The organism is Marinobacter zhejiangensis (genome assembly GCF_900114775.1).
In the GTDB taxonomy this organism is placed as follows: domain Bacteria; phylum Pseudomonadota; class Gammaproteobacteria; order Pseudomonadales; family Oleiphilaceae; genus Marinobacter; species Marinobacter zhejiangensis.
The window spans coordinates 1148073-1205743 of record NZ_FOUE01000001.1 but is presented as its reverse complement, the minus strand read 5'-3'; the positions used below and the strand labels follow the sequence as shown (position 1 = coordinate 1205743).

54 protein-coding genes and 1 tRNA gene (1 of these 55 only partly in view) are annotated in these 57671 nt (G+C 58.4%); 31 read left to right on the top strand and 24 right to left on the bottom strand.

What is annotated here, in order from left to right; genetic code table 11:
* Nucleotides 1-700: the 3' portion of a glucose-6-phosphate isomerase gene (gene pgi / locus BMZ67_RS05360; protein WP_092020833.1), read on the top strand. It extends 968 nt beyond the left edge of the window; only the last 700 of its 1668 coding nucleotides appear in the window; its start codon lies beyond the left edge, outside the window; its stop codon occupies nt 698-700.
* 10 nt (nt 701-710) lie between these two features.
* Here pgi and folK read toward each other — a convergent pair whose 3' ends face one another.
* Together folK and folB are read right to left on the bottom strand one after the other, a co-directional pair.
* Entirely contained in the window at nt 711-1232 is a 522-nt protein-coding gene (gene folK / locus BMZ67_RS05355; protein ID WP_092020832.1) for a 2-amino-4-hydroxy-6-hydroxymethyldihydropteridine diphosphokinase, read from the bottom strand.
* Nucleotides 1229-1588, bottom strand: a complete 360-nt coding sequence (gene folB / locus BMZ67_RS05350; protein ID WP_092020831.1) for a dihydroneopterin aldolase — start codon at nt 1586-1588, stop codon at nt 1229-1231. Before folB ends, folK begins: the two co-directional genes overlap by 4 nt.
* Before the next feature lie 178 nt (nt 1589-1766).
* Here folB and plsY point away from each other — a divergent pair, with 178 nt between their 5' ends.
* Nucleotides 1767-2360: a glycerol-3-phosphate 1-O-acyltransferase PlsY gene (gene plsY / locus BMZ67_RS05345; RefSeq protein WP_092020830.1), complete on the top strand. Its 594-nt coding sequence runs from the start codon at nt 1767-1769 to the stop codon at nt 2358-2360.
* Here plsY and tsaD read toward each other — a convergent pair.
* Nucleotides 2357-3421, bottom strand: a complete 1065-nt coding sequence (gene tsaD, locus BMZ67_RS05340; protein WP_092020829.1) for a tRNA (adenosine(37)-N6)-threonylcarbamoyltransferase complex transferase subunit TsaD — start codon at nt 3419-3421, stop codon at nt 2357-2359. The genes plsY and tsaD overlap by 4 nt on opposite strands.
* A gap of 301 nt (nt 3422-3722) precedes the next feature.
* On the opposite strand from tsaD, the gene rpsU reads away from it, so the two are divergent.
* The 4 genes from rpsU to BMZ67_RS05320 all read left to right on the top strand — a co-directional run bounded on the left by rpsU (nt 3723) and on the right by BMZ67_RS05320 (nt 8051).
* Nucleotides 3723-3938, top strand: coding sequence for a 30S ribosomal protein S21 (rpsU, locus tag BMZ67_RS05335; protein WP_072794797.1), 216 nt, complete (start codon nt 3723-3725; stop codon nt 3936-3938).
* 152 nt (nt 3939-4090) lie between these two features.
* Nucleotides 4091-5833 carry a DNA primase gene (dnaG, locus tag BMZ67_RS05330; protein ID WP_092020828.1) on the top strand — a complete coding sequence of 581 codons (1743 nt, stop codon included), beginning with the start codon at nt 4091-4093 and terminating at the stop codon, nt 5831-5833.
* A gap of 202 nt (nt 5834-6035) precedes the next feature.
* Entirely contained in the window at nt 6036-7892 is a 1857-nt protein-coding gene (gene rpoD / locus BMZ67_RS05325; protein ID WP_092020827.1) for an RNA polymerase sigma factor RpoD, read from the top strand.
* Between the two features lie 82 nt (nt 7893-7974).
* Nucleotides 7975-8051, top strand: a tRNA-Ile gene (locus tag BMZ67_RS05320).
* A gap of 52 nt (nt 8052-8103) precedes the next feature.
* Here the strand turns inward: BMZ67_RS05320 and BMZ67_RS05315 are convergent.
* Nucleotides 8104-8706: a cysteine hydrolase family protein gene (locus BMZ67_RS05315; RefSeq protein WP_092020826.1), complete on the bottom strand. Its 603-nt coding sequence runs from the start codon at nt 8704-8706 to the stop codon at nt 8104-8106.
* Nucleotides 8707-8843: 137 nt separating this feature from the next.
* Between BMZ67_RS05315 and BMZ67_RS05310 the strand changes: the two genes are divergently transcribed.
* Nucleotides 8844-9818, top strand: coding sequence for a GlxA family transcriptional regulator (locus tag BMZ67_RS05310; protein WP_092020825.1), 975 nt, complete (start codon nt 8844-8846; stop codon nt 9816-9818).
* Between the two features lie 32 nt (nt 9819-9850).
* Here BMZ67_RS05310 and BMZ67_RS05305 read toward each other — a convergent pair whose 3' ends face one another.
* Nucleotides 9851-10333 carry a copper chaperone PCu(A)C gene (locus BMZ67_RS05305; protein ID WP_175481834.1) on the bottom strand — a complete coding sequence of 161 codons (483 nt, stop codon included), beginning with the start codon at nt 10331-10333 and terminating at the stop codon, nt 9851-9853.
* Between the two features lie 80 nt (nt 10334-10413).
* Nucleotides 10414-10857 carry a hypothetical protein gene (locus BMZ67_RS05300; protein ID WP_092020823.1) on the bottom strand — a complete coding sequence of 148 codons (444 nt, stop codon included), beginning with the start codon at nt 10855-10857 and terminating at the stop codon, nt 10414-10416.
* Nucleotides 10858-11144: 287 nt separating this feature from the next.
* Between BMZ67_RS05300 and BMZ67_RS05295 the strand changes: the two genes are divergently transcribed.
* On the top strand, nt 11145-11741 hold the full coding sequence (locus BMZ67_RS05295; RefSeq protein WP_175481833.1) for a PEP-CTERM sorting domain-containing protein: 597 nt from the start codon (nt 11145-11147) through the stop codon (nt 11739-11741).
* A 93-nt stretch (nt 11742-11834) separates the two neighbouring features.
* Here BMZ67_RS05295 and BMZ67_RS05290 read toward each other — a convergent pair whose 3' ends face one another.
* The gene (locus tag BMZ67_RS05290) at nt 11835-12050 is read right to left on the bottom strand and encodes a hypothetical protein (protein WP_139214329.1); all 216 of its coding nucleotides are present in this window, start codon (nt 12048-12050) and stop codon (nt 11835-11837) included.
* Nucleotides 12051-12240: 190 nt separating this feature from the next.
* On the opposite strand from BMZ67_RS05290, the gene BMZ67_RS05285 reads away from it, so the two are divergent.
* The 6 genes from BMZ67_RS05285 (at nt 12241) to BMZ67_RS05260 (ending at nt 22404) form a co-directional block, all read left to right on the top strand.
* The gene (locus BMZ67_RS05285; RefSeq protein WP_092020820.1) at nt 12241-13827 is read left to right on the top strand and encodes a hypothetical protein; all 1587 of its coding nucleotides are present in this window, start codon (nt 12241-12243) and stop codon (nt 13825-13827) included.
* Nucleotides 13828-14023: 196 nt separating this feature from the next.
* The gene (locus BMZ67_RS05280; RefSeq protein WP_217642450.1) at nt 14024-14473 is read left to right on the top strand and encodes a PEP-CTERM sorting domain-containing protein; all 450 of its coding nucleotides are present in this window, start codon (nt 14024-14026) and stop codon (nt 14471-14473) included.
* Nucleotides 14474-14836: 363 nt separating this feature from the next.
* Nucleotides 14837-16174 (top strand): aromatic hydrocarbon degradation protein, encoded by a 1338-nt coding sequence (locus BMZ67_RS05275; protein ID WP_092020818.1) that lies wholly within the window; start codon nt 14837-14839, stop codon nt 16172-16174.
* Between the two features lie 18 nt (nt 16175-16192).
* Nucleotides 16193-19474 carry an Ig-like domain-containing domain gene (locus BMZ67_RS05270; protein ID WP_092020817.1) on the top strand — a complete coding sequence of 1094 codons (3282 nt, stop codon included), beginning with the start codon at nt 16193-16195 and terminating at the stop codon, nt 19472-19474.
* Between the two features lie 151 nt (nt 19475-19625).
* Complete coding sequence (locus tag BMZ67_RS05265) at nt 19626-21920, top strand: molybdopterin-dependent oxidoreductase (protein ID WP_092020816.1); 2295 nt, start codon at nt 19626-19628, stop codon at nt 21918-21920.
* Between the two features lie 28 nt (nt 21921-21948).
* Complete coding sequence (locus tag BMZ67_RS05260; protein WP_092020815.1) at nt 21949-22404, top strand: DUF2489 domain-containing protein; 456 nt, start codon at nt 21949-21951, stop codon at nt 22402-22404.
* Between the two features lie 332 nt (nt 22405-22736).
* Here BMZ67_RS05260 and BMZ67_RS05255 read toward each other — a convergent pair whose 3' ends face one another.
* The 3 genes from BMZ67_RS05255 to BMZ67_RS05245 form a co-directional block, all read right to left on the bottom strand.
* The gene (locus BMZ67_RS05255; RefSeq protein ID WP_092020814.1) at nt 22737-24101 is read right to left on the bottom strand and encodes an HDOD domain-containing protein; all 1365 of its coding nucleotides are present in this window, start codon (nt 24099-24101) and stop codon (nt 22737-22739) included.
* A 131-nt stretch (nt 24102-24232) separates the two neighbouring features.
* A complete protein-coding gene (recG, locus tag BMZ67_RS05250; RefSeq protein ID WP_092020813.1) occupies nt 24233-26308 on the bottom strand; it encodes an ATP-dependent DNA helicase RecG in 2076 nt (691 codons plus the stop codon).
* A 7-nt stretch (nt 26309-26315) separates the two neighbouring features.
* Complete coding sequence (locus tag BMZ67_RS05245) at nt 26316-27278, bottom strand: hydrogen peroxide-inducible genes activator (RefSeq protein ID WP_092020812.1); 963 nt, start codon at nt 27276-27278, stop codon at nt 26316-26318.
* Between the two features lie 61 nt (nt 27279-27339).
* Here BMZ67_RS05245 and BMZ67_RS05240 point away from each other — a divergent pair, with 61 nt between their 5' ends.
* Nucleotides 27340-28218: an NAD-dependent epimerase/dehydratase family protein gene (locus BMZ67_RS05240; protein ID WP_092020811.1), complete on the top strand. Its 879-nt coding sequence runs from the start codon at nt 27340-27342 to the stop codon at nt 28216-28218.
* Between the two features lie 69 nt (nt 28219-28287).
* Here the strand turns inward: BMZ67_RS05240 and BMZ67_RS05235 are convergent, their stop codons facing one another.
* From BMZ67_RS05235 to BMZ67_RS05215, 5 genes are all read right to left on the bottom strand, one after another.
* Nucleotides 28288-28674 (bottom strand): RidA family protein, encoded by a 387-nt coding sequence (locus BMZ67_RS05235; RefSeq protein WP_092020810.1) that lies wholly within the window; start codon nt 28672-28674, stop codon nt 28288-28290.
* 90 nt (nt 28675-28764) lie between these two features.
* The gene (locus BMZ67_RS05230; protein ID WP_092020956.1) at nt 28765-30915 is read right to left on the bottom strand and encodes a RelA/SpoT family protein; all 2151 of its coding nucleotides are present in this window, start codon (nt 30913-30915) and stop codon (nt 28765-28767) included.
* Nucleotides 30916-31086: 171 nt separating this feature from the next.
* Nucleotides 31087-31299, bottom strand: a complete 213-nt coding sequence (rpoZ, locus tag BMZ67_RS05225; protein WP_092020809.1) for a DNA-directed RNA polymerase subunit omega — start codon at nt 31297-31299, stop codon at nt 31087-31089.
* 137 nt (nt 31300-31436) lie between these two features.
* Entirely contained in the window at nt 31437-32063 is a 627-nt protein-coding gene (gmk, locus tag BMZ67_RS05220; RefSeq protein ID WP_092020808.1) for a guanylate kinase, read from the bottom strand.
* A gap of 71 nt (nt 32064-32134) precedes the next feature.
* Nucleotides 32135-33001 (bottom strand): YicC/YloC family endoribonuclease, encoded by an 867-nt coding sequence (locus BMZ67_RS05215; protein WP_092020807.1) that lies wholly within the window; start codon nt 32999-33001, stop codon nt 32135-32137.
* Nucleotides 33002-33183: 182 nt separating this feature from the next.
* Between BMZ67_RS05215 and rph the strand changes: the two genes are divergently transcribed.
* On the top strand, nt 33184-33900 hold the full coding sequence (rph, locus tag BMZ67_RS05210; protein ID WP_092020806.1) for a ribonuclease PH: 717 nt from the start codon (nt 33184-33186) through the stop codon (nt 33898-33900).
* Between the two features lie 61 nt (nt 33901-33961).
* Here rph and BMZ67_RS05205 read toward each other — a convergent pair whose 3' ends face one another.
* Entirely contained in the window at nt 33962-34768 is an 807-nt protein-coding gene (locus tag BMZ67_RS05205; protein WP_092020805.1) for an exodeoxyribonuclease III, read from the bottom strand.
* A gap of 80 nt (nt 34769-34848) precedes the next feature.
* Here BMZ67_RS05205 and pyrE point away from each other — a divergent pair, with 80 nt between their 5' ends.
* A complete protein-coding gene (gene pyrE / locus BMZ67_RS05200; RefSeq protein ID WP_092020804.1) occupies nt 34849-35487 on the top strand; it encodes an orotate phosphoribosyltransferase in 639 nt (212 codons plus the stop codon).
* 131 nt (nt 35488-35618) lie between these two features.
* Nucleotides 35619-36278: a DUF4124 domain-containing protein gene (locus tag BMZ67_RS05195; RefSeq protein WP_092020803.1), complete on the top strand. Its 660-nt coding sequence runs from the start codon at nt 35619-35621 to the stop codon at nt 36276-36278.
* A gap of 70 nt (nt 36279-36348) precedes the next feature.
* Here the strand turns inward: BMZ67_RS05195 and BMZ67_RS05190 are convergent, their stop codons facing one another.
* Entirely contained in the window at nt 36349-36774 is a 426-nt protein-coding gene (locus BMZ67_RS05190) for a hypothetical protein (RefSeq protein WP_092020802.1), read from the bottom strand.
* A 315-nt stretch (nt 36775-37089) separates the two neighbouring features.
* Between BMZ67_RS05190 and BMZ67_RS05185 the strand changes: the two genes are divergently transcribed.
* Complete coding sequence (locus tag BMZ67_RS05185) at nt 37090-37662, top strand: fibronectin type III domain-containing protein (protein WP_092020801.1); 573 nt, start codon at nt 37090-37092, stop codon at nt 37660-37662.
* Nucleotides 37663-37670: 8 nt separating this feature from the next.
* Here BMZ67_RS05185 and BMZ67_RS05180 read toward each other — a convergent pair whose 3' ends face one another.
* The gene (locus tag BMZ67_RS05180) at nt 37671-38012 is read right to left on the bottom strand and encodes a DUF2782 domain-containing protein (protein WP_092020800.1); all 342 of its coding nucleotides are present in this window, start codon (nt 38010-38012) and stop codon (nt 37671-37673) included.
* 246 nt (nt 38013-38258) lie between these two features.
* Here BMZ67_RS05180 and polA point away from each other — a divergent pair, with 246 nt between their 5' ends.
* On the top strand, nt 38259-40988 hold the full coding sequence (polA, locus tag BMZ67_RS05175) for a DNA polymerase I (protein ID WP_092020799.1): 2730 nt from the start codon (nt 38259-38261) through the stop codon (nt 40986-40988).
* Between the two features lie 232 nt (nt 40989-41220).
* Nucleotides 41221-41619 (top strand): hypothetical protein, encoded by a 399-nt coding sequence (locus BMZ67_RS05170; protein WP_092020798.1) that lies wholly within the window; start codon nt 41221-41223, stop codon nt 41617-41619.
* A gap of 21 nt (nt 41620-41640) precedes the next feature.
* Here the strand turns inward: BMZ67_RS05170 and BMZ67_RS05165 are convergent, their stop codons facing one another.
* The 3 genes from BMZ67_RS05165 to BMZ67_RS05155 all read right to left on the bottom strand — a co-directional run bounded on the left by BMZ67_RS05165 (nt 41641) and on the right by BMZ67_RS05155 (nt 45367).
* Nucleotides 41641-43041, bottom strand: a complete 1401-nt coding sequence (locus BMZ67_RS05165; protein ID WP_092020797.1) for an OmpP1/FadL family transporter — start codon at nt 43039-43041, stop codon at nt 41641-41643.
* Between the two features lie 115 nt (nt 43042-43156).
* Nucleotides 43157-44278, bottom strand: coding sequence for a PilT/PilU family type 4a pilus ATPase (locus BMZ67_RS05160; protein ID WP_092020796.1), 1122 nt, complete (start codon nt 44276-44278; stop codon nt 43157-43159).
* A gap of 54 nt (nt 44279-44332) precedes the next feature.
* Complete coding sequence (locus tag BMZ67_RS05155) at nt 44333-45367, bottom strand: type IV pilus twitching motility protein PilT (RefSeq protein WP_092020795.1); 1035 nt, start codon at nt 45365-45367, stop codon at nt 44333-44335.
* Between the two features lie 181 nt (nt 45368-45548).
* On the opposite strand from BMZ67_RS05155, the gene BMZ67_RS05150 reads away from it, so the two are divergent.
* The 10 genes from BMZ67_RS05150 to BMZ67_RS05105 all read left to right on the top strand — a co-directional run bounded on the left by BMZ67_RS05150 (nt 45549) and on the right by BMZ67_RS05105 (nt 54676).
* Nucleotides 45549-46253: a YggS family pyridoxal phosphate-dependent enzyme gene (locus tag BMZ67_RS05150; RefSeq protein ID WP_092020955.1), complete on the top strand. Its 705-nt coding sequence runs from the start codon at nt 45549-45551 to the stop codon at nt 46251-46253.
* Between the two features lie 63 nt (nt 46254-46316).
* Nucleotides 46317-47150: a pyrroline-5-carboxylate reductase gene (proC, locus tag BMZ67_RS05145; RefSeq protein WP_092020794.1), complete on the top strand. Its 834-nt coding sequence runs from the start codon at nt 46317-46319 to the stop codon at nt 47148-47150.
* 76 nt (nt 47151-47226) lie between these two features.
* Nucleotides 47227-47811, top strand: a complete 585-nt coding sequence (locus tag BMZ67_RS05140) for a YggT family protein (protein WP_092020793.1) — start codon at nt 47227-47229, stop codon at nt 47809-47811.
* A 225-nt stretch (nt 47812-48036) separates the two neighbouring features.
* On the top strand, nt 48037-50001 hold the full coding sequence (locus tag BMZ67_RS05135) for a dynamin family protein (RefSeq protein ID WP_092020792.1): 1965 nt from the start codon (nt 48037-48039) through the stop codon (nt 49999-50001).
* Between the two features lie 163 nt (nt 50002-50164).
* Nucleotides 50165-51313 (top strand): homoserine O-succinyltransferase MetX, encoded by a 1149-nt coding sequence (gene metX / locus BMZ67_RS05130; RefSeq protein WP_092020791.1) that lies wholly within the window; start codon nt 50165-50167, stop codon nt 51311-51313.
* On the top strand, nt 51310-51912 hold the full coding sequence (gene metW, locus BMZ67_RS05125; RefSeq protein WP_092020790.1) for a methionine biosynthesis protein MetW: 603 nt from the start codon (nt 51310-51312) through the stop codon (nt 51910-51912). Before metX ends, metW begins: the two co-directional genes overlap by 4 nt.
* Before the next feature lie 2 nt (nt 51913-51914).
* The gene (locus tag BMZ67_RS05120; RefSeq protein ID WP_092020789.1) at nt 51915-52370 is read left to right on the top strand and encodes a DUF4426 domain-containing protein; all 456 of its coding nucleotides are present in this window, start codon (nt 51915-51917) and stop codon (nt 52368-52370) included.
* Nucleotides 52371-52377: 7 nt separating this feature from the next.
* Nucleotides 52378-52995: an RdgB/HAM1 family non-canonical purine NTP pyrophosphatase gene (gene rdgB, locus BMZ67_RS05115; RefSeq protein ID WP_092020788.1), complete on the top strand. Its 618-nt coding sequence runs from the start codon at nt 52378-52380 to the stop codon at nt 52993-52995.
* Nucleotides 52992-54149: a radical SAM family heme chaperone HemW gene (gene hemW / locus BMZ67_RS05110; RefSeq protein WP_092020787.1), complete on the top strand. Its 1158-nt coding sequence runs from the start codon at nt 52992-52994 to the stop codon at nt 54147-54149. The genes rdgB and hemW overlap by 4 nt, the downstream gene beginning before the upstream one ends.
* Nucleotides 54146-54676 (top strand): hypothetical protein, encoded by a 531-nt coding sequence (locus BMZ67_RS05105; RefSeq protein WP_245749876.1) that lies wholly within the window; start codon nt 54146-54148, stop codon nt 54674-54676. Before hemW ends, BMZ67_RS05105 begins: the two co-directional genes overlap by 4 nt.
* A 36-nt stretch (nt 54677-54712) precedes the next feature.
* Here the strand turns inward: BMZ67_RS05105 and trmB are convergent, their stop codons facing one another.
* From trmB to BMZ67_RS05090, 3 genes are all read right to left on the bottom strand, one after another.
* Nucleotides 54713-55429: a tRNA (guanosine(46)-N7)-methyltransferase TrmB gene (gene trmB / locus BMZ67_RS05100; RefSeq protein ID WP_092020953.1), complete on the bottom strand. Its 717-nt coding sequence runs from the start codon at nt 55427-55429 to the stop codon at nt 54713-54715.
* A 74-nt stretch (nt 55430-55503) separates the two neighbouring features.
* Complete coding sequence (locus BMZ67_RS05095; protein ID WP_092020786.1) at nt 55504-57027, bottom strand: YifB family Mg chelatase-like AAA ATPase; 1524 nt, start codon at nt 57025-57027, stop codon at nt 55504-55506.
* 121 nt (nt 57028-57148) lie between these two features.
* Nucleotides 57149-57406, bottom strand: a complete 258-nt coding sequence (locus BMZ67_RS05090) for an accessory factor UbiK family protein (RefSeq protein ID WP_092020785.1) — start codon at nt 57404-57406, stop codon at nt 57149-57151.
* Nucleotides 57407-57671: the final 265 nt, after the last annotated feature.

The window sequence follows — 57671 nt, the reverse complement described above, 5'->3', positions numbered from 1 at the left end:
GGTCTGGTACGGCAATTTCTGGGGTGCCGATGCCCACGCCATCCTCCCCTATGACCATTACCTGCGCGGGCTTCCCGCCCACATCCAGCAACTCGACATGGAAAGCAACGGAAAATGCGTCACCCAGCAAGGTGACCCGGTCGACTACCAGACCGGCCCGATCATCTGGGGCGGCGCCGGCGCCAATGGCCAGCACGCATACCATCAGCTGCTGCATCAAGGCACTTGTCTGTCACCTGCGGACTTCATTATCCCACTGCAGACGCACAACCCGGTCGCCAACCACCATGCAATCCTATTCGCCAACTGCCTGAGCCAGACCCAGGCGCTGATGCAAGGCCGGACTGAAGCCGAGGCTCGCACCGAACTGGAGGCCCAGGGACTGAGCCCCGACGAGGTAAATCGACTGGCCCGGCACAAGGTCATCCCCGGCAACAAACCCAGTAACACGTTACTGTTCGAGCGAGCAACACCTCGTACCGTTGGCGCCCTGATCGCCCTCTATGAGCACAAGACCTACGCGCAAGGCGTTATCTGGGATGTGGATTCGTTTGACCAGTGGGGCGTAGAGCTTGGCAAGCAACTGGGAGAAGGCATTCTGCAGCGGCTACAGAGCACGACGGCTCCCTCCGGAAGCTCTGACAGCTCTACCGATGGGCTGATTGCCCTGTTCCGAAACCGTCATCACAACGGCTACTGATTCGCCACCCTCAGGGGCGCGGAGAGATGGCCTCACCGCGCCAACTGAAGGGAACCACCCACAGCTTCTGATTGCTCCGGTACGACCGCCAGAGCTCGTCATAGCTCTGGTTAGCCACCGGGTGCAGATGATCCGGAGCAATTTCCGCCAGCGGTAGCAGCACAAACGCATTTTTCAGGATCTCAGCCCTGGGCAACTCGACCCCATCGATGACACCGGCTTTGTCACCGTAGGTGAGAATATCCAGGTCTAGGGTTCGCGGGCTGAATTTTGGCGCATTGCGGACACGGCCATTGGCCGCCTCAATACCTTTGAACAGCTTGGAAAGCTCGGCGACCGACTTGTCGGACTGAATGGCAACCACCAGGTTCAGGAATGGCTCGCCATCGAAGCCAACCGCCTCACTCTCATACACCGACGAAATTTCTAGCTCACCAAACTCGTCCGCCAGGGCGTCTAGCGCCTTACCAATATGGCGTTCGCGGTCAATGTTGCTCCCGATGCTGATGTAGACCGGCACCCGCTTGCTCATGACCGCCGCCCCCGCTCGATACGAACGCCCACCGCCCTGGCCTCGGGTACCGCGCCCGGCTTGCGGATGGTTAACGCCAGCCAGCGAATACCAAATTCTTCCTGCAGGCAGGCCGCCAGTCCCTCAGCGGCGGTTTCGAGAAGCTGGGGCTGAAGCTCATCCAGGTAGCTCGCAACACGCCCACTGACGGCGGCATAATCCAACGCTTGGGCAACGTCATCCGTAGACGCCGGGACCGTGTTATCCCAGGCCATATCCAGGTCAATCAGCAAACGCTGGGTTATTTCGCGCTCCCACTCGTACACGCCGATTACGGTCTCAACAGCCAGACCTTCGATCAACACGGAATCTGTCACCCGATTACTACCTTTGTGCTGTCACATCCGATCACCACCCTCTTTCCAGCGAAGTGGATCGATGCGACCGAAAGCTAATTGAATGATCGCAGGGAAGCCGATACCGTAGCCGAAACCACAATCGCTCCTGCGGCGCGGGGGGGATTTTCGCATAATTCGCGGGTACACGTCTTTGCCCATGAGCCTACTTAACGATCCCTTGATCACCGTTTTACTGTGCGCCCTGGCCTACCTGTCCGGCTCCGTGCTGTTTGCGATCCCCATCTGCAAACTCTGGAAACTTCCGGACCCTCGCGCCCAGGGCTCGGGCAACCCGGGCGCAACCAACGTCTACCGTACCGGGGGCTGGGCCCCAGCCGCACTGACGCTGATTCTTGATGGGTTCAAAGGCTGGCTTCCCGTATGGCTGGCTCACCAGACCGAACTGTCCATACTCGCCCAGGCCATGGTCGCCCTGTTCGCCGTCACCGGGCACATGGTGCCACTCTATTACCGTTTCCAGGGCGGCAAGGGCGTAGCCACATCCCTCGGTGCCGGGCTTGCGCTGGCCCCCGCAACCACCCTGCTGATCAGTCTGATCTGGCTACTCGTGATGTGGCGCTGGCGCGTCTCTGCGCTTGCCTCCATTGTTGCCGTACTCTGCGGCCCGCTGATCAGCGCCCTGATCGAACCGGACACCATGCCGCTGTTCGGCCTGCTGGCCCTGTTGATCATCGTCCGCCACAGGACCAACCTGATCCGTCTGGCCCAGGGCCGCGAATCCCGCTTTTAGGCGGACGATTCCACCAGACCATTGTCCCGCGGCTCACTCAGCGGCGGCAGCGTATCCATCGGCCACCGCGGCACCGCGACAATACGGTCACCATCACGCTGACCGGCCAGCAAACGCTGACAGCCGGCGTACGCAATCATTGCCCCGTTATCCGTACAGAATTCAGGACGAGCGTAGAACACACCGCCTTTGAGTTTGACCGCCATCGCCTCAAGGGCCTGTCGCAAACGACGGTTGGCACTCACTCCCCCAGCCACCACCAGGCGTTTACACCCGGTTTGCTCCAGCGCCCGGCGACACTTGATCACCAGAGTCTCCACAACTGCAGTTTCGAACGCCAAAGCGATATCCGCGCGGGTCTGGTCATCCAACGCTCCGGCAGTATCGGCGTCAGTTACGGTGTTCAGGGTATAGGTCTTGAGGCCGCTGAAGCTGAAATCCAGGCCCGGGCGATCGGTCATGGGCCGCGGAAAGCGGTAGATACCCGCCCGTCCCTGCTCGGCCAACGCCGACACCCTGGGACCACCGGGATAATCCAGCCCCAGCATTTTTGCAGTCTTGTCAAAGGCCTCCCCGGCAGCATCGTCCACCGACTCACCCAAAAGCTCGTACTCACCGATGCCGTTGACCATCACCAGCTGGGTGTGTCCCCCGGAAACCAGCAGCGCCACGAACGGGAATTGCGGCGGCTGGTCTTCCAGCATCGGCGCCAGCAAGTGCCCTTCCATATGGTGAACCCCCAACACGGGAATACCGAGCGCGAAGCCCAAGGCGTGAGCCACTGAGCCCCCGACCATCAGCGCACCGATCAGCCCAGGGCCAGCGGTATAGGCAATGCCGTCCAGGTCCGACCGCTGACGCCCGGCTTCCTTGAGCACCTGGTCACACAGCGGCAGCAGCTTCCTGACATGGTCCCTGGATGCCAGCTCCGGCACCACACCACCATAGTCCGCATGCATATCAACCTGGCTAAACAGGGCGTGGGACAGTAGCCCGAGTTCGCTGTCATAAAGCGCAACACCGGTTTCGTCGCAAGACGTTTCAATGCCTAGAATCAGCATGGTTAGGACTACCCCTGAGATCGGTTTACGAAAAAGAGGGTGCGGATTTTAGCAGAAAGCACCGCCATACCGGCACAAATCTTAACCAGGCATTGACCCGAACCAAGGCAAAGCGCTATGATTGCCGCCCTAATTTTCGCCTGGTCGAGTTTTGTTCAATTTCGGAAAGGCGTTACAATTGAAGTCGTGCAGATTAAGGCTGGCGAGCAACGAGTCGCTGTGTACCGCACTTCGGGTACAAGTAGACCTGTCTGCACACTTCCAAAACTGAAACCGAATCTATTAGGTAGGTGATTTTCGAATGCCAGCTGTTAAAGTGAAAGAGAATGAGCCGTTTGACGTAGCCCTGCGTCGCTTCAAGCGTTCCTGCGAAAAAGCGGGTGTCCTGTCGGAAGTTCGTCGTCGTGAACACTACGAGAAGCCGACCTCCGTTCGCAAACGCAAAGCCGCTGCGGCCGTTAAGCGTCATCTCAAGAAACTTCAGCGGGAACAGCGCAAGTTCGAGCGTCTGTACTGATCGGTACCCGACACTCGCTTGCCTGCAAGCACTAAGCCGCCGCGCTCCGCAGGAGTGCACGCGACTCAAAAATGCCGCCGGGGCCTGGCTTCGGCGGCATTTTTGGCTTTTGTCGTTTTTGAACCTGCGTCCCCAGTGATAGCGGAGACATCATGAGCGGTTTGATCCCTCAACGGTTTGTCGAAGACCTGCTGGCACGTATAGACCTGGCAGAACTGATCGGATCACGGATCACACTGAAGAAGGCTGGCGGCAACTACAAAGCCTGCTGCCCTTTTCATGATGAGAAGACACCCTCATTCAATGTTCGGCCCGACAAAGGCTTTTACCACTGTTTTGGCTGCGGCGCTCACGGCGACGCCATCAGTTTTGTACGTGAATACGACGGCCTGGGTTTTACCGATGCGGTAGAAGAGCTGGCACGACGGGTAGGACTGGAAGTTCCTTACGACCAGAGCGCCCGCCAGGAAATCCAGCAGGCCAGAACCCTGACCGACGCACTGGATTTTGCCGCTCGCTTTTACAGCTCCGCACTTCAGGGTTCGCAGGGCCAGTTTGCCCGCGACTACCTCCGCCAGCGCGGTCTGGACAGCAGCATCATTGAGCGCTACCAACTGGGATATGCCCCAGGCACCGGTACCGCGCTGTTTGATTCTGCCAGCCAGGACCTGAAGGGCCCGCTGATTGAAACCGGCACCGTATCTGACCGTTACGGCCGGCCAAGGGATCTGTTCCGTCACCGGATCATGTTCCCTATTCGCAATAGCCGAGGGAAGACCGTCGCGTTCGGCGGACGCACCCTTGGGGACGACAAGGCGAAGTACATCAACTCTCCGGAGTCCGATGTTTTCCATAAAAGCCGTGAGATCTATGGCCTGTTTGAGGCCAAACAGACGATCCGGCAACTGGATCGCCTGCTGGTGGTTGAGGGCTATATGGACGTGATCGCCCTGGCCCAGCATGGCATTCCCTATGCGGTAGCCACTTTGGGAACCGCCACCAATCAGGACAACCTGACGGCACTGCTCAGGCAGGTACGCCATCTGGTGTTCTGCTTCGATGGCGATACAGCCGGTCATCGCGCTGCGGACCGGGCGATGGAAAACGCCCTGGAATTGCTGGCCGATGGATTGCACCTGCAATTCCTGATGCTGCCAGAGGGCGAAGACCCGGACACACTTGTTCGCAAGGAAGGCCAACAAGCCTTCCAGAAACGCATAGATGGCGCCACGCCACTGTCTCGCTACCTGTTCAACCGGCAAAGCGAGGGGCTGGATCTGACCCTGCCGGAACACCGCGGCGAACTGCGGGCCAGGGTCGAACCGCTACTGAATAAAATGCCCAAGAGCACCCTCCGGGATGCCATGTGGCACGAGATGCTCCGACTGTGCGGCGGCAAACGGGACTGGCAACCTGGCGGGCGCCCGGACCGGCCGTTCAAGCGCTTCGGCGATCGCCGCGACCGCATCCAGGAAGAGCGGATTGACGTCAAGCTGAGCAAAGACACCACATTGTGTCTCTCACTGGTACAGGCGCCGGAACTGGCCACCGAAGTATTGGAGTTGTGCCGCTCAGACCGCCAACTGCACCAGGCCAGAAGCCTGGCGAGCTGGATACTGGATCAACAGCTGGCCGACCGCCACCAGCTGATCAGGAAGCTGGCGCTGAATAACGAAGCACGAAACCGCTTCTACAAACTGTTTGATGGCATGGAACACCTGCCATCCCGGGAACGCACCCTGGCCATCGCCAGGGAGATACTGGAGCCCAATCATGAAACCGCGCGCAAACAGCGTTTGAGCGCGCTGTTGATGGAAAAGCGCAGCCTGGCCGACTTGAGTGACGCGGAACGGGAAGAGTTACGCAGCCTCAGCCGACAGGCAGAAGAGCAATAACTCCCTTTCGGGCATGGGAACAACGGCCTACAAGGGCATAAATGAACGAGACAACGTGCTGGAAACCCCAACATTTTCCGTTCAGGACTTGAAACTTAGCAAGCTGATCACCATCTAACCAACCGGTGGCGATGAAACCACGTGGCAGCTATAATGGCTGTTTGACTTTTTTCCTTTTTACCAGCGAGTTCACAAGGTGTCTATGTCAGGCAATTCGCAGAAATCACGTTTGAAAGACCTCATTGCACGAGGCAAGGAACAAGGTTACCTGACTTACGCCGAGGTGAATGACCACCTCCCGGAAGACATAGCCGACCCGGATCAGGTCGAAGACATTATCCGCATGATCAACGACATGGGCATTCAGGTGTGCGAGGAGACTCCCGACGCCGACACCCTGCTCATGACCGAAGGCGACTCCACCGCTGATGAAGCCGCTGCCGCCGAAGCTGCCGCCGCGCTGGCTGCCGTAGAGACCGATGCCGGGCGCACCACTGACCCCGTTCGCATGTACATGCGTGAGATGGGCACCGTGGAACTGCTGACCCGTGAAGGCGAAATCGTGATCGCCAAGCGGATCGAAGAAGGCATCCGCGATGTGATGGCAGCCGTAGCCCACTTCCCCGGAACCGCCGATACCGTTATCAACGCCTATGACCGCATCATCGAAAGTGAAGGCCGCCTGAGCGACATCATTACCGGGTTCCTTGACCCAGATGAAGCTGAGCCGTTTATGGGTGAAGACACCAGCGCTGCTGCCAGCGACGACAGCGACCAAGACAGCAACGACGACGATAGCGACGACGATAGCAGCGATGAAGACACCGACAATGGACCGGATCCGGAAGAGACCCGCCTGCGCCTTGAGCTGCTGAGGGAAAAACTGGCTACCGCCAACCAGCTGCTGGGCAAAAAAGGCCGTGGCGACAAGTCCACCCAGGATGCGCTCAACGAGGTGGGCGACGTCTTCGCCCCCTTCAAGCTCGCCAACAAAGCGTTTGAAGAGCTGGTCAACGTCGTCCGCAACACCAACGAGATGGTGCGCGAAAACGAACGGACCATCATGCAGATCTGCGTGCGTGAGTGCAAAATGCCACGCAAGGACTTCATCAAGTGGTTCCCGGGCAACGAAACCAATCTGGAATGGGCCGCAGACCTGTCCAAGAGCAGCAAGTCGTATGCGTCCGCCCTGTCCGAACGTCAGGACGAGATCGTTCGCCTTCAAAAGCGCATTGCCAATATCCAGAACGACGTCAGCCTGGAAATCCCGGACATCAAGGAAATCAACCGCCGCGTATCCATTGGTGAAGCCAAAGCACGCCGCGCCAAGAAGGAAATGGTCGAGGCCAACCTGCGTCTGGTTATTTCCATCGCCAAGAAATACACCAACCGCGGCCTGCAGTTCCTTGACCTGATACAGGAAGGCAACATCGGCCTGATGAAAGCGGTCGACAAGTTCGAGTACCGCCGTGGTTACAAGTTCTCAACCTATGCTACCTGGTGGATTCGTCAGGCCATCACCCGCTCCATTGCGGATCAGGCCCGCACCATCCGGATTCCGGTGCATATGATTGAGACGATCAACAAGCTCAACCGTATCTCTCGGCAGATGCTTCAGGAAATGGGCCGCGAGCCTACCCCGGAAGAGCTGGGCGAGCGTATGGATATGCCGGAAGACAAGATTCGCAAGGTCCTCAAGATCGCCAAAGAACCGATCTCCATGGAAACCCCGATTGGCGATGATGAAGATTCCCATCTGGGCGATTTCATCGAGGACGTTCAGGCACTCTCACCGGTGGACTCCGCCACTGCCGAAGGCCTGCGCGAAGCCACTCGTTCGGTATTGGCCGGGCTAACTGCCAGGGAATCCAAGGTACTGCGGATGCGCTTCGGTATTGAGATGAACACCGACCACACCCTGGAAGAAGTCGGCAAGCAGTTCGACGTTACCCGTGAGCGTATCCGTCAGATCGAAGCCAAGGCCCTGCGCAAACTGCGCCACCCTTCACGCTCCGATCACCTGCGCGGCTTTATCGACGACCAGGGCAATAACGGATAAGTCCACTGCAACAGTAGCGGGCGCCACCCCTCACAGGTATAATGGCGCCCGCTTTCTCCTCCCCTCCCGGGGAATGCAATAAGGGCCTATAGCTCAGTTGGTTAGAGCAGAGGACTCATAATCCTTTGGTCCCTGGTTCGAGTCCAGGTGGGCCCACCATTTCCGCTTTTTACCTCTCCACGCCGTATACCCCCGAAGTTTTTTTACCAGCTCAGTCCGGAACGTCGGCAACCGCCGGTACAACCGCAGATGGCAGGTCAGACAGTGCCGCAAGAGCAGCTTCGTGAACCTGAGGCGCAGGAACCGGATTACCGGTCACTTTTGAAGGCAGCGACCGGGTTGCTGTCGCAGATGCTACAACCGTCGGGTTATAGCCCAGAGAAAAAGCACCTCGCGCTGTTGAGTTCACACACATGTGCGACATAAAGCCCGTCAGGATCAGGTTCTCAACTTTGGCGCCTTTCAGCAGCTGGTCCAACTCAGTCTGAACGAAGGAGTTCGGGTAGTTTTTGGTGATTACAGGCTCACCGTCCACCGGCTCCACAACATCCGCAATCTGCCCGATGGGCGCACTAACGTCGTACGGAGAGCCTACTCCCGCGTCGTGCCGGATATGAAACACCGGGCGGCCAGCGGCACGAAAACGGTCCAGCAATTTCCGGCATTCTTGCAGCGCCGGCTCCACCCCTTCCAACTTCATAACACCTTCGCGGTAAGTGTTTTGAGCATCAATGATGATCAGGGCTGAATCGCTGATGGCACTGGCGGAGTTGCCGAGGCCAACGAGGTCACGCAGGGTCGTCAGATCAGTCATGTTCCTTCCTTATCCTTTGTTCTTTACGTTTGAAAGCCACTTCGCACAGCGAGCAACTGCAATAAGTGGGTGAGATCTATTATTCGCCGAAGGCGCTCTTTATACTGCAGGCGGAACTGGCATAAAAAAGGGCAAAAATGACAATTTCAGCCATCCAAGTCGGCATTCTCCATTACCCGGGCGCCCTCTTGTCAGCGGTTCAGGGGATGGCCGAACAGTTCTATCTGGCCAATAAAATCTGCCACCAGAACGGCCTGGGTGACGTCTTCCAAACTTACATCTTCGATAGCCGCCAACTCTCCAACCCACTGAATCAACCCGCTGGAGAGCTACAGGTCATCATCCTGCCCCCCTGTCTGGATGACCGTTCCTACCTGGCACCTGAGAACGTAGTCACAGACTGGGTCAAGCAACATCACCAAAACGGATCAATTATCTGCTCCGTGTGTGCCGGTGCTTTCGTACTGGCCAAAACCGGCTTACTGAAGGGACGCAGGGTCACCACCCACTGGGCGTTGGCCGAAGAATTTGCCAGGCTCTACCCAGAGACCGAGATCGACTGCAACAAGCTGCTGATCAACGACGGCGATATCATCACTGCCGGAGGGCTGATGAGCTGGATTGATCTGGGGCTGGAGCTCGTCGCCCAGTTCACCAATACCCAGGTTATGCGACAGTTGGGCAAGTACCTGATTGTGGACACCGGTCCCAGAGAGCAAAGCTATTACCGCAGCTTTACCCCCAGGCTGGACCACGGAGACGAGATCATTGTGCGGGTCCAGCACCAGCTGCAACGCAATTTCAACAATCCCATAATGGTCAAGGCGATGGCGCAGCAGGCACACCTCAGTGAGCGGACCTTTCTAAGACGGTTTGTTGCAGCCACCGGACTCAAACCCACCCAATATCTGCAGCAACTAAGAATTCAGAAGGCCTGCGAACTGATCGAGGCCAGTGGCATGTCGTTTGAGAAGGTTGCAGAGGGCGTGGGGTATGAAGACCTGAGCGCCTTTCGCAAGACGTTCATCAAGATTACCGGGCAGACCCCAAAAGAATTCAGGAAGCGGTTCTTTCGCGCAGCACCGGCTTCAGCCGAGACGCAGAAGCAGTGAACCCGGCCCCCGTGAGGCCGGGTGAATGATCATCAGTGGTGGTGCATGGTCATATCTGACTGAGTTTCCGGCCCCTGTTCAACCCAAACATCCAGCAGGATCGACTCTCCACCCTGGAATGTGAGGGTTAACGGGAACTTTTCCCCTTCAGTCAGCGGCGCCTCCATGTTCATCAACATCACGTGATAGCCGCCCGGCTCAAAGCTAATGCTTTCTCCCGGCTGGATGGCCAAACCACCCTCTACCGACTCCATTCTCAGGGTGCCGTCAACGTCTCGGGTTTGGTGAATGGAGGCGTGGTCAGTGAGTGGCGTGGAAGCACCATCCAAAACCACCGGAACCTCCCGTCGGTTGGTCACCGAAAAATAGACCGCACCGTGTACCGGGGCGACGGCCGGCGTTGGCCGCGCCCAGGGATGATCCACTGTGACCCCTGCCTGCTCCATTTCATGGGCTAACACGCTCCCTGTTGACGCCAGGAACACGACACCCAGAACGCTCATCCATTGCTTCATAACTACCTCACGCTGTAACAACAAGATTTTACCGGCGGCCGTTTGGACCACCATTGAAACTGGCCCATCCGGGCCGGGTATTAGCTGACAAGCAAATGAAGCAAAAGCGGAGGCGCCCGCGAAAAACCCTGGCGCGGGTGCGGAAAGTCATATACATCGTTGGTAATCGCCCGCAGCGGAGCAACAAAGGAGAACAGGGGAGCGGAGAGCCCCACAGCCTCCCCCGGAAGTGTCGGAAGAGTTAACAGCGCATAGGGACACAACTCTGTCCCAAGGGCAGTCTGGTGCCCCGCCCAAGACAAATCCCCCCCCGGAATCTCCGAGAAGGCCTGAAGCAAGGCTGCATTCAACGGGTCTGCGCCACACCAGGCCACCCCAACGGAGCCATCAACAGCAACTTCCGGCATGTAGCCCTGAGGCACTAGCCCTCGGAAAACAAGGGTCAGCAGTAAAAGAAGCACCACGGGTCTACGCCCTACGCCCTTCCGGGCAGGTGTCTTGGCACTCAGCGGGTTAGCGGCCATCGTGGGTTCCGGGATTCCTCATACTGACTCGGCAAGAGCATAACACAGGCAGCCCACTCCAGCTGACTGTCAGATCTTTTTACGACCCATCACCCCAAGCAACACACCATGGAACGCATAACCCAGGCCATAAGCCGATATTGTCGACTTTCTTTACATTCTCGTAACATACAAGAAAGCCAGAACACCCAATAACAAACTGTTTTTTATTGCTTTTATATGGGATGGCACACATGGTGCTTAGTTTCGACTTGTTAAATACCGATGGACATCTCGAGGTTAGAGATATGAAACGAATGACGAATGGATTGGCGGCGGTTGCCGCAACCGTACTGGCATCCCTGTTCTTGGTCGCCCAGGTCAACGCTGCACCAGTACTTTGTAGCGAAGACACGACCAAGAACCACATGTCGATTGACGACAGCCAGGTTGATGCCTGCCTCGCCTCCGGGGTTGGCAACATTCAGGGCGACAACGCCGCCCAAGACCTGTTCCTGAGCGGCCCTGCTGGTGCTGGTTATGAGTTTGCAGGCAAATACGCCATCGATGATGGCGGTACCGGCAACACCTTCAACATCACCTATGGTGAAGGCACTTGGAGCTTCGACTCCAGCTTCTGGGACATCTTCAGCGAAGGCGCCATTGGCTTCAAATTTGGCACAGGCAACACACCGGACGAATGGTTCGTTTACTCACTGCAAGATCTGGTGAGCTCTGGCAACTGGGAACTCATCCTTGGAGACGGCGGCAAGGGCGGCGGTCTTTCACACGTGAACCTGTACGGTATTCGTGGCCCGGTTGATGTTCCAGAGCCTGGCACTCTGGGTCTGGTTGGCATGGGCGTTCTGCTCCTGTCCCTGAGCCAGCGCAGAAAGAAAGCCTAAGATAGTTGCAAAATCGGCCTTTGAGGCCTGATGAAACACTTGCGATAGCAAGTGGCTACTAGCAACGACAAGTGGCGTACATCCCTTGGGGTGTTACGCCACTTTGTATTCAGGGTAAGGCTCAGTCAGCATTTCAAGAAAGTGCCGAACCGCAGTGTAGCTTTCCGACTCGTACAAGATATCCCCTCCGTCGAGCTCCACCCGATAGATCTCGGTTGCCAAATTTCCGAAACGATCCATTCTCCCCAAGGCATCGACCTTCAGACACCCCGCTTGCCAAACCGTCTCCACCGCATCTGCTTCCAGCAACCAGCCACACCCCACGTCATACCCTCAAAGCAATCCAAAGGCGCGCATTAAATAATGCGATTGTTACAAATGAATGAAACCTGCCATTTACTACTGATACAAAATGCTACAAATACCAAAGAGCAACTTCACATAAGAGTCATCTGGCACCGGTAGAAATGCTCCCCACCAGTTCAAGGGAGACAGTTTCATGGCCGACCAGCCCATCATGCTTATCGAGAAACTCTGGCTAGTTAAGCGCAAAATCGACAAGGGCGCCTGCCCCAGCGTACCGTTTGTTCACCTCAACACCCTGCTCCGGGAGCCCGGATACCGGCGCGATGTGCTGATTCGTGCCGAGAACGACGGCGACCGGGAACTACAAGCACTGGCGAGCGAAATTCTCACCCACGATACCGGGCAACCCCTGGTCGCAAAATCAACCGACCTGTCCCTGCAGGACACCAAGCCACAGCCTCGCCCTTCGAAATCGCGCAACGGCCGTCGTAACCTGCTCGCCCTGATTCCAGTATTCATGGCCGGCGGCGCTGCGGTGGTTGGTTTTACCACCTTTGAAAATAGGGCTGTCCGCATCAGCTCTGACATCACCACTGACACGACCTGGGAGGCGGGAAACCGCTACGTCCTTGAAAACACAGTGTTCGTTCAGGATGGTGCCAGCTTGACCATTCAGCCAGGGGTTGTCGTGCAAGGTGAACGCGGGTCGGCCCTGATTGTGACCCGGGACAGCCAGCTCTTTGCCCGAGGCCAGGCTGAGCGCCCCATTGTGTTCACCAGCAGCCAGAGTGAAGGTAGCCGGGCACGGGGCGACTGGGGTGGCATCGTTCTGCTGGGCTCCGCGCCGGTAAACCAACCGGATGCCGCGATCGAAGGCCTCAGTCAGAGCGATCAGAGGGGACGGTTTGGTGGCGACGACCCGGACGACAGCTGTGGCGTACTGGAATACACTCGCATTGAGTTTGCCGGCTTTGAGGTGTACCAGGACAATGAACTGAACGGCCTGACCCTAGGCGGTTGTGGACGAAGCAGCATTATTCGCAACGTTCAGGTCCATCGCTCTCTGGACGACGGCATTGAAATGTTTGGCGGCACGGTCGACCTGAAAAATATCGTGATCTCCGGTGCTGGCGACGACAGCATCGACTGGGACTGGGGTTGGACCGGGCGAGTTCAGTTCGCGGTCATCCAACAGCACCCTGACATAGGTGACAATGCTTTTGAGGGCGACAACAACGGCGACAATCACGATGCCAGCCCCCGTTCCGAGCCCACGTTTTACAACATCACCCTCGCCGGGGCCGGCCTGTCACCGCGGCAACATCGTGGCATTGTCGTCCGGGAAGGTTCCGGTGGTCACTTCCACAACATGATCGTGGACAGTTATGCCATCGAAACCATCGACACCCGCGATGATGTCAGCCCATTGGTCAACAGTGGACGACTGACCTTCTCCAACAACCTGCTCGCCAATACCGGCCAGTTCGGACGAAGCCCGACGGAATCCGGCAACGACAATGACGATTTCAGTTTCAATGAAAACGACTGGCTCAGAGCGCCGGGGAACAATAACCATTTCCGCATGGAAAGCGCCGTTCACGACTCAGCCAGGGATCTGAGCAACCCAAGCTTCAGAGCTCGGGTCCAGATGCGCCAAATGCATGCCGCCAAGCCGCCCCAGAGTGAATTTTTCGACGAGTCAGCGGTTTTTCAGGGCGCCCTCAACCCCCTGGCCACCAAGTCGTGGCTGGCAGGTTGGACAGGCTTCCCAGACGCCTGACCCTGGCAGCGGCTCGCCCTTACGAACCTGACACCGCCGCAGGCGTCAGGTTTCGTTACACAACCGCCAACTACCCTTTTGGGTCTAGCAAACGAATCAATACGTTGCATCATCGGCACAGATTATGCTGACAATTCCCTGTTAGCCACGCACCTGTGGTCGAACCCTCTAACGGGACTCGGAGGGACGTATGAATATGCATAAGATACTACTTGGCGCAACGGCTTGCGCCGGCCTTTTGTTGTTCGGGTCAGCCAGCATGGCAGGGGCAATTCACTGCCAGTCGCTGTCCGATCAGGCATGTGATCAACCGGCACAACCCTACAGCAGGCACTCGTTTGGCCAGTACCCGGTCATCAACCAGTGGTCTGATCATGGTGTATTTTCAGCGCTGTCTGATAACTCCCCCGGCTTTCACCGAATGAATTGGGGGCACGTCCTGAACCATGCCAGAGCACTCCACCTGTTTCTGTTTGATGATGCTCGTGTGATCGTGGATAAACCGAATGATGAACCCTATGCCATCGATGATGGGCAAACTCCTGCCATCAGTATCACGGAGCCCGGCACCCTTGCGCTGTTCGGCCTTGGGTTACTGGCCATTGGGGTTATCCATCTTCGGCACAAATCACATCCCCCCCAGTGAGGGGCGGGTTCTGTTAAGGGAAAAAGGGCGCCTTGAGCGCCTTTTTTCTGTAACAGCCGAACAAAAATGTAAAACGTCGTCACAAATTCACAACATTTTCGTCCCCAAAAGCCACTCTCCGGATATCCCCAAATAGCTGAGAATAAAGGCTCTGGCAGGCATTTACGCAGCGTCTGGAGGCCGCAATTACTGGTCACTTCGACGCTGACCGTTGTCAAGAAGGCCAACGTCCCAAAATAACAAGACCGGTAGACTCTTTTTTGAACAATAGTGCCATTTCTTAAAAAAACGTTTAAAAACAATTAGGCTTTAGCCTAACCCGGCGTCGAACACACGAAAAAAAACAAAGTTGGAGTATGATCCATGGCTTTATCTGACCGCTTCTCTGTGCGGGCATTGTCTCTTGCGCTTGCCGCAGCCACCTCCGGAATGGCTATCAACGCCTCAGCCAGCATGGGCAACCTTGCCACAACCTACGGCATCCTCCCTACAGACGTAGGATCTGCCCAGGCTCTGTCGATGTTCAACACCCAGGTTTCGGCCACTTATTACAACCCGGCCTACCTTGCCAAGGACTCCCGTGGTGAACTGACTGGGGGTCTGCTGCATGCAGAACCGGAGATTCGCGCAGAAGCCTCTGACAGGAATGGTGACATCCTGTCGAACAAGCCAAGTCAGCACGCCATTATTGGGATGAAGACCAACCTGAGCTCCCTGACTCGTCTGGATCACCCCCTCTATCTGGGTTTCATTGCTGGTGTAGAGAAGTACGGTAAAGAAATGCTGGCATTTGAGTCCACCACGGGCGTTGAAGGTCAGCATCTGGAGTACGGTCGCCAGCCCCTGTTCCTGAACGTTGGCGGCGCAACGACTCTATGGCGAGGCATTGATGTTGGTGCATCGTTCCGGGTTACCCTGCACTCATCTGCATCCATGGTGGTCACCACTGACCTTGCAGGCAACACCCAATATGAAACGTTGCAAGTCAATGCAAAACCGTCCATTCGCTCTATCCTGAGTACCAACCTGGACTTTGGCGAAACATTCTGCCCTGACTCCAGCTGTTGGCTTGATGGCTTCGAGGCGGCGTTCGCTTACCGCAGCAGCTCCAACACCCGCACCACCGTCGACGCGACGACCATCATCCCCGGTCTGATCCCAGCCAGCGCTCCGCTGATCCTGGCGGTGTCCACATACGACTCCTACCAGCCGTCAATCTATTCCGTTGGCGCCCAGTACAGCGGCGACAACTGGCGTGTTGGGGTGACCCTCGAACAGCAGAACTGGTCTGACCTTGAAAGCCAGTTCGAAGGTGACACCATCAAAGACCAGGCCAATGCACAGTTTGACGACATTCTGATCCCCCGCATTGGTGCTGAATTCAAGTTCGCCGAACACTTTGGCGTCACTGTTGGCATGGCCTACCAGGAAGCCGCCCTCAAAAGCGACAGCACTCTGGACGTCAACTACTTCGACCATGACAAATACATTGTCGGCCTGGGCCTGAGTGCCGAATACGCACGCACCCGCCTGCTTACCTACCCGGTACGACTGGATCTTGGCTACCAGCGGCAAATGCTGCAGGAGCGCGATTTCACCCTGACCAATACCCGTCCTGACGGCCAGCAGAGCAATAACATTGTGGCCACAACAGATGGCGACGTGGATGTCCTGACCGGATCCATCACGCTGAAGTTCTGATAAATTGAGGTGTCAGCCATGAAGTACAACAAGATCCTGGCATTGGGCCCAGCGCTGCTCCTGGCAGCGTGTGGGGGTTCAGAGCAAACCATGAAGGAGCCGGTAGAGGCGGGCTACACCGTCTACTCTTTCCCCGCCGATGGTCAACGGGAAGTCAGCCCGATCGCAGACATCGTCCTGCGCTTCTCTCATGCGATTACCGACGAAAACATCACCAGCAAAATCCAGCTCAGCGACGGCAATGCGCTGGTGCCGGTAACCGCAGAGCTGGTTGACGGCGGCCACAGCATCAAACTGTCTCCAGTTGGTAAGCTGAACCCGGCGACCGATTACACCATCACCTTTGACGGCAGCCTCGACGCTGCCGGCAACCGCGCTATCGCCACGCCCAACGCATTTGGTCCAGAGGGTATCCAGTTTTCAACCCGGGCCGAACAGTCAGGGATCCAGTCGCTGGATAACCTGAGCTCGGAATTTGCGGTCGAGCAGATGATTCCGTCAGCAGACGGTTTCTTCCGGCCGATGGACTTCTCCACGTTCCGCCTGCGCCTGACCCAGCCGGTGCACCCACAATGGCAACAGCTTGGCGGCAGCATCACCCTGCGTGATGGCGCTGGTGAAGCGGTTCCCGCCACTGTTCTGGTCAACGGGCGCTACATCACCATTGACCCGTGCACAACCGACGACAAAGCGCAGTGTGGCCTTGAGGGCGACGCGCTCAACCCCGGTGCCAATTACTCCGTGGAGGTTGCCAACCTGCAGAACCTGGCTGGCGAGCAACTTAACTACAGCCACAGCTTCACGCCCCGGGAAACCAGCCCCACCGTGATCCTGTACCAGGAGACCATTGATTCAGGTCTGCTGGCCGGCCAGGCGGAAGCCGACGCCCAACACTCTCTGTTGAATGGTGCGGTCATCAATGGCGTTACGCTCAACTCCACACTCATGGGAACCTCCGGCCCCTCACAGCAGACCGGCGGACTCTATGCCGAGCTGGCTTACGCCCCCAGCTTCCCGGGCGATGACCCTGTACCCCTGCGAGTTCCCAAAGGCAGCGTGCTGATCAGCAGCAGCCTGGATGTGAACGTCGGCGGGGTGGTACCCGTAATCAAAGTCAATACCAACAGCATCCAGACAACCGGAGACATCCGGGTCACCATGTTGTCCGATGCCACCGGCTACCTGTATCCAAACCCCTACTCCAACTCCGTTGAGGCCCCACGCCACGTCAAACTGTTCATGGATGTTTCGATGAACACGGCCGAGGCCCAGCCCAATGCGTCGCTGTCACAGGACCTGCTGGGTGTGGAACTGAGCGGTATCGCCATCGTCAAGGACGGTGTACTGACCATCGATGCCATTGGCATGGTTGAACCCAACCTGTTGGGTCAGGAGTTTGCTGATTCCACTATCGCCTTCCACATCGAAGCGGATACCAATCTTGATGTTCAGCTCAACGCGCTGGACAACCGGATTGTTGACACCACAGGCCCACAACTGGTGAGCTGGATGCCGGGTGCTGAAGACGCTACGCCGTCGACCCGCCAGTCAATGCAGCGCCCAGGAGACCCGGTCATCCTGTTTTTTGATGAGCCTCTGGACAATGCCTCCATTCCGTCTGGCGTAAGCCTGATTGCTGACGGTATACCGGTCGAAACCCTGCACACCCAGCTGGATGGCACCGCGCTTACCCTGAACCCGGAAGGGGGGCTCAAGCATGGCGTCAACTATCAGGTCGTCGTCAACGGGCTGACAGACCTCGCCGGCAACCTGGCGACGGTAAACACGCTCAACTTTACCCTGGACCCACTGGCCAATACGGTCGAACGACCGCCACTGGCCTTGACCACCTACCCGGGTTTCCCCTGTGAAACCAACTTTGCGGCGCTCGACCTTAACAATGGGGTACTAGGCTCCTGCTATGCCAACAGCCCCGGGCACAACAAAGGCGCCCAGCCCATCGTTGATGTGCTTCCGGTAAGCGCTATGCCGGCAGACCGCCCCATCACCGTTGTGTTCTCGCAATCCATGGACCTCGCCTCCATCAACGAGAACACTTTTGTGGTTGAGAAGGTGGTCGCAGATGCGAATGGCAAACCCCTGGAAGGAGAAACAACCCTGGTGGCAGGCCGGTTTGAGAAGAGCCTGCAACAGGTCCGTTTCTTCCCCAACCAACCGTGGGAGCCGGGCAACTTTTACCGCTACACCATGAAGTCACAGCAGGACCCGACTCCGACAACCTGTACCCAGGAGCCAAGGACATCGGTGTGTGGCGCCAATGGGCTGGCGCTCAAAACTGACATTCTGGAAGGGCTGAACGACAGTGGCAGTGGTGCTGACGATCTGGTGATCTACTTCGAAGGCAGCGAGCCTCAGGAAAGTGTATTTACCGCTCTGCGGAATTTTCCGGTACGCGACACCAACTCCAACTTCCTGATTGACTGTGACAGCTCTTACAACGACAGCTGCCCAGAGCCCTTCGAAGCCGCCCACACCGGTAGCGATACGGACGGCTGGGCGGCCGCGCCGAACTCCACCAAGCTGGCGGTTATCAATGGTACAGCGGATGCCGGGCTTCTCGGTGCCATACCTGGCCGTGTCGGCTGTGAAGCGGGTAAAGTCAGCTTGTTCGGCGCAGATCACCCGGACTGCCCCAGGGACAAATTCATCTACCAGACTTATGCCCTGAACACCGAGGTTAAAGGCCCGGGTGTCTTTGACCCCACTCCGGAAGCTCCCAACAGCGGCGATGAACTGGAAGGCATGCTGGTGGACCTGTACCCCACCGCACTGACAACCAGCTCAATCAGCGTGTTTACTCAACTGAATGTATTGGGAATACTGCTTCAGGAAGAGTCTGTAACCAATACTCAGGTTCTTCGCATGCGCTATGCCAAGGATGACCCAAGCTGTGTAAGCAACTGCAGCCGCAACTCGCTGATCCCCGGAATCATCGCTACCGGCGACAATGGACAACCCCAATTTGTGACCAACGCCGATCTTCTGATCGATGCACCAGACATGGAGATTCCCCTGGGGGGCACCCATGACCTCTACGGTCGCCCGTTTACTCTCGAGTTGCGGGGCAATGTGACCTTCCTGGACGACGGCAGGATGCAGGTCGAGCAACGCAACACCAACCGCGTCGGGGAAAACGATGAGCTGCTGGTCACAGCCGATGCTCTGGGTGTTTCTGGCTTCGGACTGGTACAAATCAAGCTTCCCCTGGAAATCCCGGTGGATGGCCAATACCTGAACTTCATTTCAAACCCGGTCAAGAACCTGCCGGCTCAGCAATAACTCAGGCCAATGCCTTTCACAGGCCAGCCCTCGGGCTGGCCTTTTTTGTGGCCGCTTTTGCCAACCTCCGGCTTTTCCCCTTCTCCGGCTTTCCTGCTAATCTGGTTGCCTGGTGCAACCATAGACGATAACAACGGGCACGGAGAGACTCATGGACAACGGAACCCACTTTCGAACCTGCCACCTTTGCGAAGCCATGTGTGGGATCGCCATTGAGGTCAAAGAAGGAACCATTCTTTCGATCAAGGGGGATGAGAACGACCCGCTCAGTCAGGGACACATCTGCCCCAAGGCGGTCGCCATCAAAGACCTCCATGAAGATCCCGAGCGCCTGCGCAAGCCAATCCGGCGTACCGAGGATGGCTGGCAAGAAATGGAGTGGGACGAGGCTCTGGACCTGGTGGCCAGCCGGCTGCACCGGGTACGGCGGGAGCTAGGGCGCAATGCGGTGGGCGTTTACCTGGGCAACCCTAACGTCCATAACCATGGCAGCCTGATCGCCAACCCGTCGTTTCTGCGAGCGCTGGGCACCCAGAACCGGTTTTCCGCCACCTCCAACGACCAGCTTCCCCACATGCTGGCCAGTCTGGAAGTCTTTGGTCACCAGCTGATGTTTCCGATCCCCGACATCGACCGCACCGACCTGTTTATCTGCATTGGCGCCAACCCAATGGCCTCCAACGGCAGCCTGATGACGGTGCCGGACTTCCGTGGTCGCCTCAAGGCATTACAGGCACGGGGCGGCCAGATGATTGTCATTGATCCGAGGCGCACGGAAACCGCCGTACTCGCCGATGCCTTCCACTTCATCACGCCAGGTAGCGACGCCCTGATGCTGATGGCGATGGTCCACACCCTGTTTGACGAACACCTGGTCAACCCTGGCCATACCGAGCAGTGGCTCAAGGATGTCGACCTGATTCGCCTTGCCGCGCTGCCCTTCTCGCCGGAGTCGGTCAGCGGTCATACCGGCATAGCCGCAGACACCCTTCGCCAGCTTACCCGTCAGTTTGCAGGCACCAGCAAAGCCGCCCTGTACGGCCGTATGGGCACCAGTACCCAGGCCCATGGCGGTGTCGCCACCTGGTTGATCTACGTACTGAACATACTGGCCGGCAAACTGGATGTGCCGGGCGGCGTCATGTTTACCCAACCTGCGGTTGATCTGGTAGCCCTGGCAGCCATGTCCGGTCAGAAGGGGCATTTCGATAAACGCCGCAGCCGGGTGCGCCAGCTGCCGGAGTTTGGCGGGGAGTACCCCGCCAACACCATGGCGGATGAAATGCTGACCCCGGGCGACGGCCAGATCAAAGCCTTTGTGACCATTGCCGGCAACCCGGTGCTGTCCAACCCCGATGGTGGCCGGCTTGAACAGGCGCTTGAAGGCCTCGACTTCATGGTCTCGGTGGACTATTACCTCAACGAGACCACCCGCCATGCCGATATCATCCTGCCCCCCACCGCGGCGCTGGAGCGAAGCCATTACGACCTGATCTTTAACCTTTTCTCGGTTCGAAACACCGCCAAGTACAGCCCGGCCCTATTTGAACGGGGCGAAGATGCGCGGCATGACTGGGAGATACTGCTCGGACTGGCTCATCGACTGGAGCGGCTCCGCAAAGGAGGCAGGCTGCCGCTTCGGGCTGAATTGGGGTGGCGGGCGTTCAAACAGCTTGGCCCGGACAGCGTGCTCGACCTGGCATTACGCAGCGGTCCATACGGTACCGACGTCGGACCACTTCGCCCGCTGGCCCAAAGCCTTGCAGACCTGATTACCGACATTTTCCCGGCGGGAAGCCCGCTGCATGGGCTGGCGGAACTCAGCCCGGTCTACCGGCGCTGGTCAGAATTACCCAAAGGGCTATCCATCCGGTCACTGAAGGACAGCCCCAACGGGGTTGACCTGGGGCCGCTGTCACCGTGCTTGCCGGAGCGGCTGTACACCCGGGACAACCGCATCAACCTGGCGCCAAGACGCTATCTGGACGACCTGGACCGCCTTCACCAGCGCCTGTCATCCCCCGTATCCAACGAGCTAAGACTGATCGGACGTCGTCACGTGCGCAGCAATAATTCCTGGCTCCACAACAGCCACCGCCTGGTGAAAGGTAAAACCCGCTGCACCCTGATGATTCACCCCAAGGACGCATCCCGTTGCGGGCTGAAAGCCGGCGATATGGCTGAGGTGTCCAGTGCCACCGGCCAGGTTGTTTTGCCTGTAGAAATCACAGAGGATGTGATGCCCGGCGTGGTGTCCATTCCCCACGGCTGGGGCCACACACGCGAGGGCACAGGGCAGTCGGTGGCGACCGCCCATGCGGGCGTCAGCATCAATGATGTGATTGCCGCCGACCAGGTGGACCAGCTGAGCGGGACTTCCGCATTAAATGGTCAGTCGGTCAAAGTCCGCCTCTGGCGCGCCGAACGCAATCGCCAGCGGGCCTGACCAGCAACGGATCAACCAGGAGACAACCATGCCCCAGTGGCTGCAATGGGTTTTGATTGCGGCAGGACTGATTGCCATCAGCCTGCTGCTGGTGTTTATCGTCCGCCAGTTCAAGGTACTGAAAACTGAGCGAGCCCGGCGTGAGAAACAGATGGCCTTTCATGCCGAACGCCGCAGCAGTATCGTCGAGAGCCTTCGGTTGTTGGCCCTGGCGATTGAAGAAGACCAGGTTGAGTACTCAGAAGCGTGTTTGAGGATCAACGGCCTGTTGGAGCTGGTCGAACCGGAATTGTTGACCCGCCCGCCCTACAACGTGTTCGCCCAAGTGCATGAGCAGCTACGCCACATGCCCACCCATAAGGCCAGGGAGGAAACCGACAAACGCTTTATCCGCAAACTCGACAAAGAACGTTTTGCGATTGAAACCCGGCACGCCGAGGCGATACGGCAGGCCGCCGCCGCGCTGCGACACCACCCCTTCTGAGCAAGGCCCCCTCAATCCGTCACCGTTTTGTAATTTTTTGTAACAGAAAATCTGTCGTGACTTTACTATTTCGCTTGCGAATCAATCTGTTCCGCCCCCCGCCAAAAATGAATACTCGATCACACTTTTACAAGGGCAATTTTCTCCCTGCAGCGATGACATTCTTTGGCTAGATTTAGCAATAGGATTTGCGGTCAGGGAGGACCCTTCAGGCTGTCGGTACACTCTCTCCTCTTACCACCGCTCTTGAGACTGGATTGATCTGCAACAAGCGGGTGAGCTTGCCGGCCCTTGGGCCGGCTTTTTTATATGGGCGCAAAACCCTGGGGCATTCAGCCCTGCATCATGCCCGCAATCGCCAGCACACTATCCTTATTGGCCACCAACTCATCGAACTGAGCCTCAACCCGGACCTTATCCAACCCCAGATCCTCATAAACATGCTCGGGAACCGCTTCACCGCCCCCCAGCGCAATACCACGTTCAATCAGCAGCTGACGCCCCAGCCACAAGAGCTTGGCATAGACATCATAAGGGCCATCGAACGCCGGGTTTTTCTGGTAACGAACGGCCTGGGTGACCTCATCCGGCATTCCCCAGTTATTCATCAGCTGGGCGCCCATCTGCTCCCGCGTGATGCCTAGCAGGAAATGCTCAATCACCGAAGAGTCCAGGTGGGCATTGACTTCCTGGTACCGGCACACCAACTGGAAGTGGGGCGGAAAAACGTGGGCAAGGACCAGATAGCCAAAGTTGTGCAGTAGCCCCGCCAGGTAAGCCAGCCCAAATGCCGGGCGCTGGCCCCGTGGCATCATGCTGGCCAGGATGCCAGCCGACTGGGCTTGCCAGATCGCCTGTTGCCAGTAATCGACGATGCCCTCTGGCCGAACCTTTGGCTGCTCCAGGGCGCGCCCTAACGACAGACCCACTGCCAGGTTCATCACCAGATCAAAGCCCAGCACCCGGGACACGGCATCATGCACTGAGCGCACCTGGCCGGCGGCGGCGTAGAACGAGGAGGACGCCCAGCTCACCACCTGAGCGGCCAGGCTGGGATCACTTTCGACGATGTCGACCAGATCCCCCATCAAGGCATTGGGATTGACCCTCAGCTGGATAATCCGCTGCGCCGTTTCCGGCAATGGCGGAAGCTCAAGGGTATCTTCCAGACGTTGCTGGATGCGCAGTCCCGTAAAGCGCTGGATCGCACTATGCAGCTGCTCACAGTCCTTCTCCGGGCGGTCCAGGTTGACCCCCACTGATCCCGCATCCACCGCAAAGGACTGTCGCTGGGCATCCGCGGTCAGTGCCTGAAACTGAGCGCCTTTCAGTACAATCACCAGGTTCTGGTCCAGCAGCTCCAACGCGACATCCGTCAAGCCATCGACCGCGTCGTCCACCACCGTCGTAAAACCCGTCAGTAATGGCAGCGCGGGCAACTGGCGCAGACCGAGTTTCTCCCGAACCTTCAATTGCTCCGCCCCGGTCATCAGGCTCAGATCCCGGTCAAGACACTTGTTGAGCGCGACCACATCAACCAGGTCCTGACTGCGGCTGATCACCTGCACCTGACCACAATCATCGCTCAGCAACACCATCCTTAGTGTTTGTAATACCGCGCGCCCAGACACCTCACGCAGCTCTACACAATCTGCCTTATCTCCCAATGCCTGACGGACAACGACAGGTAGTTCCATGATTCGCCCCTGTATCTCTGGTCAACCCGCTCGCTTCATGGCTGACTTTTTGTTCTACAGAGCCGCGCTAACTAGCAGTTGCGATTGCTGCCAACACCAAGCACAGTCTGAACGTTGTTAATTGGATTCGCTTACACATCCCCGTACTGGGTGCGCTGCCCGAGCCACCGACGGACCAGCCCCTCAGTCCGCCCGGCATCCGCCAGCACCCCAGGTGCCAGCTCCCGGACCACTTCAATCCACGCCTTGTCGCGCTCAAACTCCGCCAGCCGGAACTGCATCAGACCGGTCTGGCGGGTACCGAGCACCTCGCCAGGGCCACGGATTTCCAAATCTTTTTCCGCAATGACGAAGCCGTCCTGGCTGTCCCGCAGGACCTGCAACCGGGCCTTGCCATTTTGCGACAGCGGGGGGTGGTACATCAGCACACAATAGCTCGCTTCATGCCCACGGCCCACCCGGCCACGGAGCTGGTGCAACTGGGCCAGCCCCAGGCGTTCCGGGTTCTCGATAATGATCAGGGACGCGTTAGGCACATCCACACCGACCTCAATGACCGTTGTCGCCACCAGCAGGTCCAGCTCGCCACTCTTGAACGAGGCCATCACGGCGGCTTTGTCGGTCGCCTTGAGGCGTCCATGGACAAGCCCAACCCGCAACCCCGGCAGTCGTTCCCGTAACTCCTGCTCAGTCACCTCCGCTGCCTGGCACTGCAAGGCCTCTGACTCTTCAATCAGCGTACAGACCCAATAGGCCTGACGCCCTTGTTCACAGGCCTGACGGACCCGCTCAATCACATCATCACGACGACTGTCCGGCACCGCGATGGTCTCAATCGGTTTGCGCCCGGGGGGCAACTCATCGATCACCGAGGTATCCAGGTCCGCGTATGCACTCATCGCCAACGTTCGTGGAATCGGCGTGGCAGTCATGATCAGCTGGTGAGGGGCCATGGTACCGGCCACCCCTTTTTCACGCAGCGCCAGCCGCTGATGTACACCAAAACGATGTTGTTCATCAACGATCACCAGTGCCAGCCGGTCGAACAGAACGTCCTGCTGGAACAGGGCGTGAGTACCAATCGCGATAGCCGCCTCGCCACTGGCCACCCGGGCCAAGGCTTCCGTCCGGGCTTTTCCTTTGACCTTGCCGGACAGCCAGGCCGTCTGGATGCCCAGGGGCTCCAGCCATTGGCAAAAACTTGTGTAATGCTGTTCGGCCAGAATTTCCGTCGGTGCCATCAACGCCACCTGAGCGCCGGATGAGATGGCCTGGAGTGCGGACAACGCGGCAACCACGGTCTTCCCAGAACCAACGTCCCCCTGCACCAGCCGCAACATCGGCAGAGGCTGACTCAGATCCTGGCGTATATCCGCCAATACCTGGCGCTGCGCGCCCGTCAGACTGAACGGCAGATTCTCGATAAACCGCTCCGCCAGGTCACCTTGGGGCAACAGCGCCAACGCCTGGCGTTGCTGGATCTGTTGACGCACTTGCAGAAGGCTGAGTTGATGGGCCAGCAGTTCTTCCATCACCAGACGCTGCTGCGCAGGGTGCTTGCCTGCAACCAGCTGGGGAACGTTAGCACTGGCCGGTGGCGCATGCACCAACGCAACCGCGGCGGAAATGTCCGGCAACTGGTAGTCCGTCAGGATAGTCGAAGGCAATAGTTCACGAATGGGGTAACGCTGGAGGTACGTCAGTGCCTGACGGCACAGGCTGCGAACACGCGGCTGCTGGATACCTTCCGTCAACGGGTAGACTGGCGTCAGCGTAGCACTGTCCTGCGTCACCATCGGTTCGGGGTTTACATCATACTCAGGATGGTAAATCTCGTAGCCGGCTCGACCGGCACGCACCTCACCGTAACAACGCACCCTCGCGCCCACCGCCAGCTGGGACTTCTGGGCGGCATTGAAATGAAAGAAGCGTAGTACCAGGAACCCGGTCTCGTCCCGCAGGGTCACCTGCATACTGCGTCGGCGCCCCATCACCACATCGTTCTTGACGACCTCGCCTTCGACCACGCCCACGTCACCCACCCTCAGGCTTCCCATGGGGATGACACGAGTCCGGTCTTCGTACCGATGCGGTAAGTGGAACAACAGGTCCTGCAAGGAGTGGATACCAAGCCTGGCCAGCTTCTCGGCCAGAGAATTCCCCACTCCCTTGAGAACTGTTACCTGGATATCCTCCAGCGCCGTCATGGTAGCCTCAGACACTCAGCCCGGCGTCAACAGCTTCCTGCCGCGCCCGGTCCATAACCCGGCACTGGCTGGCGGCCAACCGCAGCATGTCGATCGCTTTGGGCCGGGGGAAGGTGACCCGCCAGGCCAAGGCAACGGTTCTGAATGGTACCGGCGCGACAAATGGGCGGGTAGTCAGGAGTTCATTACGATATTGCATTGAAGCCGCTGCCGACAGCGGCAGGATGGTGATCCCCAACCCGGACGCCACCATATGGCGAATGGTTTCCAGGGAACTGCCCTCGGTAACCAGCGCCGGCGCATCACCTCCGCCCGCTTTGGCGGTCACGGTTTCCACCAGCGGCGGGCACGACTCCAGCACCTGGTCGCGGAAACAGTGACCGGGGCCCAGCAAGAGCAGCTGTTCCCGGGCCAATTCCTCGGCGTTCAACGCCTCCTTTTTTGCCAGGGGGTGATCCGCCGGCAAAAGAACGACAAAAGGCTCATCGTAGAGTGGCAGGGTCACCACTTCCGGCTCTTCGAAGGGCAGCGCAACAATAATGGCATCCAGCTCAGAATGACGCAGCTTCTGGCGCAGGTTGGCGGTATAGTTCTCCTCGATATACAGCGGCATGTCGGGGGCCGCCCGTCTCAGCTCTGGCAACAGGTGCGGGAACAGGTAGGGCCCAATGGTGTAGATCGCCCCTACTTTCAATGGCGAATTAAGCTGGTTCTTGCCATCCTGGGCCATATCCCGGATGACCCCAACCTGGTCCAGTACCCGCTGGGCCTGCTCGATAATGCGCACCCCGGTCTCGGTGACCCGAATGCTGCTTTTGCTGCGTTCAAACAGCGGGATGCCCAGCTCCTCCTCCAGTTTCTTCACCGCCACACTGAGGGTGGGCTGACTGACGTGACAACGTTCGGCAGCACGGCCAAAATGTTTTTCACGGGCCAGGGTAACGACGTATCGTAACTCGGTGAGGGTCATGGACTGCTCCGGTCAGACTTCTACGAATTTATGAGATTAAGCATAAGGATTGAAATTGACTATGGCAATCAAAGAACGCAACGCTCGGCCCCGTATCCTTGTGGCCGGCTGTGGCGCATTGGGCGGTGAGATTGCTCGGCGCCTGTCAGCCAGTGCCGAAGTCTTTGGCCTGAAGAGAAGCACCAACACGATCCCGCAGGGGGTTCAGCCAATTGCCGCTGACCTGCTACAGCCTCAGCACCTGAAAGAACGGGTACCGGCCAATCTGGATGCCATTGTCTACTGCCTGACACCCAGCCAGTATGACGATGAAGGCTATGCCAATGCCTACGTTCACGGGCTACAGAACCTGTTGGGATCACTGTCGGGCAGTACACCTAAACGACTGGTGTTTATCAGCAGCACCAGTGTCTATCATCAAGACGACGATAGCTGGGTGACCGAGGACAGCCCCGCCCACCCGTTACGGGCGACCGGACAACGCATTCTGGAAGGAGAGCAGATCGCACGGGACAGCGGCATTCCCGCCCTGATCGTTCGTTTCAGCGGCATCTATGGCCCAAGCCGGCAGCGGTTCCTCACCGAGGTGCAGGAAGGTCGGATGAACCCGTCGACACCGGCACCCTACAGCAACCGGATTCATGAAGCGGATGCCGCCGACGCCGTTGCCTACCTGTTAGCCCAGGCCCTGGCCGGACAGACCATCGACGAGACCTATATTGTCAGCGACTGCGAACCGGTGCGGCTTGATGAGGTGGTCAGCTGGGTTCGTACCCAGACCCCGTGCGCAAACCCGGTGGAAGGTGCCCGTACAGGTGGGCGTGCAGGCAGCAAGCGTTGCAGTAACCAGCGGTTGCTGGCCAGCGGTTTTCAATTCCGTTACCCGGATTTCAGGGCCGGCTATGGCGACATGATTACCCGTAACCGGGCATCAGACTAGGCCCGGCCGCCATGGCGGCTACCGGGTTGCGATGCGGCGGCGCGCCATGAAGGCTCGCCGCCAGAAGCCTCAGCTCAATACCATCACCGCGTCCATTTCGACTGGCACACCCTTGGGCAGGGATGCGACACCAATGGCCGCACGCGCCGGGTAAGGCTCCTGGAAATAGGTCGCCATGACCTCGTTGACGGTGGCGAAATTCGCCAAGTCGGTCATGTAGATGTTCAGTTTGACGATGTCCTGCAGACTACCGCCAGCCGCTTCACAGACAGCTTGCAGATTGTCGAAGACCTGGCGGGTCTTGGCCGCGAAGTCACCGCCGACCACTTCCATGGTCTCCGGAACCAGAGGAATCTGACCAGACAGGTACACCGTATCACCGGCTTTGACAGCTTGGGAGTAGGTACCGATAGCCTGCGGGGCTTTCTCGGTCTGGATCACTGATTTATTGCTCATGGCTTTCACCTTCCTTAAGGAAAACCGCCATCCTCACCCTGCCACTGAGCGCTGTCAACCAGCCAATACAGGGGGACCGGCGACTCGATGTTAGTGCCTGACCCGACTGATGTGGGTAACGGCACGGATATTCTTGACCCGCCGCATAACCCGGGCCAGATGGCGCCGGCCATTCACGTGAACAACCAGGCTCACGACACCGAAGCGGGCATTCTGTTCCTCAACATTGATGCGCTCAATGTTGCCGTCCGCCATTGCCACCGCACCGGCAATCTCGGCGATCACCCCACGCTGGCGCTCCATCTCAACCCGAAGTTCCACCGAAAACTCATCGGTAATGTCCTTGGCCCACTTCAGGTGAGTGAGACGAGCGCGGGATTCACGGTCTTCCGGCAATCGCGAGCAGGTATCGGAGTGGATAACCAGGCCATGGCCTGAATCCATCAAACCGACCACCGGATCTCCGGGTATCGGCTTGCAGCAAGACGCAAACTTGACCAACAACCCTTCGGTGCCACGAATCGTGACCGACGCCCGGCCTTGGCCGTCATCACTTTTTTCCAGGCCGGCCTCCATCGGCGGTTCATCACTGACACCACCGGTCGCTAACTGGCGGGCGATCAGGTAGGCCATGCGGTTGCCCAAGCCGATTTCACTGAGCAGGTCATCCAGACTATGGACCTGATTGTGTTTCACAACGGCCGCAACCTGCGCTTCACTGATTTGGGAAAGTTTCTGCCCAAAACCATTCAGTGACTTCTTCAACAACGTTCGCCCAAGCTCCAGGGATTCGGCGTGTTTCTGATGTTTCAGCACGTGCCGGATACTGCTGCGGGCTTTGCCCGTCACCACGAAACTAAGCCAGGCCGGATTTGGCCTCGCACCCGGCGCGGTAATGACTTCAACCGTCTGACCGCTTTGCAACGGCTGACTCAGAGACCCGAGGTTCCGGTTGATACGACAGGCAACGCAGGCATTACCGATGTCGGTATGGATGGCGTAGGCAAAATCAATTGGAGTCGCCCCACTGGGGAGTTCCATGATTTTGCCTTTTGGCGTAAACACGTAAATCTCATCCGGGAACAGGTCAACCTTGACGTGTTCAATAAACTCCAGCGAATCATCCGCCCGCTCCCGCATCTCCATCAGGCCCTGCACCCAACGGTCCACCCGTTTTTGATTCACACTGGCGATGTTCGACTGGTCGTTTTTGTACATCCAGTGCGCCGCAATACCGTTGTTGGCGATGTGTTCCATTTCCTCGGTGCGGATCTGGATCTCGATGTTGACGTGCATGCCAAACAGCGTGGTGTGAAGGCTCTGGTAACCGTTCGCCTTGGGCATGGCAATGTAGTCTTTGAAGCGCCCGGGCAGTGGTTTATAGAGGCTGTGCACAGCCCCGAGAATGCGGTAGCAGTCGTCTTCCGTATCGGTGATGATGCGGAACGCATAGACATCCATGATTTCATGGAAGGATTTCTGCTTGAACTTCATCTTGTTGTAGATGCTGTTCAGGTGCTTCTCGCGCCCGATGATCCGTCCCGGGAGCCCCCGTTCCGCCAGTTTTTCTGCCAACCTTCCGCGAATCTCGTGGATGATTTCCTGGTGGCTGCCACGAAGCTTGGCCACCGCCTGGGAAATGTAGCGGGAGCGCATGGGGTAAAGCGAGGCAAACCCCAGGTCTTCCAGCTCGGTACACACCGAATGCATACCCAGCCGATTGGCAATCGGTGCATATATATCCAGGGTTTCAGTGGCTATGCGCTGGCGCTTGGCAAACGGCAGTGGCCCAAGGGTCCGCATGTTATGCAGGCGGTCCGCCAGCTTGACCAGGATCACCCGAATATCCCGAGCCATCGCCAGGGTCATTTTCTGGAAGTTCTCGGCCTGGGCCTCCGCACGGGAACGGAATTCGATTTGAGTAAGCTTGCTGACACCATCCACCAGATCAGCGACGGATTCGCCGAACTGCTCCGACAGCGCTTCCTTGGGAATACCGGTGTCTTCAATGACATCATGCAGCATCGCCGCCATCAGACTCTGATGGTCCAGCTTGAGGTCGGCAAGGATAAAAGCCACCGCCAGGGGGTGGGTCACGTAGGGTTCGCCGCTGCGTCGTCGCTGGCCCTCATGGGCCTGTTCAGCATAATAGTACGCCCGCCGCACCTGATTGATGCGACTGGTATCCAGGTAGCTGCTCAATACATTCGACAGCTCTTCAACCGTAGGCTCTGCTGACACCGCGCCTCCACAATAGCGTTCTGCGATCTGATAAACGAAAAAACCCGGATGCATACATCCGGGTCCTTCAGATGTTCATCAACGGTTGGGGCACTCACTAGCGCCCCCTATTAAGACACTATAAAACCGTGTGAACAATTTTCAATGCCCCATCGGGAGCATTGCGACGATTTAGTCTTCGTCTTCTTCCAACAGCAGATCGCGGCTTACCTTGCCTTCGGCAATTTCACGCAGCGCCAGAACAGTCGGCTTGTCGTTTTCTTCCGGCACCATGGGCTCGTGTCCCTTGGTGGCGATCTGTCGGGCACGCTTGGTGGCCAGCATAACCAGCTGAAAACGGTTTTCTACATGTTCCAGGCAATCTTCAACGGTAACTCGAGCCATAATTCTCCCCGGCTGTGATCTTGGTAACGGTTGCTCTCATGGCCGGCCGGCAACCCCTCCGGCGGGCATGTCTTTTGGCAGACCGCGTAGTTTACTGGCGTCGGATCAATTTGTATACAACCCGGCTCGCTATTTAGCTAACTGCTGGAAAGGCGAGAGAGCAGGTCCGCATGGCGCTGCTGCTGGGCAGAGCCTCGCAAACGCTGCGCTTTGACAATGGCCAGCAGCTCATCCAACGCCACATCGAACTGATCATTCACCACCAGGTAGTCGAACTCCTGGGCGTGACTGCATTCCTCTGCGGCCTCCCGCAAACGCCGCTCAACGACATCTTCGGCATCGGTACCACGGCCGGTGAGGCGGCGACGCAGTTCCTCCGGAGAGGGTGGCAGGATAAAGATGCCCACGCAGTGCGGCATCAACCGGCGAACCTGGGCCGCACCCTGCCAGTCGATTTCAAGAATCACATCTTCCCCCTGGGCAAGGGCCTGTTCAACCCAGCGCTGAGAGGTACCGTAGTAATTACCGAAAACGTCCGCGTATTCCAGGAACTCATCCTGGCGGATCATCGCCTCAAAATCCTCACGGCTGACAAAATGGTAGTTAACGCCATCCTGCTCACCGGGTCGTACCGGCCGGGTGGTGTGAGAGATCGACAGACCCAGAATGCGGTCCCGTTTAAGCATCTCCGCAACCAGACTGGTTTTGCCCGCACCGGATGGCGCCGAGATGACGTAAAGCGTACCTGTTTCGACATGGCTCATGGGTTAAACTGCTCCAAGGGCGACAATGGAAAGCGCGCCATTATACGGAGCTTGGCACGACGACCGCCACATTACTCAATGTTCTGAACCTGCTCGCGCATCTGTTCGATCAGAACCTTGAGATCCACCGCCGCCCGGGTAACGCTGGCATCAATGGATTTGCTGCTGAGGGTATTGGCTTCCCGGTTCAGCTCCTGCATCAGGAAATCCAGCCGACGACCAATGGCGTCGTCACCGGACAGGGTGTCAGTAACCTCTTTGATATGGGCATCAAGGCGATCCAGCTCCTCGGCAACGTCCGACTTCTGCGCCATCATCACCATTTCCTGACTGAGGCGGTCCGGATCCAGCTCAACCCGAGCATGTTCAAAACGCTCCCGCAGGTGACGTTCCTGCTGCGCCAACAAGTCCGGCATCTTGCCACGAACATCCGCCACCAGACCCGCCATCGTTCCCAGCCGCTCGTCAAACAGGGGGCGCAGTCGCTCGCCTTCCCGCTCCCGGACGGAAACCAGCTCGGTCAAGGCGCGCCCGAACACTTCCAGGGCGGCTTCTCGCACCGGAGAGAAGTCCTGCTCAGGGGTTTCCAGCACACCCGGCCAACGCATAATATCCAACGCATTGATATGGGCAGGATTATCCAGGACCCGGTTAATGTGATTGGCGGCATCGTTGAGCGCGGCCACCAGCTGATGGTTAATGTCAAAGCGCTCACTGGTCACGTCGACGGCCTGCAGTCGCAGGGAAACATCAACCTTGCCCCGTTTCAATCGTGCCCGCATCAGTTCACGGAAACGGTTTTCCAGCTCCCGGAGCGACTCCGGCAGGCGGAAAGCCGGTTCAAGGTAGCGGTGGTTTACCGTCCGGATCTCGCACGTCACAGTTCCCCATTCCCCCTGGGCGTCCTGTCTGGAAAACGCGGTCATACTTCTGATCATGGCGACTCCGGTTATTTGGCTGGCTTGATAGGTAATCCCTGTAGTCTAGCAGGCAGCTCTACCCTACCGCATCCCACCTACCGCGAGCGAACCACCAGCGTGGTATACTGCCGCTCTTTTACCGATCCAATCATCAGGAGCCGGGCCCCCGTTCGACTCCCCGTAACACGTCAGGACTAACTATGCGCCCTAGCGGAAGAACCCCGGAACAGCCGAGAGATATCCGTATCACCCGCCATTACACCCGTCACGCCGAAGGCTCTGTCCTGGTTGAATTTGGCGACACCAAAGTCATCTGCACGGCGTCTGTTGAAAACAAGGTGCCCCCCTTCCTACGCGGTGAAGGCAAAGGCTGGATCACCGCGGAGTACGGCATGCTCCCCCGCTCCACTGGCAGCAGGATGGGCCGGGAAGCGGCTCGCGGCAAGCAGGGCGGTCGCACAGTGGAAATCCAGCGACTGATCGGTCGCTCGTTGCGGGCTGCAGTGGATCTGGCGGCACTTGGCGAGCACACTATCACCATCGACTGCGACGTTATCCAGGCTGACGGTGGCACTCGCACAGCCGCCATCACCGGCGGCTGTGTCGCCCTGGTCGACGCCCTGAACTACCTCGTCAAAGCAGGACGCCTGAAGAAATCACCACTGAAGCAGATGGTGGCTGCACTGTCCGTGGGCGTCTACAAGGGCACCCCGGTGACCGACTTGGACTACCCGGAAGACTCTGAAGCAGAAACCGACATGAACGTCATCATGACTGACCAGGGTGGCTTCATTGAAATCCAGGGAACGGCAGAAGGCGCGCCCTTTGCCCAGGAGGAGCTGGACAGCATGCTGACGCTTGCCCGTCAGGGCATTGAAACGCTGTTTGACATTCAGAAAGCCGCTCTGCAGGAGTAAGCGCGGCGAACAACATGAGAAGGGGCGATCGAATGATCGCCCCGGCACGACCAGATCCAGTTTAGAAACCGATCTCGATGTCGTAATCCATCACCAGCGGGGCATGATCGGAGAAGCGGGTGGTGGAATCAATCCAGCCATCCAGGATGGTCTTGCGAATACCCGGCGTCAGCAGCTGGTAATCAATGCGGATACCCGCATTGCGGCGCCAGCCCTCTGCCCACTCCGGCCAGCACGTAAACTGATTGCTCTGCTTATTGATCTCACGGAACGCATCAACACTGCCCATTTCATCGAACAAACGGTCCAGCCAGGCCCGTTCATGTGGCAGGAAGCCCGACACATCCAGTTTATGATAGCGCGAGCTGGCATCGGTGACGTGATGGGCCGTCTGCAGGTTGGCACAGAAGATAAACTGCCGCCGCTTACGCAGCGTTTTCTGCATGTGCTGCCCAAAGGCCTCCATGAAGGCGTCTTTATGATCCAGTGCGGTCAGGTCGTCTTCACCAATCGGCTCATCTTCCTTGCCAAGCGCTGAGGGTGCCAGCACACAGGCAACACTCACCTTGTCAAAATCCGCCTGAATGAATCGCCCTTCCCGATCGGCCTGCTCATTGGCGAACCCATACATGATGGCTTTGGGAAAGTGCCGGGTGTAGATACCCACGCCACCGTCCTCGTTCCTCTCGCCATCAATAAAGTAAGCCTCGTAGCCCTCTGGAATGAGGTTGCGATCTTCGATCTCGTAGGCACGCATGCGATGGTCCTGAACGCAAACGACGTCTGCATCTTGCTCGACCAGCCACTCAAAAAAGCCTTTTTCAACTGCCTGTTCGAGGCCGTTGACGCTAATTGATACTACGCGCATACATGTTCCCTGATTCGGTTTGTGTGTATGATACCGGTTTTACACGCCATTTAAAGAACCGCCGCGCCAGAAGCCCTGCCATGCACGACTACCAGCAAGAATTCATTGACTTCGCCATTAGCCGAAACGTACTGCGCTTCGGTGAATTTACCCTAAAGTCCGGCCGGATCAGCCCGTACTTTTTTAATGCCGGCCTGTTCAATACCGGCGACGATTTGCTCCAGCTCAGCCGTGCTTACGCAGCTGCGCTCCAGCGCAGCCAACTGGATTATGACATCATATTCGGCCCCGCCTATAAGGGCATCCCGTTGGCGACCGCAACAGCCATGGCCCTGGCCGCAGAGGGAGATAACCGTCCCTTTGCCTTTAACCGCAAAGAAAAGAAGGACCACGGTGAAGGCGGCAATATTGTCGGCTCCGCGCTCACCGGCAAGGTCCTGATTGTTGACGACGTCATCACCGCCGGGACCGCCATCCGCGAATCCATTGACCTTATCCACGCCGCAGGCGCTACACCCGCTGGCGTGCTGATTGCACTCGACCGCCAGGAACGGGGCAACGGCGAGCTCTCCGCCATCCAGGAGGTTGAGCAGGAGTTTGGCATCCCGGTTGTCAGCATCATCCAGCTCGACCAGGTACTGGACTATCTCAAGGCCCGACCAGACTTTTCGGTGCACGCAGACAACGTTGCACAGTATCGCCAGAGCTACGGAATCTGAGCACTACACCGACTCAGGCTTGACGCTCGAAACGGTGCCGACCAATTTCAGGCACCGTTCATGGAACCTTATCGGTTGTCTGGTATGCTTTCGGAATCAACAAAACCAAGAAACCGGAGACGCTCTTCCGAATGAAGCAACGCAGCATAAGAGCCCTGACATCCGTTTTAGCCGCCGTTCTGCTGCTGGCATCCGTGACTGCAGATGCCCGCATGTATCGTTACCGGGACGACAGCGGTCGACTGGTCATCAGCAATACCGTCCCTCAACAGGCCAGCCAGCGCGGTTATGAAATCCTCAACAGCCAGGGTCGAGTCATCGAGGTCGTTGAACCCGCACCCACACCCGACGAAATTGCAGCCCGGGAAGAAGCCGAAGCGCAGCAACGTCAGACGGCCCTGCAACTTGAGCAGGATCGCGCACTTCTTAAGCGCTACAGCGGCCCTGAAGACGCCGTAAACGCCATGAACCGAAAAATCCAGGAGCTGGAGACCCTGTCCCAGCTGAAGCGCGGAAACATTGCCGTTATCGCAAGTCAACTGGACAACGAACGGGCCCGGGCCGCGGACTTTGAGCGCTCAGGCCGGGACATCCCTGAAGCCACGCTGCAAAAAATCACCCGTCTCCAGAATCAGATTGATGATATCGAGCGGGAGATCGCGGTACAGAACGCCGATATCGAGGCTCTTCGGAACAGTTTCATTGAGGATATCCGCCGCCTGGAAGAAATCACTGGCGAGCAAAGCTCACTCTTGGACCCACAAGCGGAACCTGAAACCGCCACCCCCTAGGCAGCCGCTGAACTGTCCCGGAACCAAAAAAGCCGCCCAAGGCGGCTTTCTTAGTTCCGACCAACCGCAATCAAGCAGTGGTTGAAGCCTTGGCTGCCGGCTTTCTGGCCGCAGGCTTCTTGGCTGCCGGCTTCTTGCTGGCAACCGCTGCCTTCACGTCCTCAGCCACTTCAGCTACTTCTTCAGCAACGTCTTCCGCCGCGTCAGCAACCGCCTCGGCAGTTTCTGCAGCTTCCTTCTCGATGCGTGCAACCAGCTCAGCAGCAAAGTTGCCAAACCGGCTGTTCAGGCCGCGCAGCTGCTCGAACAGGGTCTCGCTGTAACCGTCATAACGCTCACGCAGGGCCTTGACGCTGTACTCACGCACTTCAGTTTCAAGCTTCTCAGCGTACTCGAATGGCTTAGACGCCAGCTTCTTCTGCTGCTCTTCAGCAGCGTTGATGCCTTTGGCGACGATGTCCTGGAGTTGTTCCTGGTAAGTCTTCAATTTGCCCATCGATACTCTCCTTGCTTCATAGTCCCTGATTTCAACGCGAGTCACGAGAACAGGGTTATAGTTGCGGTGATTGCTCACCCATTGGCCATCTAGAAAGGAGAGTAAGTCTTAAAATTAGAATGTTCATACTAAACCGGGAGTTGCCAGCGCCGCCTTTCAGCATCAGGGAATTTACCAATTGTTCACTTGATGATAACGCCTGAATTCGCATAATCAGGCCCTTTAGAGAAGCTCGCTGGCCTGACTCCCCGCATTATTCCGGCCTCACCCTTACAAGAACGCCAGGCCTTCCAGCAGGTCGACCGAGAGCCGAACATGCCAGATACGCGCCCCAATTGGCCAGCCAAGCTGCCCACCAGTCTCATCAGCCTTGCCATCGCAACCGCCCTGCTATTCTTGACCGGCTGCAAGCAAAGCGGCGAAGACAGCTACAGCTCTTCAGCCCAGGCCGCCCCCTTGGTTGCGGAAAAACGGGAGGCCTCTGCGCTTAGCGCCTTTCGGAGCACCTTCGGAGATAGCAGCCAGGCCGGTAGTCAGGAGGTGACCTCAGCGCCGTCGAGCGGCAGCAGCCTGCCAACCGACAGCAGTGACACCACCGTCACACCGCCGTCATCCTATCAGCCTGAGCGCCCAACCTTGTCCTGGTCGCCACCATTAACCCGGGAAAACGGCGACTCGCTGTACATGAGCGAAATCACGGGATACCGGGTACGCTTCCGCATGCGTCACCAGAGCAGCTTTCAGTCAATGGAGATGAACGGGGCTGACAACACCACATTGCCCCTGGATTTCTTCGAACCGGGCGCTTATGAGTTTTCGGTGAGCGTGGTGGACAGCCAGGGGCTGGAGAGCCAACCCTCTGACCTTATTGCGGTAGATTTGATCTAGCCGTCACCTTACCAGCGGAAGATCACCCAGCTCGGAATACGGGTTCGGGACTCACGTGTGCGCTCCCACCCGCCACTGTCTGCCGGCACCAGGTAGTAGGCAGGCCCCACTGATGGCACCACTTTGATCTCTACGATTTCTCCGTTAACCCGGTACTCGTAGATCACTTCGTCCTCATCACCGCGAATGATTACCTGTGGTTCAGTCAGGTCTGGCTGATACTCAGGCACTACAACGGGCTCGGCAGGCGCTTCGACGCCGGTAGGCAGCTCTGCGTCCTGGGCCATCACAGCCATTGAAAAAACTGCCAGCGTCACTGCGGTCAGACGGGGGAATCGCATAGTTTTCATGGTACTCTCTTGGCCTTACTTGGTCTTTCGTACTCTGACTTGTTCTTTGCGCTTGACGTAACGCACCTGATGCGACCGACAAAGAGCAACCTTGGCCTGGCCAGCCCCGGATCACACCACCCAGCCGCCCGAGCGAGGCATGGAACAAGCGGGTTGGAGAGATCCCGTTCAGCAATCCTGGCAATGCCAAGTCTAGGGTTACACAAGGTCACTAACGCTTCAATCAGATTCCGGATTTGTCTTGATATGAGTCAGCAGCAGACCCCACCGGTGGTACTTGTCGATGGTTCCTCCTACCTGTTCCGGGCATTTCACGCCCTACCCCCGCTGGTTAACAGCAAAGGCCACCCAACGGGGGCCATCAAGGGTGTAATCAGTATGATCCGGCGGCTGGACCAGGACTTTCCTGGCTCGCGGATTGTGGTGGTATTCGATGCCAAAGGTAAGACGTTCCGCCACGACCTTTATCCAGACTACAAAGCCAACCGCCCCCCCATGCCGGACGACCTCCGGGTCCAGATCGAACCCATTCATGACATTATCCGTGCCATGGGTCTCCCGCTGTTGATCGTGCCTGACGTGGAAGCGGACGACGTGATCGGCACCCTGGCCCACGAAGCCACCGACAAGGGCATAGAGGTCGTAATAAGTACCGGTGACAAGGACATGGCCCAGCTGGTCAGCGACCACGTCACGCTGATTAACACCATGACTGAAACCCGAATGGACCGGGACGGTGTGGTCGCCAAGTTTGGTGTCACACCGGAGCAGATCATCGATTACCTGACTCTGGTTGGAGACTCGGTGGACAACATCCCGGGCGTCAACAAATGTGGCCCCAAGACCGCCGTTAAGTGGCTCCAGGCCTACCAAACCCTGGAAGGGCTCACGGACAAGGCCGACGAAATCAAAGGCAAAATCGGAGAATACCTCCGAGAGGCACTCCCCCAACTGCCGCTCAGCCAGCAACTCGCCACCATCAAGACCGACGTCGACCTGGAATTTGGCCTCGAGAATCTCGATCATGGACCTCAGGACAACGACCAGCTGCTCGAGCTATTCACCGAATACGAATTCAAGGGCTGGGTTTCAGAACTCTCATCCAGCGCCAGTGACCAGCAGAACAACAGCGCTGACAACAAAGAGGGGCAAGCCGAGCCCGCCACCAAGAACTACCAGACCATCACCACTCCGGAGCAGTTCGATGACTGGCTGGCGCGTCTGAAAGAAGCCCCTCTGTTTGCCTTTGATACCGAGACCACCAGTCTCAACTACAGCCAGGCCGAGGTCGTTGGCGTCTCCTTTGCGGTAACGCCCGGAGAAGCCGCCTACGTACCCCTGGCCCATGATTACATGGGAGCACCGGATCAACTCGACCGGGAAGACACCCTGGCGAAGCTGAAGCCGTTGCTCGAAGACCCGACCCAGGCGAAGGTCGGCCAGAACCTCAAGTACGACAAGAACGTACTGGCCAACCACGGTATCACCCTGAATGGCATTGCCGAAGACACCATGCTGGAGTCGTACGTGCTCAACTCTGTGGGTTCCCGGCACGACATGGATTCGCTGGCGCTCAAGTATCTCGGCATCAGCACCATCCATTTTGAAGACATTGCCGGAAAAGGCGCCAAGCAGCTCACGTTCAATCAGATTGAACTTGAGAAAGCCGCACCCTATGCCGCAGAAGATGCTGACATCACCCTGCAACTCCACCAGGCACTTCGCCCAAAGCTGGCCGAAACCGGCCGCCTTCGGGAAGTTTACGAAGCCATCGACCTGCCTCTGGTACCGGTTCTGTCCCGCATGGAGCAGCGCGGGGCACTGGTTGATGCCAGCCTGCTGAAGACCCAAAGTCAGGAACTGGCTGAGCGCATGGCGGAACTGGAGCAGGAAGCCTACGGCGTCGCCGGGGAGCAGTTCAACCTCGGTTCCCCCAAACAGCTGCAAACCATTTTTTACGAAAAGATGGGGCTGCCGGTCATCAAAAAGACCCCCAAGGGCGCTCCGTCAACCGCGGAGCCGGTATTGCAGGAGCTGGCCCATGAGCATGAGCTGCCACGACTGATTCTGGAACACCGCAGTCTGAGCAAACTCAAGTCGACCTACACTGACAGCCTGCCTGGCATGATCAGCCCCCGCACCGGGCGCATACATACCTCCTATCACCAGGCGGTCGCGGCCACCGGACGACTGTCATCTACCGAGCCCAACCTGCAGAACATCCCCATCCGGACGCCCCAGGGCCGGAGGATACGCCAAGCATTCATCGCGCCAACCGGCTACAAGCTGATGGCGGCGGATTACTCCCAGATCGAACTTCGCATTATGGCCCACCTGTCCGGAGACGAGGGTCTGTTGAATGCATTCGCCCATGGCGAAGATATTCACAAAGCCACCGCCTCGGAAGTGTTTGGCGTCGCCCTGGATGAGGTCAGCGCGGATCAACGACGGAGCGCCAAGGCCATCAACTTCGGCCTGATCTACGGCATGTCGGCCTTTGGCCTGTCGCGGCAATTGGATGTTGAGCGCAAGGTTGCCCAGCAATACATCGACCGTTATTTCGAGCGTTACCCTGGCGTCCTGCGTTACATGGACTCAATCCGGGCCCAAGCCCATGAAGACGGCTTCGTCGAGACCCTGTTTGGCCGGCGTCTGTATCTGCCGGAGATCAATGCCCGCAACAAGCAAATGCAGCAGGCAGCGGAACGCACCGCCATCAACGCGCCCATGCAAGGCACAGCCGCCGACATCATCAAGCGGGCTATGTTGTCCGTTGAGAGCTGGCTTACTGAAAGCCACCCGGACACCGCCCGGATGATCATGCAGGTTCACGATGAACTGATTCTTGAAGTCGAAAGCTCGTCGGTAGACGTCATTCGTGAGGGCCTGGTCAGCAGAATGTCGGCGGCCGCCGAGCTTTCTGTTCCCCTGCTGGTGGAAGCGGGCGTTGGCGACAACTGGGACGAAGCCCACTGAGTCGGCCAAAGTATCCGGTTGATTTTGGTGCAAAATCCGTGAGCGCAGCCCGTTCTGGGGCAGCGCTCACGGCCCTTCCCGGCTTTAAACGATGGTATTTTGCCGTCAGATCAGCATTTTTTGCGTCAAACACACGAACGGCACGATATTCGCTTTGCTTCAGGCATTGGAGCGGGATATGACTCACAGCCCCGCTTGCTCGTTATTACCCATGCCCTGAAGGACCGCGAGAATGATCTCAACGACCCCCGAACAAAACTGGCTGTTCGACCCGAGCCTGCTAAAGCTGGTTCATCAGTGTCGCCGTCTTATTCACGCAGAGTTTGGCATCAAGCTTCACCTCACCGACCGTCACCTTGAACAGCAACTGGCCAACTACGCCGAGAAAAGCCGCTCAAGCCAACTGGCCAGAGTCTGGCACACACTGAAGCCACAGATTCCCGGCCACCACGAGATAACCAGCAAGAAGGAAAGCACCCAGGAAGGACAGGTCAGCCGACGGGTTTACCGTGGCCAGGTGATCGAGGAAGAAAGCCGCCCGGCATCCCGGTCTGTCCACTCAGAAGCAGGGGTAGACGCTATCGCGGCCGCAAAACGTAAGGTCATCTACCGTGGCCAGGTCATCGGCTGACCTGACCACGGGTCTGGCAAATCAGAGCGATTTGCTGACCTGAACCCCTACACTCCAGGCGTCGAGGTCATAAGTGCCGACAAAACGAGCGGGGTTGCCAACAGGCTCATCGTCGACGGTGCGTTCGATTTCATCCACTTTGGATTTGTCGAACAACAGCATTCCGGCCGCAACATCCACAGTCCAACCGCTCTGGGCATCAGCGTACTGGGTTCCAAGGCTCAACCACTCACGGTCGTCGGAGGGAATCCGAGCGGTGCGGAAGGCATCAGGTACCGGAGACTGGTCAATAGCATAGCCCGCTTTCAGGGCCCACGCTGGCGAAACCTGCCAAATCGCCCCAACGTTGAACTGCCAGGTATCTTCCCAGTTTTCGGAGACATGGCCAACATAGCCATCAGCGCCGTACTTGGGACCGCCTGCTGCAGAGATCGCGCCGTTGTCTTCCCGGCTGATCACGTCGAGTGCGACAAAGCGGCTCCATTTTGCCCAGGTCGCACCACCCAGCAGGGTCACCGTGTCGGTCAGACGGTGCCGGGCACCAAAGGTGATGCTCTCAGGGATTTCCAAGGGCACAGTTACCTTTTCCGACACATCGGCTATGCCAACGGCCAAACCACCGGCGGTCATCGAGACCTGGGGCATATTCGTCAGTGTCGCGTCGCCTTCGAGCTTCAGCTCCGTGCCGGTCTGGGCACTCAGTCCCAGCTGCGTCCGGTCATTCACTTCCCACAGCATGCCGAAGGTGAAGGTGGCTGCCAGGTCGTCGCCCTGGATATCTACGTAACCTTCTTCCAACGCCGGACCGTTACCGCCCAGAGCAGCATTCAATTGGGCTTCCGTTTCACTGTAGTCCTGGAATTTGCTCAGGCGGCCTTCGGCGTACATCAGGTTGATGCCAAAACCCAGAGAAAAGCCGTTACCGTCGTTGAGAGCAATGGAGGGGCTAAGCGCGATGGCGGTGAGCTCGGTCTTATCCGCGAAGTAACGACCGATAAAGTCGTTGTTGTAGTCGGCTTTCAGACCATAGGGCGCGTGGATACCAAAACCCACATCCATCCAGTCGTTCACTTCGTGGGTCAGATAGACATTTGGCAGAACCGCCAGGGGAACAAAGTCACCGCCGTTGCCACCGTTGACTGGCCGCCCCAGTGAGTCGGTCGCGGTGCCGGTGGCGCCGTCCAGCTCGGCTTTGATATCCAGCACGGCGGCACCAAAGGAAATATTGGTGCCGGACAGCTGACTCATACCCGCCGGGTTGAAAAAGACCGTTGTGGCATTCTCTGGGTTCGCTGCCGTACCGGCGTTGGCAACCCCCATGGCACTGGCGCTTTGCTCATTCAGCGAAAAACCACCGGCCAATACAACAGCCGGCGCAGACGCCAGGGCACCGGAAACAACGTAACGTGCAAACTTGTGCATAACTCCCCCTTATTTTTAATGCGGCGGAGTATACGCAGGCGGCACTATTGGCCTCAAATGCCAAAACTACTGGTTCGGACTGCGAACCAACTACAACTAAAGTCTAATCCGGCGTTCAGTCGTCCTGAATCGACAGCTTGTCCACAGTGGATGACAGCTGATCGGCCGTATGGGCATCGGTACCCAGTTTGATCATCAGTCGCAGGTCATTCGCGGAATCGGCGTAGGCCAGCGCGTCCTCGTAGGTGGTCAAGCCATCCGAGTACAGCCGGTACAAGGCCTGATCGAACGTCTGCATACCAATTTCAGTGGATTTCGCCATCAACTCCTTCAGCTTGTGGACTTCCCCCTTGCGGATCAAGTCGGAGACCAGCGGAGTATTGATCAGCACTTCGATGGCCGCACGCCGTCCCTTGCCATCCGGCGTTGGGATCAGCTGCTGGGCAACAATGGCCTTGAGGTTCAGCGACAGGTCCATCCAGGTCTGATTGTGCTGATCCGGATTAAAGAACTGGATAATCCGGTCCAGCGCCTGGTTGGCGTTGTTGGCGTGCAGGGTCGCCAGACAGAGGTGACCGGTTTCAGCGAACTGAACCGCATATTCCATGGTCTGTTTGGTCCGAATCTCACCGATCAGGATAACGTCCGGCGCCTGACGCAGGGTATTCTTGAGCGCTACTTCAAAGCTCTCGGTATCAATGCCCACCTCACGCTGGGTAACGATACAGCCCTGGTGCTGGTGAACAAATTCGATCGGATCTTCAATGGAGATAATGTGGCCACGGCTGTTGCGGTTACGGTGCCCCAGCATCGCCGCCAGCGACGTTGACTTACCGGTTCCGGTGGCGCCCACAAAGATAATCAGCCCGCGCTTGGTCATCGCGAGGTCTTTGATGATCTCCGGCAGGAACAGCTCATCGATCTGGGGGATTTTCACTTCGATCCGCCGCAAGACCATGCCACAGAGGTTGCGCTGGAAGAACGCACTGACCCGGAAACGGCCAATGCCACGGGCGCTGATGGCAAAGTTACACTCGTGGGTTTCCTCGAACTCAGCCTGCTGCTTGTCGTTCATCGACCCGTAGACCAGCTCCCGGGTCTGTTCAGGCGTCAGCGCGCTCTTGGTCACCGGCAGCACCTTGCCATTGACCTTCATGCTGGGGGGCACACCCGCCGTAATGAACAGGTCAGAACCGCCTTTTTCCACCATCAATCGAAGTAACTTTTCAAATTCCATCGTGCGTACCTGTGATAGCCACCACAGCCGGCCGCAGCCGGCCTGCGTTCGTTCTTAGAAGTTGTCCGGCATCTTGGCCTTGGCCCGGGCCGCTTCGCGGTTGATCAGACCTTTCTGCAGCAGTTTCTCCAGGCACTGATCCAGGGTCTGCATGCCAAGGGAGCCACCGGTCTGGATCGCCGAATACATCTGCGCCACTTTGTCTTCACGGATCAGGTTACGGATGGCCGGGGTTCCAATCATGATTTCGTGGGCTGCAATCCGGCCACCACCAACCTTCTTCATCAGGGTCTGGGAGACTACCGCCTGCAACGATTCGGACAACATGGAGCGAACCATGGACTTTTCTTCCGCGGGGAAAACGTCCACGACCCGGTCAATGGTTTTGGCCGCAGACGTGGTGTGCAGGGTGCCGAACACAAGGTGGCCGGTTTCCGCCGCTGTCAGCGCCAGCCGAATGGTTTCAAGGTCCCGAAGCTCACCAACCAGGATGATGTCCGGGTCTTCCCGCAGCGCTGAACGCAGGGCCTCATTAAAGCCCAGAGTGTCCCGGTGAACTTCCCGCTGGTTGACCAGACATTTTTTGGAGTCGTGCACGAATTCGATGGGGTCCTCAATGGTGAGGATATGCTCATAGCGGCTTTCATTGATGTAATCGAGCATCGCTGCCAGTGTGGTGGACTTACCAGAACCGGTCGGCCCGGTAACCAGCACCAAGCCCCGCGGCACGGAAGCCACATCCTTGAACACCTGCCCCATACCCAGGTCTTCCATGGTCAGCACCTTGGAAGGGATGGTCCGGAAAACCGCACCGGCACCCCGGTTCTGGTTGAACGCGTTAACCCGGAAGCGAGCGACCCCAGGCACTTCGAAGGAGAAATCCGTTTCCAGAAATTCCTCGAAATCCTTCCGCTGCTTGTCGTTCATGATGTCATAAATCAGTCCGTGGACTTCTTTATGTTCCATCGGCGGCAGATTGATTCGGCGGACATCGCCATCTACACGGATCATGGGGGGAAGGCCGGCGGAAAGGTGCAAGTCAGAGGCACCCTGTTTTGCCGAGAAGGCAAGCAGTTCAGTTATATCCATTGGAGTCCTCGGGAGGCTTTTCTTTTATCCTGGTGTCACCAGCATGTCCGCCGGCCTGCATCACGGGAATACCTTGTCACTTGGCATTTTCCGGGCCTGCGGGTAACGTGTTTACCACAACCTGAACCAGACGGTGCAGTCCAATGCCCAACAGATTGACACGCTTTGCGTTTTTGACACTATGAGCAGCATAGCAGACAACATTGAGAGCGTAACCCGACGCATACAAAAAGCAACAATCGACGCCGGCCGCGACGCCGGGTCGGTGAAACTGCTGGCGGTGAGTAAAACCCGGCCGGCGGATGACATCAGCACCGCCGCCCTGGCCGGCCAACTGGCCTTTGGCGAGAACTACCTGCAGGAAGCCCTCGACAAGATCGGCCAACTAACGGATATCCCAGAGCTGGAGTGGCATTTCATTGGCCCTATTCAGTCCAATAAGACCCGGGCGATTGCCGAACACTTTTCCTGGGTGCACAGCGTCGATCGCCTCAAAGTCGCCCAACGCCTGAATGACCAACGCCCCGACGGGCAGCCGCCACTCAACATTTGCCTGCAGGTGAATATCGACCAGGAGCCCAGCAAATCCGGCTGCCAGCCAGAGGAAGCCATTGCCCTGGCACTGGCCATCAGCGAACTGCCCAGCCTGCGCCTGCGGGGCCTGATGGCCATTCCTGACCCTCAGCAACCGGATGAGGAACGCCGACAAAGTTTCCGGCGGCTGGCCGACCTGCGCCACGCGATTAACCTACAGCTCCCCCCTGACCTTGCCCTCGACACCCTGTCCATGGGTATGTCCGATGACCTGGAAGCTGCCATTGCCGAAGGGGCCACCTGGGTGCGAGTCGGCACGGCGTTGTTTGGTGCCCGCGTCAAGACAGGCTGATCACCCGATATCCTGCTATCATCGGCAACAACTGACAGATTCGACCCTTATCCGGAGCACACCTTGAGCACCTCACCTACCATCTCCTTCATCGGCGCCGGCAATATGGCCAGCGCGATTATTGGCGGCATGCTTGCGTCGGGCTTTGATGCCGGACGTATTTGGGCGAGTGCGCCAGAGGACAGCCACCTGCAGGCTCTCCGCAAACAGTTCAACATCAGCGTAACAACCGACAACCGCTACTGCGCCCAGCAGGGCGATATCATCATCCTGGCGGTCAAGCCGCAGATCATGGCAACGGTGTGCCGGGATATTGCTCCGGTTGTCCAGAACACCCGTCCGTTGATGGTTTCCATTGCCGCTGGCCTCGAAGCCGGCACCCTTGATGAATGGCTGGGTGGTGGCCTCCCGCTGATTCGGGTCATGCCCAATACTCCATCCCTGGTGGGTAAAGGGGCCGCCGGACTTTACGCCAACGACGATGTCAGCGATGCCCAGAAAGAAACCGTGGCATCGATTTTCAGCAGCATCGGCTCCGCACTCTGGGTCGATGACGAGGCCAGCCTTCACGCAGTCACCGCACTGTCAGGAAGTGGCCCCGCCTATTTCTTCCTGATGCTGGAGGCACTGGAAAGCGCCGCCGCCAAAGCCGGAATGCCCGCAGAGACCGCCCGCGAGCTGGCCATCCAGACCATGGCCGGTGCCGCTGAAATGGCGGCCCGCAGTGAGCACGACCCCGCCCAGCTCAAGCGCAACGTCATGTCCCCGGGCGGCACCACCGAGCAGGCCATCAATACCTTTGAGTCCGGCGGTTTGCGGGAGCTGGTTGATCAAGCGCTGCAAGCGGCCTATCGTCGCTCGGAAGAGATGGCCAGAGAGCTGGCTGGCAAGGACTGACCACGCTCCGGGGTTGCATGGCAGCCCCGCGGCCTCATAACTCAGGTATCGCTATTTTTAACGGAGACACTGCTGCATGCTGGCGTACACCCTGATCACCGTTTTGCAAGTCGCCTCGACCTTTTACCTGACGGTCGTGTTACTGCGCTTCCTGCTGCAACTGGCGCGGGCAGACTTTTACAACCCCATCTCCCAGTTCGTGGTCAAGATCACCAATCCGCTCCTTCGCCCGCTACGCCGGCTGATTCCCGGCTGGGGTGGCATTGATGGCGCTTCTCTCGTCCTGGCGGTACTGATCCAGACCCTGACCTACATCCTCATCCTGATCACCCTCAACGGCGGACTGCCCAACGTTAACCCAGTCACCCTGCTGACCTGGTCGGCCCTGACAGTCCTCGGGCTGATCATCAAGATCTATTTCTGGTCGGTGGTTGCCATCGTCGTCGTCAGCTGGATCGCACCCCAGAGCCACCACCCGGCCATCCAGCTGGTAGCCCAGATTACAGAACCAGTGATGCGACCAATCCGCAACCTGATACCGCCCATTGGCGGCCTGGATCTGTCTCCCATCGTGGTCTTCCTGCTCCTCAGCGTATTGACCGAGGTGGTGCAGCGCATGGCCCTGGCGGCAGGACTCGGCGGCATCGGCGTAGGCTTGTAAACCAGTTCTCAAAAGTACACCCGGTAACAAACCTAAACACGATGACACACTGATACAAACGAAAAGCAAGCCGTTGATTAATAAACTACAAATACAATAAACAAGGAATAGCATTGACCTCTCCCCGGTTTTTCCCACCCATAGCGCCAGGGAACCGGGGGGCACAAACTGGCCAATGCACGTAATATTTCCTTCACACTCGATTAATCTGCGAAGGTCCGTGTCATGAGCAATCTCGGCAGCTTGTCTCAGCAGGTAGAAGCCTACCACTCCTGGAAAAAGGAGCTGATCCGCCAGATCAGCCGTTATCGCCTGTGGCTTCAGGATAACGACCTGTTTTCCGATGACATCAGCAACCGCATTCGTCATGGCCTGGAACTGCTGATTGAAGATGAGCTCACCATTGCCTTTGTCGGCGAGTATTCCCGTGGCAAGACCGAACTGATCAACGCCCTGTTCTTCTCGGACTATGGCCAGCGCATGCTGCCGTCACAGGCTGGCCGAACCACCATGTGCCCGACCGAGCTTTTCTTTGATCGCGCCGAGAACAGAAACTATCTGATGCTGCTGCCTATCGAGACCCGCAGCGGCGACATCTCACTCCACCAGCTTCGCAAGCAACCCCAGCAATGGGTCCGTCATGAGCTCGACGAAAGCGACCCGGACGTCATGCGGGAAGTGCTGGCCGAGGTGGCCAAGGTCAAGAGCGTCAGCCCCAACGAAGCCCGCCAACTTGGGTTTGAGGAGCAGATGCTGGAACCCGATCGGAATAACCCCGGCCAGGTTCTGGTTCCGGCCTGGCGCAACGCCCAGATCAGCATTCGTCACCCGATGTTCGAGCGCGGTCTGCGTATTCTCGACACCCCGGGCCTGAATGCCCTGGGTTCCGAGCCCGAGCTGACCATCAGCATGTTGCCGAAGGCCCATGCGGTCATTTTCCTGCTCAGCGCAGACTCCGGCGTTACCGCCAGCGACATGACGATCTGGAAAGAGCACATCGACACCGAGCACTCCGATCACCGTGCCGGCCGGTTTGCCGTCCTTAACAAGATTGATGTGCTCTGGGACGACCTCCAGGGTGAAGCTCAGACTCAGGATTCCATTGACCGCATCCGCCAATACACCGCGGATCACCTGAACATCCGTCAGTCCGACGTGATTCCGGTCTCGGCCAAACAGGGTTTGTTGGCCCAGGTGCGCGACGATCGTGCCCTCTACGAGCGCAGCAACCTTCCCAACCTTGAGCGGCTGATCATCGACCGCATCCTCATCCACAAAGAGCAGCTGATCACCCAGAACCTGATCAACGACCTGCTCGGCATGCTGCAGAACAGCCAGGCAGCCATGCAGCACCGCCTGCAGGTGCTGGAAGAGGAGCTGAGCGTCTGTTCGGACACTCATATCGACAAAGACGCGTTGCGACGGCTCGCCGATCGTGCGCAACAGGATTACGATTTCTACTACAAGAAACTGATCACCCTCCGCTCCAGCCGCCGCCTGATGCAATCCCAAGGCGATGCGCTGAACCAGCTGGTGAGCGAAGCCCGCTTTGAACAGCATGTCGCCAAAACCCGCGAACAACTGACCAAGAGCTGGACAACCGCCGGTATGAGCCGGGGCATGGACCAGTTCTTCGAGTCGGTTGAAATCGACCTGAGCAACCTGCTCAGCGAGGGTCAGCTTGCAGAGAAAATGGTGGGCGCCATCTACCGGCGCTATAACGAAGACACCCGTGCCCGCCACCTGGAGCCGATTCCCCTGCGCGCAGGGCGCCATGTCATCGCCATCCGGGAGCTTCGCAAGAAAGCCAACCGGTTCCGCCTGAACCCCAAGAACCTGCTTACCGAGCAGAGCCTGTTGATCCGTCGCTTCTTCAACGTGATGGTCAGTGAGGCCCGCACCCTGCACGAGCGGGTACGTCAGGACGTCGAACGCTGGCCCGGAGAGGCGCTGCTGCCAATCATGCAGTACTCCATGGAGCAGAAGCAGTTGCTGGAGCACCAGATTCGCCGGCTCAAGGACATGGTCCGCACCGACCGCGACAGCAAGGCCGAGCGCACTCGTCTCGACGCCAGCATCGCCGATCTACGCAAACAGCTGGAGCTGGCTGAAACCATGCAAAAGCAGATTCGCAAACCAGCCCCGACACTGATCCAGCAGAAAGTGGTCAACATTTCAGGGATTGCCTGAGCCACCACAGCTTGCGGTTGCAGCCATGCAGGGCGGCCTTTAAACTGCATGGCTGGCTACCGTCCAACCGTCCTGCATGGTCCGGTCGCCAGACACCTTCTGCTAGGGGTCTCCAGATGCGCTCCTAGAGTTTTACGGACTGAACCAGGAAGCTATCGCGCCGATGCCCGATTCCCTGCCACCGGATTCTGTCGGGATCGTCACCCCGCAGACCCTGCACTTCGATACACCACTCACCCTGGCCTGCGGACAGACCCTGGACAGCTATGATCTGGTGATCGAAACCTATGGCACGCTGAATGCCGACGCCAGCAATGCCGTGCTGATCTGCCACGCACTCAGTGGACACCACCACGCGGCGGGCTACCACAGCATGGACGACCGCAAACCAGGCTGGTGGGACAGCTGCATCGGGCCCGGAAAGCCCATCGACACGCGGCGATTCTTCGTTGTCAGCCTCAATAACCTGGGCGGCTGCAACGGCAGCACCGGCCCCAACTCCACCAACCCGCACACGGGCAAGGCCTATGGTCCGGATTTTCCCGTTGTAACGGTACAGGACTGGGTCCATAGCCAGGCGCTGCTGGCAGACCGCCTGGGCATCCAGTGCTGGGCTGCCGTGGTTGGCGGCTCCCTCGGAGGCATGCAGGCCCTGCAATGGAGCCTGAGCTACCCCGACCGGCTTCGCCACGCGCTGATCATCGCCTCAACGCCACGCCTGACTGCGCAGAACATCGCCTTCAACGAAGTGGCCCGCAAGGCGATCACTGCGGACCCGGAATTCCATGGCGGGCGCTACTACGACGTAAACACCTTGCCCCGCCACGGCTTGATGCTGGCTCGCATGGTCGGCCACATCACTTACCTGTCTGATGCGTCGATGGGCGAAAAGTTTGGTCGCGAACTGCGGGACCAGGCCTACAAATTTGGCTACGACGCCGAGTTCCAGGTGGAAAGCTACCTGCGCTATCAGGGCGAGCGGTTTTCTGAATCGTTCGACGCCAATACTTACTTGCTGATGACCCGCGCCCTCGATTATTTCGATCCGGCCTATGACTTCGACAACAACCTGGCCGCCGCCATGGCCCAGGCACGTTGCGAGTTCCTGGTGCTGTCATTCAGCACCGACTGGCGATTCTCCCCTGCCCGTTCCGAAGAACTGGTCAAGGCCATGATTGCCGCCCGCCGCAAGGTCAGCTACGCCGAAATCGACGCACCCTGGGGACACGATGCCTTCCTGATCCCGACGCCACGGTACACCGACATTTTCAATGCCTATATGGGGCGGGTTGCAAGGGAGGTGGGTGCATGAGACCCGATCTGGAAATCATCGAGCAATGGATCAACCCCGGCAGCCATGTTCTCGACCTGGGCTGCGGTGACGGCACCCTGCTCGACCACCTGCAACGGGAGAAGCAGGCTAGCGGCTTTGGCCTGGAGATCAACCCTGACCACATCACCACCTGTATGGAGCGGGGCGTCGCGGTGATCGAGCAGAACCTGGACACCCAGGGGCTGCAGAACTTTGACGACCAGAGTTTTGATGTCGTGCTGATGACCCAGGCACTGCAGGCGGTTCGTCGACCGGACAAAGTGCTCGATGAGATGCTGCGCCTGGGCCGGGAAGGCATCGTTACATTTCCCAATTTCGCCTATTGGCGACTACGCTGGTATTTGATGCGCCGCGGCAGAATGCCGGAGTCGGAAACCCTGCCGTACCGGTGGTATAACACCCCCAACATCCACCTGTGCACCTTTAAGGATTTCGAGGCCCTTTGCCATCGGAAGAATTTCCAGATCAAAAACCGAACGGTGGTGGATGGCCAGCACCGGGACCGCTGGTTAAGCCGCCTTTGGCCCAATATGCTCGGGCAGATCGCGATTTATCGCATCACCCGGAAGGAGGACTGATCATGACTACGTTCCCACGCACTATTTTGAACCTGTTGATCCTGTTCTGGCTGAGCCTGACAGCGACCCAGAGCCTCGCTGAGAGCGTCGACTTCGGGGAGTACGAAGTTCACTACAGCGTGTTTCCCAGCACCTTCCTGACCCCGGAGGTCGCTGCTGAGAACAACCTGAACCGCAGCAATGCCATCGGCATCCTCAACGTCAGCATCATGCGACAGAATGAGCTGGGCGGCCTTGAGACCGTGAGTGGCCAGGTCGAAGGCCAGGTACTTAACGACATCCAGCAAAGCCGTTTCCTGGCGTTCCGTCGTATACAAGAAGGCCAGGCCGTGTATTTTATCTCCGAGTTCCAGTACCGCTCCGGCGAGCTGCTGACGTTCAAGGTGACGGCCCGTCCTACCGGACACCCCAGCGATCTGCCGATTCGCTTTGCCCATACCCTGTATAACGAAGACTGAGTAGACCATGAGCACCACAGCGCAGCCGCTGGTTATCGCCAGTAACAATGCGGGTAAAATCGCCGAACTGACCGAACTGCTGGCACCGTTGGGGCTCAAGCCCACGGCCCAGCGGGAGCTTGGCGTCGATGAGACGGAAGAACCCGCCGTCACCTTTGTTGAAAACGCCATTCTCAAAGCCCGCCACGCTGCCCGGGCCACTGGTCTGCCAGCGCTGGCGGACGACTCCGGGCTGGCGGTGGACGCCCTCGGCGGTATGCCGGGCGTGCGTTCGGCCCGCTACGCAGGCCCCGATGCCAGCGACAGTGACAACATCCAGGCGCTGCTGGCGGCACTGGAAGGCACGCCTGACGAAGCTCGTACTGCTCAGTTCCATTGCGTCCTGGTGTACCTCCGCCACGCCGACGATCCAACCCCGATCATCTGCCATGGCCGCTGGTCCGGACGTATTCTGCCGGCCCCCAGGGGCGACGGGGGCTTCGGCTACGACCCTGTTTTCTGGGTGGACGAACTTCAGTGCAGCGCCGCCGAACTGTCACGCGCCGACAAAGGGCGCATCAGCCATCGGGGTCAGGCCCTGAAACTGCTGGTTGCCCAACTCGGCAGTAACGCTTCAGCCCCATGAACACGTCTTCCCCGGGGCTGTCACCAGAGCAGGTGCCGCTGAGTCTTTACCTGCACGTGCCCTGGTGCGTTCGCAAATGCCCCTACTGCGACTTCAATTCCCACGCGCTCAAGAACGACGCCCCGCCGGAGGAGCGTTACCTGGCCGCCATCCAGGAAGACCTAAAAGCAGACCTGGAACTGGCCGGAAACCGTGAGATCCAGACGGTGTTTATCGGCGGCGGCACGCCCTCGTTGATGTCGCCGGACTTCTACCATCGCCTGTTCACCACCCTCGCCGGGCACCTGACTTTCAGCCCCTCCGCCGAAATCACTCTGGAAGCCAACCCGGGCACCGTGGACCAGGCACGTTTTCAGGGCTTTCGGCAAGCCGGGATCAACCGCCTGTCCCTCGGCATCCAGAGCTTTAACCCAGCCCAGCTCAAGGCTCTGGGCCGCATTCACGACGACCGTGCCGCTCACACCGCCATAGAAGCCGCCCGAAAGGCAGGGTTCGATAACTTCAACCTGGACCTTATGCACGGCCTGCCGGGGCAAACCCCTGAGGAGGCCGTTGCTGACCTGGAAGCGGCCATGAGCTGGCAACCTCCCCACCTGTCCTGGTATCAGCTCACCCTGGAGCCAAACACCGAGTTCTACAGCCGTCCCCCGGACTTACCCGATGATGATCATTTGTGGCAAATCTACCTGGCCGGCGCGGACAGGCTTCGCCAAGAGGGCTTCAGCGACTACGAGGTTTCAGCCTGGAGCCTCCCCGGGCGGGCGTCGCGCCACAACCTGAATTACTGGACGTTCGGCGACTACCTGGCCCTCGGCGCTGGCGCCCACGGCAAACTGACCGGGGCCGACGGGAGCATTCGGCGGTACTGGAAAACCCGGCAACCCGAAGCCTACCTTGGCCGCATCGGCAGCCGAACTGCAGGCAGCGAGACCCTGGAGCCAGACGAACGGCCACTGGAGTTCATGATGAATGCCCTGCGCTTGCGGGAAGGGGTGGCGGAAGAACTGTTCAGTCAGCGTACAGGTTTACCGCTAGCGACGATTGCGGTATTACTGGGGCAGTTGCGAGAGGAGGGGCTGATTACCGCCGACCGCCTGCAAACCACAGAACTGGGGCAACGCTATCTGAACAGCCTGCTGGAGCGCTTTCTTTGAAACACGAACGCACACTGCCACCCCTGCCACGTCCATTGAAGCTGGGCGCGTTGGCAACGCTTGCCTTGTTCCTGGCACTGTTTGGCATTAATCAGGCGCTGACCACGGAGGCCGCCCCGAAGGGCATTGTCAGCCTGCAACTGGCGGCCGAAGCTGAGCGCACCCTGGCCATACTTGCCAGCTGGGGGGAAGATGGCCTGCTGTGGGCTCAGACCTCGATTTGGCTGGACTTCCTGTTTATCGTGACCTTTGTGGTGACGTTGTTGCTGCTAACCAACTTCCTGCTGGCCGACCGACCCGGCGTAAGGGAGCAAAAAATTGGGCTTTGGATTCGCGGGGCCTTCATTGGTGCGGGGCTCAGTGACATCAGTGAGAACGTGCTGCTATTGAACAACCTGACCGACCCGACCGATGCCATTAGTATCGGGGCCTCGGTCTGTGCGCTGGTGAAGTTTACCTGCCTGATTCTGGGTGCCGCCGGCCTGCTGGTCATCCGTGCGGAACGTCGGCACCCCCTTCACCCCTAACTACCTATACGGGGCCAGGCGCTGAACAACTGAAGCTCAGTCGACGCGCTTGAACAGCAGGTCCCAGACACCATGCCCAAGACGCTCACCGCGCTGTTCAAACTTGGTGATGGGCCGGTGCTCCGGACGCGGCGCGAACTCCGTGCCCGCTTGGGTATTGGCGAATCCTTCTGCCACCGCCATCACCTCCATCATGTGCTCGGCGTAGTTCTCCCAGTCTGTCGCCAGGTGGCAGATACCACCGACCCTGAGCTTACGCCGAATCCGCTGAATGAACTCAGGCTGGATCAGACGGCGTTTGTGATGGCGCTTCTTGTGCCAGGGGTCGGGGAAAAACACCATCACCCGATCCAGGCAGCCTTCCGGCAAGCACAAGTCGATGACATCGTTGGCATCAATGCTGTAAACCCGGATGTTCTCCAGCCCACGCTCTTCAACTTCTTTGAGCAAAGCGCCGACGCCCGGCAAATGCACTTCTACGCCGATAAAGTCCTGCTCTGGCGCTGCCGCGGCCATTTCCACCAGCGACCGCCCCATGCCAAACCCGATCTCCAGGTTCAACGGTGCCTCCCGACCGAACACCGCCGCAGGATCAATCATCCCCTGCTCGCGGGTCAGCCCGAATTTTGCCCAATTCCGGTCATAGGCATTTTTCTGACCCACCGTCATACGCCCCTGGCGCAAGACGAAACTGCGGATACCCCGCCGGGTAGTTACTGGGGATTGATCCGACGAGTCTTGCCGGTCTGTCATGTCGTAGTCCTCAACCACTGGAGTTCAAGTGCCGTTTATGTGTTCTGGCTGCGCAGTTTACCAGAGAACCGGACTCAGGCAGATGCCGAGGTTCGGGTGGCCGGCTGCCGGTCAAGCTTGCGATAGCCCAACGCTTCCACCAGGTGGCCCTGACGAAGCTCGCTGTCACCGGCAAGGTCGGCGATGGTCCGTCCGACCCGCAGGACCCGGTGCAGTGCGCGGGCCGACAACCCCAGTCGCTCAATCGCCTGGGTGACCAGGCGTTCACTGTCCGCATCCAGGGCGCAGGCCTCCTCCAGGGCTCGCCCGGAAAGCTGGGCATTGACCGAGCCCCGTGCGTCCTGGCGCTGGCGCGCCGCCTCGACCCGCTCGCGGACCAGAGCACTCGCCTCCCCGCTGCCACTCCGCGCCATAAACACCTCACCTTGTTGAACCGGCACCTCAACATGAAGGTCAAAACGATCGAGCAACGGGCCAGACAAGCGCGACTGGTAGCGTACAACCTGCTGGGGCGTGCACTGACACTCAATGGCCGGATGGCCACGGTAGCCGCAGGGACAGGGATTCATCGCGGCCACAACCTGGAAGCGAGCTGGAAACGTGACCTGGCGGGTGGCACGGGATATGACGATTTCGCCAGACTCCATGGGCTCCCGCAGCACCTCCAGCACCTTGCGGCTGAACTCCGGTAACTCATCAAGAAACAGCACCCCCTCATGGGCCAGGGAGATTTCCCCTGGCCGGGGGCTGCTGCCTCCCCCTACCAATGCCGCCGCAGAGGCCGTGTGATGTGGGGAGCGGAAAGGCGGCTGGCGCCAACCACCGGCGCGCACGGACAAGCCAGCGATGGAGTGGATGCTTGCCACCGCCAACGCGGCGGCATCCGAAAGCGGGGGCAACAGCCCAGGCAGGCGGCTTGCCAGCATGCTTTTGCCAGTTCCTGGAGGGCCAAACATCAGCAAATTATGGCTGCCGGCCGCCGCAATCTCCAACGCCCGCCTCGGCACATGCTGTCCGCGAACATCCGCCAGATCAGGCGCATCCACCGCCACACGATCCATCGGCATGGGCGCCACTGGGGGAAGTTGGTTCGTGCCCGCCAGATGCTCACAGGCCGTCAGCAGATGACCGGGGGCGAAAAGCCCCTCCGCGGCGGCCAGCGACGCTTCGTCCTGGTTTTCAGCGGGGATAAGAACCTGGCGGCCCGCCTCGCGCGCGGCCACAACGGCAGGCAACACCCCCTTCACTGGCCGCAGGGAGCCGTCCAGAGCCAGCTCACCAAGGCACTCCACATCTGTCAAAGCCTCTGCAGGCAACTGCCCGGAGGCGGCGAGAATACCGAGCGCGATGGGAAGGTCAAACCGGCCACCTTCCTTTGGCAGATCCGCGGGCGCCAGGTTGATGGTGATGCGTTTGGCGGGGAATTCAAATCCGGCATTGATCAGGGCACTGCGTACCCGGTCTTTACTCTCTTTTACCCCGGCTTCAGGAAGGCCAACAATCGAGAGTGCCGGCAAGCCGTTGGAGAGATGAACCTCAACGGTCACCAACGGAGCGGAAACGCCCAGGCGGGCGCGGGTTTGAACAGTAGCGAGCATGATGACCATCCTTGGTATCAAAACCAACAAGCCGGCATCCAGCGCCGGCCCATGACCCGCCCGATCCTTGGGCGGCTATACAATTCATTATCAGAACCAGGTCGTTGTCAGCACCAGGCGTTCATTCGCCCTTGGTCAGCGCCTTTTCCAGTTCCACCACTCGCGCTTCCAGTGCATCCACCTTTTCCCGGGTGCGCATCAGCACCGCCTGCTGGGCGTCGAACTCTTCCCGGGTCACCAGTTCCAGCTTAGCCAGCACTGACATGACGGTAGCCCGTGCGTGCCCTTCGAAATCATCCCGGGCAGCCCGTGCCATATCCGGTACAAACTGACCAATCTGACCTTGAATCTGGGCTAGAAAATCCTGTGGACCTTTCACGTGTCACCTCTTTATTGGGCTGAGTTGTGCCGGTTGGTGTGCCGGAGCCCTGGTGTTGGCATCGGGCGAGAGCGGCAATATTACGAAGGGGGGAGTGTAACACAATGGCGACCCTGCCATACTGTTGCCCGGACTTCGCCCAGGGCGCCAATTTGCCGCGGGCGGCGGCTGCACCACGATAGTTCACGATAAATCGTCGTGCGCTAAAATGGAGCGTCAGAAAGTCCCATTTTGGAACAGAACATCCGCAACCAACTGTTTTGAA

Bases quoted from the DNA above. Each gene is read 5' to 3' on its own strand.
- folK (WP_092020832.1), bottom strand. From the start codon at position 1,232: ATGAGCAAGCGGGTGCCGGTCTACATCAGCATCGGGAGCAACATTGAC.
- plsY (WP_092020830.1), top strand. From the start codon at position 1,767: ATGAGCCTACTTAACGATCCCTTGATCACCGTTTTACTGTGCGCCCTG.
- tsaD (WP_092020829.1), bottom strand. From the start codon at position 3,421: ATGCTGATTCTAGGCATTGAAACGTCTTGCGACGAAACCGGTGTTGCG.
- rpsU (WP_072794797.1), top strand. From the start codon at position 3,723: ATGCCAGCTGTTAAAGTGAAAGAGAATGAGCCGTTTGACGTAGCCCTG.
- dnaG (WP_092020828.1), top strand. From the start codon at position 4,091: ATGAGCGGTTTGATCCCTCAACGGTTTGTCGAAGACCTGCTGGCACGT.
- rpoD (WP_092020827.1), top strand. From the start codon at position 6,036: ATGTCAGGCAATTCGCAGAAATCACGTTTGAAAGACCTCATTGCACGA.
- BMZ67_RS05315 (WP_092020826.1), bottom strand. From the start codon at position 8,706: ATGACTGATCTGACGACCCTGCGTGACCTCGTTGGCCTCGGCAACTCC.
- BMZ67_RS05310 (WP_092020825.1), top strand. From the start codon at position 8,844: ATGACAATTTCAGCCATCCAAGTCGGCATTCTCCATTACCCGGGCGCC.
- BMZ67_RS05305 (WP_175481834.1), bottom strand. From the start codon at position 10,333: ATGAAGCAATGGATGAGCGTTCTGGGTGTCGTGTTCCTGGCGTCAACA.
- BMZ67_RS05300 (WP_092020823.1), bottom strand. From the start codon at position 10,857: ATGGCCGCTAACCCGCTGAGTGCCAAGACACCTGCCCGGAAGGGCGTA.
- BMZ67_RS05295 (WP_175481833.1), top strand. From the start codon at position 11,145: ATGAAACGAATGACGAATGGATTGGCGGCGGTTGCCGCAACCGTACTG.
- BMZ67_RS05285 (WP_092020820.1), top strand. From the start codon at position 12,241: ATGGCCGACCAGCCCATCATGCTTATCGAGAAACTCTGGCTAGTTAAG.
- BMZ67_RS05280 (WP_217642450.1), top strand. From the start codon at position 14,024: ATGCATAAGATACTACTTGGCGCAACGGCTTGCGCCGGCCTTTTGTTG.
- BMZ67_RS05275 (WP_092020818.1), top strand. From the start codon at position 14,837: ATGGCTTTATCTGACCGCTTCTCTGTGCGGGCATTGTCTCTTGCGCTT.
- BMZ67_RS05270 (WP_092020817.1), top strand. From the start codon at position 16,193: ATGAAGTACAACAAGATCCTGGCATTGGGCCCAGCGCTGCTCCTGGCA.
- BMZ67_RS05265 (WP_092020816.1), top strand. From the start codon at position 19,626: ATGGACAACGGAACCCACTTTCGAACCTGCCACCTTTGCGAAGCCATG.
- BMZ67_RS05260 (WP_092020815.1), top strand. From the start codon at position 21,949: ATGCCCCAGTGGCTGCAATGGGTTTTGATTGCGGCAGGACTGATTGCC.
- BMZ67_RS05255 (WP_092020814.1), bottom strand. From the start codon at position 24,101: ATGGAACTACCTGTCGTTGTCCGTCAGGCATTGGGAGATAAGGCAGAT.
- recG (WP_092020813.1), bottom strand. From the start codon at position 26,308: ATGACGGCGCTGGAGGATATCCAGGTAACAGTTCTCAAGGGAGTGGGG.
- BMZ67_RS05245 (WP_092020812.1), bottom strand. From the start codon at position 27,278: ATGACCCTCACCGAGTTACGATACGTCGTTACCCTGGCCCGTGAAAAA.
- BMZ67_RS05240 (WP_092020811.1), top strand. From the start codon at position 27,340: ATGGCAATCAAAGAACGCAACGCTCGGCCCCGTATCCTTGTGGCCGGC.
- BMZ67_RS05235 (WP_092020810.1), bottom strand. From the start codon at position 28,674: ATGAGCAATAAATCAGTGATCCAGACCGAGAAAGCCCCGCAGGCTATC.
- rpoZ (WP_092020809.1), bottom strand. From the start codon at position 31,299: ATGGCTCGAGTTACCGTTGAAGATTGCCTGGAACATGTAGAAAACCGT.
- gmk (WP_092020808.1), bottom strand. From the start codon at position 32,063: ATGAGCCATGTCGAAACAGGTACGCTTTACGTCATCTCGGCGCCATCC.
- BMZ67_RS05215 (WP_092020807.1), bottom strand. From the start codon at position 33,001: ATGATCAGAAGTATGACCGCGTTTTCCAGACAGGACGCCCAGGGGGAA.
- rph (WP_092020806.1), top strand. From the start codon at position 33,184: ATGCGCCCTAGCGGAAGAACCCCGGAACAGCCGAGAGATATCCGTATC.
- BMZ67_RS05205 (WP_092020805.1), bottom strand. From the start codon at position 34,768: ATGCGCGTAGTATCAATTAGCGTCAACGGCCTCGAACAGGCAGTTGAA.
- pyrE (WP_092020804.1), top strand. From the start codon at position 34,849: ATGCACGACTACCAGCAAGAATTCATTGACTTCGCCATTAGCCGAAAC.
- BMZ67_RS05195 (WP_092020803.1), top strand. From the start codon at position 35,619: ATGAAGCAACGCAGCATAAGAGCCCTGACATCCGTTTTAGCCGCCGTT.
- BMZ67_RS05190 (WP_092020802.1), bottom strand. From the start codon at position 36,774: ATGGGCAAATTGAAGACTTACCAGGAACAACTCCAGGACATCGTCGCC.
- BMZ67_RS05185 (WP_092020801.1), top strand. From the start codon at position 37,090: ATGCCAGATACGCGCCCCAATTGGCCAGCCAAGCTGCCCACCAGTCTC.
- BMZ67_RS05180 (WP_092020800.1), bottom strand. From the start codon at position 38,012: ATGAAAACTATGCGATTCCCCCGTCTGACCGCAGTGACGCTGGCAGTT.
- polA (WP_092020799.1), top strand. From the start codon at position 38,259: ATGAGTCAGCAGCAGACCCCACCGGTGGTACTTGTCGATGGTTCCTCC.
- BMZ67_RS05170 (WP_092020798.1), top strand. From the start codon at position 41,221: ATGATCTCAACGACCCCCGAACAAAACTGGCTGTTCGACCCGAGCCTG.
- BMZ67_RS05165 (WP_092020797.1), bottom strand. From the start codon at position 43,041: ATGCACAAGTTTGCACGTTACGTTGTTTCCGGTGCCCTGGCGTCTGCG.
- BMZ67_RS05160 (WP_092020796.1), bottom strand. From the start codon at position 44,278: ATGGAATTTGAAAAGTTACTTCGATTGATGGTGGAAAAAGGCGGTTCT.
- BMZ67_RS05155 (WP_092020795.1), bottom strand. From the start codon at position 45,367: ATGGATATAACTGAACTGCTTGCCTTCTCGGCAAAACAGGGTGCCTCT.
- BMZ67_RS05150 (WP_092020955.1), top strand. From the start codon at position 45,549: ATGAGCAGCATAGCAGACAACATTGAGAGCGTAACCCGACGCATACAA.
- BMZ67_RS05140 (WP_092020793.1), top strand. From the start codon at position 47,227: ATGCTGGCGTACACCCTGATCACCGTTTTGCAAGTCGCCTCGACCTTT.
- BMZ67_RS05135 (WP_092020792.1), top strand. From the start codon at position 48,037: ATGAGCAATCTCGGCAGCTTGTCTCAGCAGGTAGAAGCCTACCACTCC.
- metX (WP_092020791.1), top strand. From the start codon at position 50,165: ATGCCCGATTCCCTGCCACCGGATTCTGTCGGGATCGTCACCCCGCAG.
- metW (WP_092020790.1), top strand. From the start codon at position 51,310: ATGAGACCCGATCTGGAAATCATCGAGCAATGGATCAACCCCGGCAGC.
- BMZ67_RS05120 (WP_092020789.1), top strand. From the start codon at position 51,915: ATGACTACGTTCCCACGCACTATTTTGAACCTGTTGATCCTGTTCTGG.
- rdgB (WP_092020788.1), top strand. From the start codon at position 52,378: ATGAGCACCACAGCGCAGCCGCTGGTTATCGCCAGTAACAATGCGGGT.
- hemW (WP_092020787.1), top strand. From the start codon at position 52,992: ATGAACACGTCTTCCCCGGGGCTGTCACCAGAGCAGGTGCCGCTGAGT.
- trmB (WP_092020953.1), bottom strand. From the start codon at position 55,429: ATGACAGACCGGCAAGACTCGTCGGATCAATCCCCAGTAACTACCCGG.
- BMZ67_RS05095 (WP_092020786.1), bottom strand. From the start codon at position 57,027: ATGCTCGCTACTGTTCAAACCCGCGCCCGCCTGGGCGTTTCCGCTCCG.